Genomic DNA, 57,671 nt, shown 5'->3' with positions numbered 1-57,671 from the left:
TGTACTGTTTTTAGTAATGACTTTTTAAATTCTTTTGAATTGTAATCGCCATTTTTGCCATCATCCCACACGACATTTAATGCTTTACGCCCTTGCCATGCAGCCCATGTGTTTTTAGCTATAATCGCAATGCCACCTTTTGGCTGAAACTGCGGTGCGCCTTTTGGTGCAGGTATTTCAATAACATCTATAACGCCGTTTATCGCTTTTGTAGCACTGGCATCAAACGACTTAACAACACCGCCTACTACCGGCGGGCGTTCAATTATAGCCACCAGCGCTTGTGGTTCGCGTACATCGGCTGCAAATATTGCTTTACCTGTTACTAAATCGGCTAAATCTATGTGCGCCATGCCGGTATTTATATAGCGCCATTCTTTGCGGGTTTTAAGCGTTAGTTTGTCAGCTTCTGGTGGCGTTATTGTAAGCGCTAAGTCGATTAAATCTTTATAAGTAAGCGATTTACCTGAGCTGTGTGTAACAACGTGTTGATTAGCAGTACAGGTTTGTGGATCAACTTTCCAAAACTTAGCGGCAGCGTGCTGCATCATGTAACGTACACTTGCGCCCATTTCACGCAGGCGCTGCATGTTGTAGCGAATACTGCGCGAGCCATCGGTATTTTGATCGCCGTATTTAGGGTCGCCCTTACCCTGAATAACAATAACCTTATCCCACGCGGCTTCCATTTCATCGGCAACAATTTGTGCAATCGCGGTGCGAATTTGCTGACCCATTTCAGAGCGATGGCAGGTTATTTCAACCATGCCGTCTGGGCGCAGTGCAATAAATAAGTTTGCGCGTTTTGCCAGCTCAGATGGCTGCTCTAACACACCCGCAAATGCTCTTGGCGCACTGCCTACAAAATAAGTACCGAGTACCAACGCACCTATTGCACTGGTTTTTAAAAACTTACGGCGGTTTAAATCAAAGTATTTGTTATCTTGGTTCATACTTCTTCCCCTTGTTCATTTGGGTCAAAATACTGAACACTCGCCATTGTTTTAGCGGCCGACTTAATCGCTTTATGAATACGCGGGTAGGTACCACAACGGCAAATATTGCCCGACATATTACTTACTATTTCATCGTCGGTAGGGGTTGGGTTTGCAGCTAATAAGCTTGCAGCTTGCATCATTTGGCCGCACTGGCAAAAACCACACTGCGGTACTTTATGCTCAACCCATGCTTGTTGCACTGGATGGTCGCCCTGCTCGCTTAACCCTTCAATTGTTGTAATTGAAAGACCCGCTACTGCCGCTACAGGCAATACACACGAGCGCTGAGCTACCCCATCAATATGCACGGTACACGCACCGCACTGAGCCATACCACAGCCAAATTTAGGCCCAGTTAAATTCAATTCGTCTCGGAGATACCATAATACTGGCGTTGACGGATCGCCAGAAAACTCATGTTTATTACCATTAATGGTAAGCGTGATCATACTAAACTCCTTGGCAAAGCGCTTTACAGGAGGGTTCCTTGTTGCGCGAGAACTATTTTTAATTACTTACTATTTTATACTTACTACTTTTAGCCTACCACTTAGATCTGTTTTATAAAAACACTAATTATTAGAACGTTTTACTGTTAAAAACAGATCTACATTATCAAGCATACTAAAACATACATTAATGAGTGCTTATAACATCTTCAAATAGTAATCGCTCATCGTCTTTATAAACTTCAAGCCAACCTGGTGGTGATGTATCGCAGCCAATAATAGTTACTTGTAGCACATAACTATAGCGACCATTTTTAAACGTATAATGATGATTCCCGCCGCTCCCCTCAAATGTAATATCGCCATTTAGTAAAACCATATCAGGCTTGTCGCTTGGTTTTTTATTAATACCCCACACCGCATACCGAAAATTATGCTCGCCTAAATCATCAACGCGAACATGATAGTTAGCCGTTTTCCAATCGAGTACTGGTTTTTCAAAAGTATTAATACTTGCGTGCAAGGATTGCTTACCTTGTTCGATTAAGCTTTTAGCAAGTGTCTGCTCTTTAGCATTTTGAGTATTTATACCGATAATTTTACCGCCGGTATCAACCCACATCACGCCGTTATTTAGCATAATGCCGCGCCAACCAACTTTATCCCAATCAGTATCAATTTTTGAACTGGCAATAACTGCGGTGAGTTCATCATTAAATACTTCATCAAAGCGGTTAATAAACTCAGCTTCATTTTTAATGTCAGGTATCGGATATCGTCGTTTTAGCGGGTAATAAACAAGCGAGGCAATAGCTGCTTTATCGTCACTTTCAAAGGCAGCAATAACAGGCAAAACGAACTCGTGATACTTTTGCTCAAGCGCGAATGTGTTTGATGTGAAAAGTAGGCATAACCACAATACTATGTGGTTATGCCATTCAAAGTTGAACCTGTTCTTCATTTATAGTCCTTCATTTAAAGGTTTTAATATAACGAAACTAATTATATTTTTAGTTTTTCTCTTAACCCTGCAGGAGATAAATATCTAATAGCTTTGCTTTTTTTACTTTTCGTCGCAATTAAAAGATCTGCATCAACTAATCCATTTAAATATGTTCTTGCTGTGTTCTCATTAATATCAAATTCTATGGAAACCTGTTTAGTAGTAAATATTTTACCTGGATGCTTTACAGCTTCTTTGAGTAACTCTAATTGACCTCGCTTGAAGTTCTTTGATAGAGGGCTTTTTTCGATCCATTCCATGAATTGATAAAATTCACTTTTTTTAGATTCTATGTGAGTATTTAATGAATTAACCGCTTTCATGACAACATCAACTTGATGATAAATAAAGTAAGTTAAGTCAAATTCGTCTGTTTCTGTGTAAACAAATGCTGCATCATAATCACTTCTCTTTTCTTGGATTAGCTTACTAATTGACACATATTCAAATAACCAATAACCAGAACTGAGCATATACCAATAAAAAATAGCTCTGGCGGTTCTTCCATTCCCATCCCCAAAAGGATGAATGTAACCGATCATGAAATGTAAAATAATCGCTTTAACTAATGGATGTATAAACGTGTCGCTATTAGCCCCATCATGCTTTTCATTTGCAAAATCACATAAAGATAATAACCTTTCCTTTAAAGAAGAGAAGCATGGAGGTGTATGCGCTAATTCATTGTAGAGGTTTGAAACTGCTATATCATTGTCTTCTCTTAAAGCTCCTGAAATCGCATCATTATCAATAGCTTTATATGTAGCAATTGCATGAAGCTCCAGTATTAGCTCTATAGAAAGAGCTTCATCTTTTCTCTCTAGTGCTTTTTTCATCAAAAGGTAATTATTGAAAATCATTTGTTCAGATTTATCGATAGGTTGCCTTTTTGTTTCAAGCATTTCTTTCGCTATTTTCCTCGTTGTAGATGCGCCTTCGAGTTGAGAAGATGTTATTGCTTCTTCCATCATTAAGCTCTTAACCAGGTACCTATCTTTTTCTTTTGTAGTAATAAATGAACCATCACCAATTGCATGCCCACCACCAGATAATTTATCGATCTGATGAAGTAATGCATGAAGTGAATCTGGAATACAGTAAGTGAATTGTTTATTTTTTTCTGCAACTAATGATATTTTTTTTGATATAGTTTTCCTTGACAGCTTCGTAGCTACCCAAGCAGCTTGTTCTGATATATCTTTAGGTATACGCCATATAAATTTATCCCAGTGGAGATATTTCCCTTCTGAATTTGTAGGACCAAACTGCCCTAAAAGTGGGATAAACTCATCAGAAGGTGTAATAGATAGTAACTCGTTTAATGGTTTGGGAACTCTAATTCTCGCCATAGTAAAACACCTAAACTTAATTTTTATATAATGAGTTTACTTATAATTAAAAACTCGTCAACGTAAAAAAACAAATTTAAGTTTAGGTAAATAACTTTATACCAAAAACGAGCCTAACTCGGCTCGTTTTTGTTTTACTGATAGCTGACCGCTGCTTTCTTACTCCGGATCATACCCCAAGTTAGGTGACAGCCAACGTTCAGCTTCTTCAAGCGTCATATTGGTTCGTTTAGCGTAGTCTTCTACCTGATCCTTTTGTACTGCTGCTACTGCGTAGTATTTAGCTTCTGGGTGTGAGAAGTACCAACCTGAAACAGCAGCACCTGGCCACATGGCGTACGAGCTAGTTAGCTGCATGCCAATGCGTTTTTCGGTGTCGAGCAACTGCCAAATTTTCTTTTTCTCGGTGTGCTCTGGGCACGCTGGGTAACCTGGCGCTGGGCGAATACCTTGGTAGTTTTCGCGTATTAGCTCATCGTTTGCTAGGTTTTCGTCTGGTGCAAAACCCCAATACTCTTTACGTACTTTTTCGTGCAGGTATTCTGCAAACGCTTCTGCGAGCCTGTCGGCAACCGCTTTAATCATTATTTTGTTGTAATCGTCTTGCTGTGCGTCAAACGCATTCGCTAAGTCGTCTTCTTCTAAACCGCCCGTTACTGCAAATGCGCCAAAATAATCTGGTGTACCTTTGGGTGCTATATAGTCGGCTAGGCAGTAGTTAGCAAAGTCGGTTTTTTCGGTTTGCTGACGTAAATGGCACGAAGTAGTTAATATTTCTTTGCGTGTTTCGTCGGTGTATATCTCTATGTCATCACCCACGCGGTTAGCCGGGAATAAACCAATTACACCACGTGGTTGCAAACTGCCTGCTTTTTCAAGGTCATCTAACATATCGTTAGCGTCTTTAAATAAGCTTTGCGCTTGCTCGCCTACTACTTCATCGGTCATTATGCGCGGGTACTTACCGGCAATTGACCACGTCATAAAGTATGGCGTCCAATCTATGTATTTACGCAAAGTGGCAATGGATACGTTTTTAAATTCAGTCACGCCCAGCTTTTTAGGCACTGGTGGCGTGTAGTTATCCCAATCAAGCTTTGCTGCGTTATCACGGGCACGCTGGATTGTAACAGGCTTAGAACGTGGTTTTTTACGCGCTTGTTGCTCACGTACTTTTACATATTCAGCTTGGGTTTTTTCTAAAAAACCAGGCTTATGCTCTTTTGATAATAAATTAGATACTACACCTACCGCACGGCTGGCATTACTTACATACACTACGCCTTTGTCATATTGCGGCTCAATTTTTACTGCGGTGTGCGCTTTAGAAGTAGTTGCGCCACCAATTAGTAGCGGAAGTTCAAAACCACGGCGTTTCATTTCTTTTGCTACGTGTACCATTTCGTCAAGCGATGGGGTAATTAAGCCCGATAATCCAATAATATCGGCTTTTTCGTCGATTGCGGTTTGTAATATTTTATCAGCCGGTACCATTACACCTAAATCGATTACTTCATAGTTATTACATTGCAGTACAACACCCACAATATTTTTACCTATGTCGTGTACGTCACCTTTTACGGTCGCCATTACTATTTTACCGTTAGTTGAGCCTTCTTCTTTTTCAAGCTCAATGTATGGGTCTAGGTAGGCCACGGCTCGCTTCATTACGCGCGCCGATTTAACCACTTGTGGTAAAAACATTTTACCTGCGCCAAATAAGTCACCTACTACGTTCATGCCGTCCATTAACGGCCCTTCAATTACGTGAATAGGTTTAGCTGCTGCGGCGCGGCATTCTTCGGTATCTTCATCTATGAATGTAGTAATACCTTTAACAAGCGCGTGCTCAAGGCGTTTTGCAACAGGCCATGTGCGCCACTCTAAATCTTCTACTCGCTCGGCTTGCGCCATACCCGAGTATTTTGGTGCAAGCTCTACTAAACGCTCGCCTGCGCCAGAGTCGGTGTTAAGTATTACATCGGTAACGGCTTTGCGTAACTCTTCTGGTATATCGTCGTAAACGGCTAGTTGCCCCGCATTTACAATACCCATGTCCATACCAGCTTGAATAGCGTGATATAAAAACACCGAGTGAATGGCTTCACGTACGGGGTTATTACCCCTAAACGAAAACGATACATTTGATACACCGCCCGACACTTTACAGTGCGGCAAATTTTGCTTAATACGGCGAGTGCCTTCAATAAATTCTACGGCGTAGTTATCGTGCTCTTCAATACCGGTGGCTACGGCAAATATATTAGGGTCGAATATAATATCTTCTGGCGCAAAGCCAATGTCTTCTACCAATATTTTATAACTGCGCGCACATATTGCGAACTTACGGTCTGCCGTGTCGGCTTGCCCGTCGGTATCAAACGCCATTACAACAGCGGCTGCACCAAAGCGTTTTATTATTTTAGCTTGGCGAATAAACGGCTCTTCGCCCTCTTTTAGCGATATTGAGTTAACAATTGCCTTGCCTTGAATACACTTTAAGCCTGCTTCTATTACTTCCCATTTTGAGGAGTCGACCATAATTGGTACGCGAGAAATATCAGGCTCTGAGGCTATTAAGTTTAAAAACTTAACCATGGCGGCTTTTGAGTCCAACATGGCTTCGTCCATGTTTATATCAATAACCTGTGCGCCATTTTCTACTTGTTCGCGTGCCACTGTTAGCGCGGCTTCAAAGTCTTCTTCCATGATTAAACGTTTAAACATGGCAGAACCCGTTACATTGGTACGTTCGCCGACATTAGTAAATACTGCTATTTGTTGGGTCATGCTGGCTCCTTAATTTAAGTTACAGGCTTCAAGGCCTGATAAACGCATGCGTACTTCAAGCTCTGGTAGTTGGCGTGGTTTAACGCCCGCTAAACCTTTTGCAAAAGCGCGAATATGCGCAGGCGTGGTGCCACAGCATCCGCCTACTATATTAATAAAGCCCGATTTACCCCAATCGATAATTTCGGTTGCCATATCGCCCGCTTCTAAGTCGTATTCACCAAACTCATTTGGTAAGCCCGCATTAGGATGTACCGATGTAAAGGTTTCGCACACGCGCGATAACTCTTCTACATACTGGCGCAGTAAATCAGGACCAAGCGCACAGTTTAAACCAATCGAAATAGGCTTAATATGGCGAATAGAATTATAAAATGCTTCGGTTGTTTGCCCCGAAAGCGTACGACCAGAGGCGTCGGTAATAGTACCCGATATCATAACGGGTAATGTGCGCCCTGCTTGCTCAAAGGCTTCTTCTACGCCAAACGAGGCCGCTTTTGCGTTAAGGGTGTCGAATATAGTTTCGATTAATATTAAATCGGCGCCGCCTTCCATTAATGCAAGTGTTGATTCAATATACGCAGTAACCAGCTTATCAAAGGTGACATTTCGGTAACCCGGATCGTTTACGTCTGGCGAAATTGAACACGTTTTAGATGTCGGCCCTAAAACACCGGCTACATAGCGTGGTTTTTCTGGCGTTTTAGCCGTAAATTCATCGCAAATTGCGCGTGCTAATTTAGCCGACTCTAGGTTTATTTCACGGCTTAAGCTTGCCATGTCGTAATCTTCCATCGAAATAGTGGTCGAGTTAAACGTGTTGGTTTCGATAATATCGGCGCCCGCTGATAAAAAACCACGATGAATATCAGTGATTAAATCGGGCTTGGTTAGGCTTAATAAATCGTTATTGCCTTTAATTAATACATGCCAGTCTTTAAAACGCTCTCCGCGATAGTCTTCTTCTTCTAGCTTATGATCTTGGATCATGGTGCCCATAGCGCCATCTAAAATTAAAATGCGTTCTTTTAATGCGGCGCTTATTTCGGCTTGCTTATTATTTGTAGGAGCGTTATTCGGCATAGTTGTTAGTCCTCACGTCTTGGCTAACTAAATTAATGTCATACGGTGTGGTTTGGTACACGTAGTAATTTAACCAGTTCGAAAAAAGTAAAAAAGCATGGCTTTGCCACGTTTTTGAAGGTTGTTTGGTTGCATCGTCATCCGGAAAGTAATTTTCGGGTTTTGGTGCATTAGGGCTCTTTTTACAATCGCGCTCGTATTCTGCTTTTAGCGAGTCGGCGTCGTACTCAGGATGACCGGTTATAAACACTTGGCTACCCGATTTATTTTTAAGTAAGTAAGCCCCTACTCGCTCAGAACCTGCCAGTACAACTAGCTCATCACAGGCGTTTATTTTATTTATATCAATGTGGCCATAACGTGAGTGCGGTACCAAAAAGGTGTCGTCGAACCCGCGAGTCAGTGCGCCGTGATCAAAGTAACATTGGTGGGTAAATACACCACACAGTTTGTCGTCTTTTAAATCACGCTTTAAATTGTAACGGTGATATAACGCTGCATGTGCTGCCCAGCACGAAAATAACGTAGAGGTAACGTGTTGCTCAGCCCAATCTATAATGACCTTTAGCTCATCCCAATACGCTACATCGTCGTATTCTAAATGCGCAAGTGGCGCGCCAGTTACTATTAATGCATCGTAATTGTTGTCTTTAACCTCAGAAAAATAACGATAAAAGGTATCAAGGTGCTCTTCTGAATTACTGCTACTGCGGTGAGTGTCGAGACGCAGTAGTTCTACGTTTACTTGCAAAGGCGAGTTGGCAAGCAAACGAATAAACTGAACTTCGGTTTCTACTTTATTAGGCATTAAGTTTAAAATAGCCAAACGCATTGGGCGTATCTCTTGCGTTTTTGCACGTGTTTTTGGCATTACAAATACGTTTTCTTGACGTAAACGTGCAATGGCCGGCAACTCGTCTTTTACTGTAATTGGCATACTTTACTCCTGCTCATAAAAACCGAAGCTTAATTATGAACTGAAAGTAAAAAATATCAACCTCTAGATGTATAGATGTCTAAATGAAATTTATTCACTGTGAATAAACTGTTTGATGAATGATAAGTTAAGCCTACCTATAAACACTTAACTTATCGTACTGAACATAAATACACCTAGCACTACCTGTTAATTTTTACCCACTAAAATTAAGTTTTGTTGAGGTGGTATCAAGTACTCAGCCCCGCTGGCTGTTATTACAGCCATTTCTTCAACCGAAATGGTTTTAAACTCGGTGTTATTCAAAGGCCAACTAAAAAAACCATCAAAGGCAAACACCATCCCTTCTTTAAGTTCACGTTGTGACGCAGGCCTTACTTGCGCACTACGAGAGCCACCCAAGTTAGGGCCGGTGTCGTGTGCAACATACCCTACTGGATGGCCGGTGCTCCATGGCACAGGCTCTGAGTTGTATTTATTCATTAATACGGTTTGAGCTTGATCCACGTCGATGCCTTTTGCGCCGGGCTTCATTGCATTAAATGCGGCAAAACCGCTGTCTCTTGCGTTAATCCAATATTGCTGAATATTGGCCGGTGCTGAGGTTTCTCCTTCTTTAAGCACATAAGCAAAACGCTGAATGTCACTTACCCAGCGGTTGTAGAGCTTTACACCAAAATCAATTTGTATCACATCACCAGGCATAATCACTTTATTTGTAGAGTGTGAATGCCCTCGGTCAGGGCCTGAGTTTACATTGGGGTTTTGCTCTGCAGCCCATGCATCAGTCACGCCTCGCGCTTTCATTTTAGCTTTTAAAAGCTTGGCTACGTCTGCATCGGTAGTTTTGCCCGGAATAATAGTTTCATATGCCTCTAGCTGCCACTTTGCAGAGAGCGCTGCCGCTTCTTTCATTATTTCAACTTCAGCCGGTAATTTAATTGAAAGCCATTGATAAACCAGTTCTTCAGAGGATATTAGCTTAGCTGTTTGTTCAGGCCCTAATAAACTGGCTAACTGTTTATACTGCGAATGCGACAACCCATCAGCCTGCGCGTTAAGGTCAGATACATTAATTGCAATGTTACGGAATAATTGTTTTTTTATAAAATCAGCAGCGTATTTTAATGCTGACACGCTACGGGGAACAGATATAACTTTTTCATGTATATCGAGTTCATCTAACGCTTTTGCTTCACTTGAAGGTGAGTAAGCAACAGAATGAAACTTATCTCTGTCAAAATAAAATAAATAAGCTGCTGGCGACCCTGCGTTTTCACAGCCAATATGATCAGCTAATGGGTCATTATTATTTTCTCTACATACTATCAGCCAAGCATCTACATCTGCAGCTTTTAATGCTTGTGGAAGTAGTTGACTGATTCTTTGTTTTCTTATTTCAGGCCAAGGCGAACTTTCTGCTTTTACCTCAGAATTACTTGCAAATAGAGTGAGTAAAGCCATGGTTGTTGCAAATTTTTGTATAGTCATATTTTTTCTTATTTTGCTGTGGTTTAAATACGTTAGCACACTCAAATAAAACTATACATTTAACAAGATAAAAACGATTAAGATATATTCCTCCTCGCCATTCGTTGACTGTTTCACCTGTCAGCCACTACAATACAACATTGAAATTTTTATTATTATTTGAAGGCTTTCCTCCATGGTTTTACCTGATAAATTTATATTCTCGATGAGTCGAGTATCTAAGGTTGTGCCACCTAAGCGCACTATCTTAAAAGATATTTCGTTACACTTTTTTCCTGGCGCTAAAATTGGTGTGCTTGGTTTAAACGGTTCTGGTAAATCTACGTTACTACGTATTATGGCCGGTGTTGACCAAGATTTTGAAGGTGATGCACATCCTCAGCCTGGTACAAAAATTGGTTATTTACCGCAAGAGCCTGTTTTAGACGAAAGCAAAACAGTTCGTGAAATTGTTGAAGAAGCTGTTGGCGAAGTTAAACACGCACTTAAACGCCTTGACGAAGTGTATAACGAATACGCCATGGAAGACGCTGACTTTGACGCACTTGCAAAAGAGCAAGGCGAGCTTGAAGCTGTTATTCAGGCGCACGATGGTCACAACATTGACAACGTTTTAGAACGTGCTGCTGATGCACTTCGCCTGCCAGAATGGGATGCTAAAATTGAGCACCTTTCAGGTGGTGAGCGTCGTCGTGTTGCTATATGTCGATTACTGCTTGAAAAACCAGACATGCTTATTCTCGATGAACCAACTAACCACTTGGATGCTGAGTCGGTTGCATGGTTAGAGCGCTTCTTACACGATTACGAAGGCACTGTTGTGGCGGTAACGCATGACCGTTACTTCCTTGATAATGTAGCGGGTTGGATATTGGAGCTTGACCGTGGTGAAGGTATTCCATGGGAAGGTAACTACTCTTCTTGGCTTGAACAAAAAGATGCGCGCTTACAGCAAGAACAAAAATCTGAAAAAGCACGTCAAAAATCAATTGCGCAAGAACTTGAATGGGTTCGTTCAAATCCTAAAGGTCGTCAAGCTAAGTCAAAAGCACGTATGGCTCAGTTTACTGAAATGCAGCAGTCTGATTACCAAAAACGTAACGAAACTAACGAGATGTTTATTCCACCTGGCCCGCGTTTAGGCGACCAAGTGCTTGAAGTAACTAACCTTCGTAAGAGTTTTGGCGATCGCGTTTTAATTGACGATTTAAGCTTTAGCATGCCAAAAGGTGCCATTGTGGGCATTATTGGTGCTAATGGCGCGGGTAAATCAACGCTGTTTAAAATGATCAGTGGTGAGCAAAAGCAAGACAGCGGTAGCATTACCGTTGGCGAAAGCGTACACCTTGCTACTGTTGATCAGTTCCGCGACGGTATGGACGAAAGCAAAACTGTTTTCCAAGAAATATCAGACGGTCAAGACGTACTAAAAATTGGTAACTTTGAGTTCCAAAGCCGTGCGTATGTAAGTCGCTTTAACTTTAAAGGTAACGATCAGCAAAAGTTTGTTAAAGACCTATCAGGTGGTGAGCGTAACCGTTTACACCTTGCTAAGTTATTAAAAGCTGGCGGCAATGTGTTACTACTCGATGAGCCAACCAATGACTTGGACGTTGAAACACTACGCGCACTAGAGAACGCTATTTTAGAGTTCCCTGGTTGTGTAATGTGTATCTCGCATGACCGTTGGTTCCTTGACCGTATTGCTACGCACATTTTAGATTACCGCGACGAAGGTCAAATTAACTTCTTTGATGGTAACTATACTGAATACGAAGAGTGGCTTAAAAAGACACTAGGTGCAGCAGCAACTGAACCTAAACGTATTAAGTACAAAAAAATTGGTTAATATTTACTGTAGCTAATTTATTACAGTAAAACTAAGCCCTGCATTTATGCGGGGCTTTTTTATGCCACCAGCATTACGGGAGCATATCCTGCTAGCATGTAGAGAATTACCCGCTATGCTTAATTTATTATAAAAACAGTAAGGCTAAATTAGGTTATGCAAAATCGTCGTCAGTTTTCTCGTGTTTTATTTTCAACCGATGCACAAGTAATTTTTAATGATCACCACTACCCATGTAAATTACTTGATGTATCTTTGCATGGCGCATTAATCACTAAATGTGATGCTTTTATTGGCAACCAAAATAGCCAAGCTGTTCTGCGTTTTTCGCTGCCTCAAAGCGAAATAGAAATAAAAATGGAGGTTGTGGTGTGCCATATAGAAGCGGATCATATTGGTTTAAAATGCCACCATATTGATATAGACAGCATTACTTATTTAAAGCGTTTAATAGAGCTAAACTTAGCTGATGACGAACTATTACATCGCGAACTCGCTATGTCGATTCACGACACGCAAGAATAGACTCATTTGGATTAGTTGATTACCATAGTGCAAACTTTTTAACTTGTGAAAACATGACTTTAAATCCACATTTACCTTTGGTGTATCACCCTAACTACTCGTTTAATTTCGATCCAAAGCATCGTTTTGCAATGAGTAAGTTTGCACATTTATATCAGCATGTAGCAAAGCTTGGTTTGATTGGCGATAACCTGGTTGAGCCAACATTAGGCACGCCAGAGCCACTTGAGCTAATACACTGCGAAAATTACATACACGATTTGTGGAATAACCGCTTAGATGAAAAAGCAATGCGTCGCATTGGCCTACCTTGGTCAAAAGAGCTGATGGCACGTACCTTTACTGCTCCTCAAGGTACGTTACAAACAGCCCGTTTAGCACTTAAACATGGTATAGCGTGTCACTTAGCCGGTGGTACACACCATGCGCATACCGATTTTGGCTCGGGCTACTGCATGGTTAACGATTTAGCCTTTACCACGCAAACTTTAATTGAATCGGGTGAAGTAACTAACGTACTTATTTTTGATTTAGACGTGCACCAAGGTGATGGCACAGCCGCAATGTTAGAGCATCAAGCATACGCTTATACCTGCTCTATACATTGTGAAAAAAACTTCCCCTTTAGAAAGTCCGCTAGCGATTTAGATATTGGCTTAGCTGATAATATGAAAGACGAGGAATACCTTGCCGTAGTTGACGACACCTTGAGTTATTTACTTAAAGAGCTAAACCCAAGCTTGGTACTTTACGATGCTGGCGTTGATATTTGGCAAGGCGATGGCTTGGGTAAATTAGATATCAGCTGGGATGGCATAGTTAAGCGCGACCATTTAGTGCTAAAACGCTGCCTTGAACACAACACACCCGTTGCTACAGTAATAGGTGGTGGCTATGATAAAGACCATCTTCGCCTCGCTAAACGCCATGCTATTGTTGTTGAGCAAGCCGCTCGCTTTTAGTTTGAAATAAAAATGTTAAATTCTCGTTCTTATTTAATATGTAAAATAAGAACGAACATATTATGAAACAACTATTTATTGCCATCGCACTAATTTTTATAAGCTTTACAAGCTATTCGCAAGAAGCATACCCTAAGCTACCTACATTAAATTTACAAATGGCTGATGGGTCGCCGCTCAATACTCAAGATTTATTAGGTCAACCTTACGTTTTACACTTTTGGGCAACGTGGTGTCCGTACTGTAAAAAGCTGCAGCCAGCACTTCAAAAAATTGATGATATGGGCTTAAAAGTTATTGCCGTGAGCTTTAAAGAAGATGACGATGCTACTCCCGCTAAAGCGCTTAGCGATAGAGGTTATACTTTTAAAACAGCCGTAAAAGCCGATGCAATAGCACAGCAATTAGGTATACGAGGCACACCTACTACATTGTTTGTAAATAAAGAAGGCAATGTAATTTGGCTGACTAATACGTCAAACCCAGAGGACGCAAATCTACATTTAAAGGCACGAACATTGTTGCACTCCATATCTGAACAATAATATAGGTCTAAATTTAGTTTAAAAATATAAGTAATATAAACTTTATACTACAATTTAAGCTCATAAATTAATTGAGATTATAATGCGCTTACTACTTACTTTATTACTAATCACTTTAAGTGGCTTTGCCGCAGCTGAAGAAGAAAAAGCAGAACTTCCACCGGTAGACCCCGCTTACAATGCTGAGCACCCTATAGCTTTGGTTAATCAAGGCTCGTCTATTATTGCAATGAATTTACCCACCTATAATTTACCCAATGATGTGCAAGTTGTTTATAAAATAGGAAACCCCGATGTTCCATTTTTAGGCTTTGTTAGAAATGCCGAGTTAATCACCGTAAAGCCACAAGCGTTTAATATTCAGCATTTAATGCGTGGTGAAGAAATTACGATTATTGCCGATATTTACGAGGGTGATTATCAACAAGGTGGTAGTTTAATTTATTCAAAAAAAGAGTTGGTCTTGAGTAAGCAGCTGTATGCCAGAGAACTAAAAGATTTAAGTGAATCATCGCAATGGCAAGACTACGACATGATTACACTAAGCGGCACTGAGCGTATTTATATTCATAAAATTCAAAAAGCGCCGAGCTATAACCATCTTATTTTTGTCGATTTAGTTAATGCGTGTATGCAAAAGCTTCGTACCTCAAAACGTGTCCCAGCTGAAAATGAGCTTACCTATAAGTTTATTAATTGCGGCACGCTTAAACCACTTTATTACAATGCTGATGATTTTAAAAAGTAAAAGAGCGAGTATACGAATGTTCAATTATTTTAATATTTAGGCATAAAAAAAGGCTCTTTCGAGCCTTTGGATTAACTTTGGAATAGTTAAAAATTTTAAATTAGGTAAGCGTTAATAGCTGTGGAGCAACACTATGATAATCAACAGCCATAGCAATGCTTAACGCTGTAATATTAATAATTGAAAATGCGAACACTTTACGTGCCCAACTGCTCATATCAATATTACGACGATAACCACGTAGCGCCATTAGCAACCACCAAAAGCTGGTAATACAAGCAACAGCCATAAAAGCAGCACCTGTGTAGCCAGTAATTGGCAGTAACATCACAACTAATGCGTATACAGCGATGTAAAGTACGATATGGCGCTTTGCTTTATCAATACCTTGCGCCACGGGTAATACAGGAATACCTGCAGCTTGGTAATCTTTAAAGCGAAAAATAGCGATGGCGTAAGAGTGCGGCATTTGCCACAAGCTAAACATAACTAGCAGTATTAATGCGCCCATATCGAACTGCCCTGTTACGGCGCAGTAACCTACTACTGGCGGTACAGCGCCAGAAAGGCTGCCTACAAAAGTGCCATATACTGAGTTGCGTTTCATGTAGAGGCTATAAACCCCCACATAAATTACGTAGCCAAAGGCTGCAAAAAATACCGCGGCTTGAGTGGTATAGGCGATAAGTAAACCAAAGCCAATAACGCCCAATAAAACACCGTGGCTAAGTGCAGCAAAGGCCGACATTTCGCCAGTTACTGTTACCCGCGTACGAGTACGTGCCATGGCTACATCAATGTCTCTATCTATAACATTGTTGATAGCACAACCTGATGCAACCACTAGCGACAAACCAATTAATGTGGCAATCATTAACCATGGGTCTATATCACCGCGCGAGGCAAGTAAAAACCCACCCGCTACGCTGATCAAATTGCCCATAATAATACCCGGCTTTGTCACTGATAAATAACGACGAAACATCTTCAACTCCTAGTACATCATCATTGCGTTAGATTCATAAATGATCCAAACAGATAACCCAACAACCATTACGATGATCAGAGCACTGAATAGGAATGAGAAAGTACTTGCACGGCCATTTTCGGTGGTAAAATTAAGGTGTAAAAAGTACTTTAAATGCACCCAAATTTGTACGATTGCAAAAGTAACAATGCTCCAAAGCGTTGTTGCTTTTGAGAAGTCACCTTCCATAACCATATAAAACGGTATAGCAGTTAAAATTACCGATAGCACAAAGCCAATTAAGTAAGTTTTAACACTTCCATGAGATTCATCATGATGATCACTTTGCGCTTGTTTTAACGCATGCGTTTCGCTGTGGCTCATTACATTGCTCCCATCAAATAAACAACGGTAAATACACAAATCCAAACAATGTCTAAGAAGTGCCAAAATAGGCTTAAGCAGCTTAAACGCGTTACGGTTGCTTTGCCTAGACCACGTTTAGCAACTTCAATCATCATTATGGTCATCCAAATTAGTCCAGCCGTTACATGTAATCCATGTAAGCCAACTAATGAGAAAAACGATGTTAAAAAGGCACTTTGTTGTGGGCCATTACCGTGCACAATTAGGTGATGAAATTCGTATACTTCCATACCAATAAACACAGCACCTAAACAAAACGTAACAAATAACCAAGTCAGTGTTAGTGCCTTTTTTTGCCCTTGAGCGGCAATCATGGCAAAGCCAAAGGTAATACTACTAATAAGTAGTGCAGCAGTTTCTACTGCTACAAAGTCGAGTTCAAAAATATCTTTACCCGATACACCACCGGCTGTGTTCATAAATAACACAGCGTAAGTGGCAAAAAACGAGGCAAATAATAGGCAATCGGTCATTAGGTATAACCAAAAACCGAATATGGTGTCACCCGATGTATCGTGATGATCATGCGCGTGGGCATGATCATCGTGCGATACTGATTCTAAATTTGCAGAAAGTGTACTCACGCTTTTAGCTCCTTAATGCCACTTGAATTATACGCAGCTTCAGTGCGTGCAATTTCATCAGGTTGAATATAGTAATCAACATCGCTGGTGTAACAACGTTTGATAAAGATGGCAATTGCGCCTACTAGCCCAACAACAGCTAACCACCAAATATGCCAAATCATTGCAAAACAGAATACTGTTAAGCTTGCTGCCATTAACACGCCAGCTGATGTGTTTTTAGGCATATGAATAGGGCTATAGTTTGCTTTATCTTGGTATGCTTGGCCTTTTTCTTTCATGTCGGTCCATGCATCAATATCATCGATGTGTGGAATTGTTGCAAAGTTATAAATTTGCGGAGGTGAACTTGTAGCCCACTCAAGTGTATGGCCGTTCCACGGATCGCCTGTTGTATCGTCAAGCGCTTCACGGTCTCTAAAGCTCACATATAATTGAATTACTTGGCTAACAATACCAAACATAATTATTACAGCACCGCCTGCGGCAATGTATAACCAAATGTTCCAATCTGGGTTGTTAGTGTGGTTTAAACGACGTGTCATACCTAAGAAACCAAGTACGTACAACGGCATAAATGCAACGAAGAAACCGATAATCCAACACCAGAATGATGCTTTGCCCCATTTTTCGTTAAGTTTAAAGCCCATTGCTTTAGGGAACCAAAATACAAAACCAGCAAGGTAGCCAAATACAGCACCACCAATAATGGTGTTATGAAAATGTGCAATTAAGAATAAGCTGTTATGCAGTACGTAATCGGCACCAGGAATAGCAAGTAATACACCGGTCATACCGCCTACGGTAAAGGTAACCATAAAGCCAAGAGTCCAAAGTACCGGTACGCTAATACGTAAACGACCTCGGTAAATAGTAAATAACCAGTTAAACAACTTAACCCCAGTTGGTACGGCAATAACCATGGTCATTACCCCAAAGAACGCGTTAACGTTAGCGCTCGACCCCATCGTAAAGAAGTGATGTAACCAAACAATAAAGCCTAAAATTGAGATTGCACCGCTGGCGTAAACCATCGATTTGTAACCAAATAAACGTTTACCGGCAAAGGTCGAAATAATTTCAGAGAAAATACCAAATGCTGGTAATACTAATATGTATACCTCAGGATGACCCCATGCCCAAAATAGGTTGATGTACATCATGGCGTTACCGCCCAATTCATTGGTAAAGAAGTGGAAATCGAGATAACGGTCAAGCGTTAGCATTGCAAGTACAGCAGTTAAAATTGGGAATGATGCTGCAATTAAGATGTTTGCCCACGTACATGTCCATGTGAAAATTGGCATTTTCATTAGGGTCATACCTGGTGCACGCATTTTAAACACGGTTGCTAAAAAGTTTACTGCTGTTAGAAGTGTACCGAGCCCGGATATTTGCAAGGCCCAAATATAATAATCTACCCCCACCCCAGGGCTAAAGGTCAACTCCGAAAGCGGTGGATAGGCCACCCAACCTGTTTTAGCAAACTCACCAAACACTAGCGACATATTAATTAAAATGGCACCGCTGGCTGTAAACCAAAAGCTTAAGTTATTTAAAAATGGGAATGCAACATCGCGAGCACCAATTTGCAGTGGTAAAACAATGTTCATTAAACCAATCATAAATGGCATAGCCATAAATATGATCATAATTACGCCGTGGGCAGTAAATATTTGGTCGTAGTGTTCAGGTGGTAAATAACCGGGCGCACCACTGGTAGCAAGCGCTAACTGAGCACGCATCATAATGGCATCAGAAAAACCACGGAACAGCATTATTAGTGCTAAAAGAATATACATTACGCCTAAGCGTTTATGATCAACAGACGTGATCCAGTCGCGCCAAAGCACGCCCCATTTTTTATACTTTGTAATAAGCCCGGCAATAATAAGCCCAGCTATAGCAATAACCGACATCGTGAACACAAGAATTGGCTCATGAAACGGAATTGCGTCTATTGTTAGTTTACCTAATAACGACATTATTATTCCTCGCCCTGGCTGTGAGATGATGGCATTGAGTGTTCATCCATTGCTTGATGCTTCTTACTCATTTGCCCATGTTCGCCCATTGCATGTTGCTTTTTGTTCATATCGCCATGTGCCTGCATGTATTTCATAACGATGGTATGAAATAAGCCGTCATCAACTTTACCGTAATAAGCAACTGGGTTATTTTCGCTTGCTTTTGCAAGTTCAACATAATTTGCATGAGTAAGATTATTAGCGCTTGAATTCGCTTTTACATCACTCACCCACTTATCAAAACCAGCTTGAGTAGGTGTAGCAATGGCATTAAACTTCATACCAGTAAAGCCTGCACCACTGTAATTTGCCGAAAAGCCTTTAAATGTACCTGGCTCATTAGCAATTAAGTGAAGCTTGGTTTCCATACCGGCCATTGAGTATATTTGACTACCCAATTGCGGAATAAAAAATGAATTCATTGTGCTCTCTGAAGTGATTTTATATTCAACAGGTACATTAGCCGGAAACACTAATTCATTAACCGTAGCAATACCTTGCTCAGGATAAATAAATAGCCACTTCCAGTTTAATGAAACCACTTCAACAGTAAGATGCTTACCTTTACCTTCAATTGGTTTGTAAGGGTCTAGCTCTTGGGTAGACACCCAGGTAATAACACCTAAAATAATCACAATAACAATAGGGACAGCCCAAACTGCGGCTTCAATTTTATTTGAATGAGCCCATTTTGGAGCGTAAATTTCATGAGTTTGCGTGTCTCTATATTTCCATGCGAAATACAAAGTCATCACAATAACGGGAACGACTACAAGCAACATAAGCACGGTTGCGATGATGATTAAATTTTTCTCATCTATGCCTATCTGCCCTTTTGGATCGAGTATCCCGCCTTTACAGCCTGACAACGCCAGCACTGTACTAGCTAAAGCAATATTACAAAGGTTACGAATTAACAAGGGAGTATCCTACAAACCTAAAAGTTCTAATTTGCTGCTTTAAATAAAAAACAAAGCAACGATTTTTCGGTAAAAACCCAAGTTAACTGGAATTAAATTATAAAAAATAAGGGGGCTATTCAAAACCTAAAGCTCATGCCAATAATGACCTAGCAACAAACCCAGCTTTCTAAACGCATTTATATAACGTAATAAAAGTTAACTTGGGTGAGTGGTGGTTGGCTGAAATGTGTTTAAAAAACACTGAGCTACTTTGTTTTAGCTAACCTTAATTATTTACAGCAAGAACAAATAATTAAAACCAGCAACAAAATGCAGCCTTACAGACAACCTGTAAAGCTAGGTGGAGCACGACAACCGTGTGCAACTTGCACTGGCTGAAGAACTTTAGCCTCGCTAAAAGCAAAGGCTGCTTTACGGAGGATAATTCCAGCACGACGCGCTGGAAAAATATGGAACAATAGCCAGCAAAGGCCAATAAGTAACTGACTTGATATGATCGGATGAGCTAAAAATTGCACAATAGTAAGTAACAGCGGCTCTACAATAAACCCATCACTTAATAGCGCTTCAAGCTTGAAGGCATCCTCTAGTGCACCGCTTAGCAACATTACAGTATTAAACACTAATAAAGTTATAGCTACACACACGCCCTTGCCTGCTTTATTCAAGCGCTCACACGTCTGCGGCTCGCCAGAGGCAAGATCCGTATTTGTATGATGCAAAGAAAGTGTGTTCAAAAACATTAACCTACTAAAATGACTATAACAAAATTAGAGGAATACAGTTTGCAATGGAAAAATTTAAAAAACATTGCTGTTGTAAGCCCTAAAACCAGGTGCTAAATACAATCAAATCCAGCTAGCACATATTTACCTAGCGAAAATTGATCCGTATCAATCAAACTTTCAAAACTTACTGAAAGTTCGAACGTGAGTATAACAAAGAGAATTTTCTGTTCAACTAAAAATCAATTAATTTTGGTTAAGCTTTCAAAGCTATTTTGTTAATAAAAAATAACAATATAAAAAAAACAATGAGTTAGCTTGAATTAAAAATAATTTAAAGCAGAATATTTAATAAAATTATAGGTTTTTTTGGAAGGAATAATAATTGTGTGGCACAAATAAAAACAGCTCAAATTCAGTCACCACCGAAATTGAGCCGCTTTTCACACTGACAACATCTTCACACACAATATAAAGATTTTTTGTTTACACTGCGTGGCATTGTAAGGAAATAAAAACAACTCAAATGCAGTCACCACCGAATTTGAGTTGCCTTTCACACTGACAACATCTTCACACACAATATAAAGATTCTTGGTTTACATTACGTGGCATTGTAGGGAAATAAAAACAACTCAAATGCAGTCACCACCGAATTTGAGTTGCCTTTCACACTGACAACATCTTCACACACAATATAAAGATTCTTGGTTTACATTACGTGGCATTGTAGGGAAATAAAAACAACTCAAATGCAGTCACCACCGAATTTGAGTTGCCTTTCACACTGACAACATCTTCACACACAATATAAAGATTCTTGGTTTACATTACGTGGCATTGTAGGGAAATAAAAACAACTCAAATGCAGTCACCACCGAATTTGAGTTGCCTTTCACACTGACAACATCTTCACACACAATATAAAGATTCTTGGTTTACATTACGTGGCATTGTAGGGAAATAAAAACAACTCAAATGCAGTCACCACCGAATTTGAGTTGCCTTTCACACTGACAACATCTTCACACACAATATAAAGATTCTTGGTTTACACTGCGTGGCATTGTAGGGAAATAAAAACAACTCAAATGCAGTCACCACCGAATTTGAGTTGCCTTTCACACTGACAACATCTTCACACACAATATAAAGATTCTTGGTTTACATTACGTGGCATTGTAGGGAAATAAAAACAACTCAAATGCAGTCACCACCGAATTTGAGTTGCCTTTCACACTGACAACATCTTCACACACAATATAAAGATTCTTGGTTTACATTACGTGGTATTGAAAGGGAATAAAAACAACTCAAACTCGTTCTTTATGGAAGTGAATCCACCGAACTTGAGTTGTCTTTCACACTGACAACATCTTCACACACAATATAAAGATTCTTTTAAGCGAGGCTAACTTGCCTCAAGCTTATGACGAGAGCCTTGCTCTGTGTCTATGGTTAAACTTTAGAGTGTTAGCTCCAATTTGACAAACGAGAAAAATAAACCTAATAGGTGAAAAAAACTAAACTATAGACGTTTGTCTAATACATTAAGATTGGATTACTTTAGAAGCTATCGAGTTAAGCAGTTTTACAGACACAAAAAAAGCGCTATAAAGCGCTTTTTAATATTTAAGACGGGCTTAAATAATTTGGTTTTCTTTCCAGGCTTGCTCTTTTGCTAAACGGTTTTTGCGTTTATCACATGGATCATCGCAATCACAGGCTTTATCAATACCAACCGAACCTAAACCACCACAGCTGCTTGCCATAGATTTTTTTTGCACGATCATACCAACGGCCATAGCCGAAACTATCAAAATTAGTAAGCCAAAAGTAAGAAGAAAAAGTGACATTGCTTAGCCCCTATTGATCAGCAATTAATTAAACTCAAACATTTTTGAGCGACTGCTATTATATACCCAAATAACGCGAAAATAAACAAGCCAGCACCATACTACAAATAAGGTTTAAATGCAGGGCTTGAATAAGTAACTAAACCCTCATTTGATTTACCTATTAAGTATACCGGTAAATCGTGCTGCTGAGCGTATGCTTGCGCTTTTTCCATACCCATCACAGTAAGTGCAGTCGCTAAACCATCTGCCGTCATAGCGCTTGGATGAAGCACAGTTACCGACACTAAGTCGTGCTTAATAGGCATGCCGGTCACGGGATCAATTAAATGAGTATAGATCTCGCCATCCATTTTATAAAAAATACGGTAATCACCTGACGTAGCAATACCGTTTGTACCTGGCGATAAAACACGGTGTACCTTTCGCTCTCCAGGTTGCGCATCTGGTTGCTCAATCGCAATTTTCCAATCCTGATTATTTGGCTTTTCACCTGCTATACGCAGCTCTCCACCAATCTCAACCATGTAATTGGTAATACTGTGGCTTTCTAATAACTGCGCTACTTTATCAATACCATAGCCTTTAGCCGTTGCCGAAAACGAAAGCTCTAACCCATTAACTGTTTTAGACAGTCCTTGCTCATCTAAAATAAGTTTATCAATACCTATTTTTTCAACCATACTTGCAAGCGCTTCATCACTTGGGCGATTGGTTGGTTTTTTATCAGGACCAAAGCCCCATAAATCAATTAAAGGCCCCATAGTGACATCGAGTGTTTTAGTTGATTCGCCTAAGCGAATAGACTCGCTGATAACAGCCCTAAAATCTTCGCTAATTGGCATAACTTGATTTGCTGGTAATCTGTTAAATGTATTTATTTCAGAGTCTTCTATGTAAGTAGACATAGACTGATTCACATCTTTTAAAACAGCGTCTATTTGCAGCTGTAATTGTGAAGCTGATAGCTGGCCCTGCTCATCGTAATATTTAATATGATAAGTGGTGCCCATAGTCTTACCTTCTAAAAAGGTTTCCCTCGACTCTGGTTTTTCGCCACACCCAGACAGTAATAAGGTCAGTGTGATTAGTAAAAAGGCCATTATGCCTTGTGAAGTACTTACTCGATTCATAACAGCTCTACTTAATAGATTGATAAAATTAAAGAATAAAAAAAGCCTCGTAACACAAGTGCTACGAGGCTGGTATTTTAACCAAAACTAAACTGTTTTGGTATTAGTGTTAGCCACCGAAGTCATCTAGTAAGATATTTTCGTCTTCAACACCTAAATCTTTAAGCATAGTAATAACTGCCGCGTTCATCATTGGAGGACCACACATGTAGTACTCACAATCTTCCGGCGCTTCGTGATCTTTAAGATAGTTCTCAAATAACACGTTATGGATAAAGCCAGTGTAGCCTTCCCAGTTATCTTCAGGTTGTGGATCTGAAAGTGCTGTATGCCATACGAAATTAGGATTTTCAGCGGCTAAGCCGTCAAAATCTTCTACGTAGAACATTTCACGTTCAGAACGTGCACCATACCAAAAGCTCATCTTACGTTTAGAGTTCAAACGTTTAAGTTGGTCAAAGATATGTGAACGCATTGGCGCCATACCAGCACCACCACCAACAAAGATCATTTCTGCATCTGTGTCTTTAGCAAAGAACTCACCAAATGGACCTGAAATAGTTACCTTATCGCCTTTTGTAAGTGACCAAATGTACGAAGACATTTTACCACATGGCAAGCTTAGGTTTCTTGGAGGCGGAGCAGCAATACGCACGTTAAGCATAATGATGCCTTCTTCTTCTGGGTAGTTAGCCATTGAGTATGCACGAATTGTTTCTTCGTCTACTTTTGACTCCAGGTCGAAGAAACCAAAATGATTCCAGTCGCCACGATATTCTTCAGGAACATCGAAATCTGCATATTTAACATGGTGAGGTGGCGCTTCGATTTGGATGTAACCACCCGCACGGAAAGGCACTGACTCATCACCAGGGATTTGCAGTTTAAGTTCTTTAATGAAGGTTGCTTTGTTATCGTTAGAGATAACTTCACAGTCCCATTTTTTAACACCGAAAATTGACTCTTCAAGCTCAATTTCCATGTCGTTTTTAACATTTACCTGACACGCTAAACGACAGCCTTCACGGGCTTCACCTTTAGAAATGTGATCAAGCTCAGTTGGCAGGATATCACCACCACCTTCTTTAATGTGTACACGACATTGACCACAAGAGCCACCGCCACCACAAGCAGATGATACAAATATACCTGACTCAGATAATGCACTTAAAAGCTTATTACCTGCTGATGTAGTAATGGCTTTGTCTTTATCGCCATTAATACCGATGATGATGTCACCGCTTGCAACTAACTGAGATTTAGCACCAATGATCACTAAAACTAGTAGTACAACGATAGCGATAAAAACACCAACGCCTAAGAAAATCTGATAATCCATGATTTATCCTCGCTACCCTTTACAGTGAAATACCAGAGAATGACATAAAGCCAAGTCCCATTAAACCAACAGTGATGAAGGTAATACCTAAACCACGTAAGCCATCTGGTACGTCTGAATATTTCAGTTTCTCACGGATACCTGCAAGTAATGTAATTGCAAGCGCCCAACCAACACCAGCGCCAATACCATAGACAACAGACTCGCCGAAGTCATAGTTACGCTCAACCATGAAAGATACCGCACCAAATATTGCACAGTTAACTGTGATAAGTGGCAAGAAGATACCTAATGCGTTGTATAGTGCAGGGAAAAACTTATCTAATGCCATTTCAAGAATTTGCACAAGTGCTGCAATAACACCAATGAAAGTTAAGAAACGTAAAAAGCTAAGATCCGCATCTGGATAACCTAACCAAGTAAGTGAACCTGGTGCAAGTACCGCATGGTAAACCAAGTTGTTAACAGGTACAGAAATACCCAATACAACTATAACCGCTATACCTAGGCCAATTGATGTAGTTACTTTTTTAGATACTGCTAAAAAAGTACACATGCCTAAGAAGAATGACAACGCTAAGTTCTCAATAAAAACGGCTTTTACAAATAAACTAATATAATGTTCCACTATTTGCCCCTTACGCTTTAGCTTCTACTTGGTCTTTCTTATAAGTACGAAGTACCCATATGAATAAACCAATGATGAAGAATGCACTCGGTGGTAAGATCAATAGACCCATAGGCTGATACCAACCGCCATCTTGTACTAATGGGATAATATCAACACCGAATAGTGAACCCTTACCGAATAGCTCACGAATGAAACCAACAGTAAGTAGTACTACAGAGTAACCTAAGCCATTACCAATACCGTCAAGGAAAGACATAATTGGTGGCGACTTCATCGCATATGCTTCAGCACGACCCATTACAATACAGTTAGTAATAATTAGACCAACGAATACAGAAAGCTCTTTTGCCGTAGCGTAAGAGAATGCCTGTAATACTTGGTCAACAACGATTACCAACGATGCAATAATTGTCATTTGTACGATGATACGAACAGATGATGGGATCTGGTTACGAATAAGCGAGATAAAGAAGCTCGAAAATGCAGTTACTAATGTCAATGCGATTGACATGATTAACGCATTTTTTAAGCTAGACGTTACCGCTAGCGCAGAACAAATACCAAGTACTTGTAGTGCGATTGGGTTGTTAGCTAAAACCGGACCAAATAGGACCGCCTTCATTTCTTTAGTATCAGCCATTATTTCAATGCTCCTTTACGTACTTTCGCAAGGAAAGGGCCAAAGCCATTTTCGCCAGTCCAAAAGTCAACTGCATGATCAACACCGTTAGACGTTAATGTAGCACCTGAAAGACCATCGATCTTATGCTCATCATTGCCCGCAGTACCTTTAACAATTTGAATTGGAAGTTCTTTACCTTCCCATGTAGCAGTCCACTGTGGATTTTGGATTTCGCCACCTAGACCTGGGGTTTCATTATGCTTGTAAAAGATAATGCTCTTAACTGTTTCAGCGTCGCTTTCAAGCGAGATAAAACCGTACATTAAGCCCCATAAGCCGTAGCCTTGGATAGGAAGAATAATTGCATCAACTGAGCCATCTTCTTTTTTAGAGATATACACCGGCGACTCTTTAGTCACACGTTGAATACCAGCAATATCTTTAACGCCTTTCTCTTGAAGAGAAACACTTAGCGCTGCATCATATTTGCTTTTTTCAAAATCAAAAATTGTTGGGTCTGTATCTACAAACTCACCTGTAGTCATGTTTACAACGCGCGCTTCGATTTTTGCATCAAATGTTTCTAAAACATTTTCAACTTTATCGATACCCGCAGCAGCCAAGATATTGCTTTGAATATCTTTGTTTTTATTAGCTTGCTGTAAAGGACGAAGCTGTACAGAAGCAAACGATACAATGATTGCACACACTAAACATAGTGCTACAACAACTGATAACGTTTTACCGATTGATTCGTTATTACTAGACATTACGTGCCAACCTCCGCTTAATATTAGCCTGCACTACAAAGTGATCGAACAGTGGAGCGAATAAGTTAGCAAATAAGATTGCTAGCATCATACCTTCTGGGAAAGCAGGATTCACAACACGTATCATAACCACCATAAAGCCAATTAATAGACCATATGCCAATTTACCTTTGTCAGTAAATGCAGCTGATACAGGGTCAGTAGCCATAAAGAACATACCAAACGCAAAGCCACCTAGTACTAAATGCCAATACCAAGGCATTGCAAATACAGGGTTAGTTTCTGAGCCAACAGCATTTAGTAAAAATGCAGTTGCTACCATACCTAGGAATACACCTAGTACGATGCGCCAAGAAGCGATACGAACGTAAATTAAGAACAAACCACCTACTAATAATGCAAGTGTAGATGTTTCACCTACAGAACCTTGAATGAAACCGTAAAACGCATTCCACCATAACTCCATGTTTGCAAAGTCTAGTTGCCCGATGAAAGCTTGGCCTAGCATAGTTGCACCAGAGAAAGAATCTACTGCTGTCCATACTGTGTCACCCGAGATTTGAGCTGGGTATGCGAAGAATAAGAACGCACGACCGGCTAAAGCAGGGTTTAAGAAGTTACGGCCAGTACCACCAAAGATTTCTTTAGCGATTACTACACCAAACGTAATACCTAATGCAACTTGCCATAAAGGAATCGTTGCAGGCAAAATAAGTGCGAATAATACTGAAGTAACGAAGAAACCTTCGTTAATTTCATGCTTACGCACAGAAGCAAATATTACTTCCCAAAAACCACCTACTGCAAATGTTACCGCGTAGATAGGTAGGAAGAAACATGCTCCATAGAACATCTTAGCGCCCCAGCCTGCATCAGCGGTTAATTCACCACCGAATAACTGGAACAAACCAACTTGCCACGTGTTTGCTAGTTCAAAACCTTGTGCTAAAGCACCTGCGGCCTGATGACCGATATTGAACATACCAAAAAACATAGCTGGGAACGTCGCCATCCACACTAAAATCATCATGCGTTTTAGGTCGATATTATCGCGTACGTGTGTCGCGCCTTTATTTACGTAGCCTGGTGTATAAAAAATAGTTGCAGCTGCTTCATACAGTGCATAAAACTTCTCATATTTACCACCGGCTTCAAAATTCGGCTCGATATCTTCTAGATATTTTTTTAAACCCATCTCTCTAGCCTTCCTTCTCGATCGTAGTTAAGCAATCGCGTAGGATAGAACCATACTCGTATTTGCCTGGACAAACGAAGGTACATAACGCTAAATCTTCTTCATCAAGTTCAAGCGCGCCCAATGAAATTGCACTGTCTAAATCGCGTGCAATTAAGTCACGTAATAATAGAGTAGGCAAAATATCTAGCGGCATTACGCGCTCGTAGCTACCAATTGGTACCATGGCACGTTTTGAACCACCTGTTGACGTTGTCATTTTAAATAAACGACTCGGCGCAAGGTGAGAAAGGAATGTACGCGTTACAGAGAATTTATCACTACCTGGTGCAATCCAGCCAAACAATTCTTTTTCGCGACCTTCAAGTAAAACAGATACTTGAACGTGGTAACGACCTAAGAATGCATGAACACCGTTTGAAATAGAACCTGATAGAACAGAACCAGAAATAACGCGGTTATCTCCGTCTTCTAGCTCACCAGCCACTAAATCATCCAATGAAGCACCTAATTGTGTTTTCACTAAACGTGGGTTTTTAACGCGAGGACCTGCAAGCGAAATAACACGATTTGTGTAAATTTCACCAGTAAGGAATAGGTGACCATACGCAATAACGTCTTGGTAACCAATATGCCAAACTTGTTTGCTAACAGAAACTGCATCAAGATGATGGATATGAGTGCCAACGAGGCCAGCCGGATGCACACCACCAAACTCATGTACTTCTACTTGAGCTATAGATGAGCTAGGAACTTGGCTACCTGCTTTTTTACACACAAATACTTTGCCATCGGTCAAACGCGAAATAACAGCAAGACCCGCTTCAAATGCTTGCGCATTTTCGGCAATTATCACTGCAGGATCTGCAGCTAATGGGTTTGTGTCAGTTGCGGTCACGAAAATAGAACTAGGATTTGCATCCACAGCCGCTACTTTACTGAATGGGCGAACACGAAGTGCTGTCCATTGACCAGACTGGATAAGTACTTCTTTGGCTTTTTCACGCTCTAAGCTCGCAAGCTCGTCTGCTTTGAAAGAGTCAAAGGTGATTTGCTCACTGCCTGTTACTTCAATAACAACAGATTGCAGCACACGTTTAGCACCACGATTTATTTCTTTTACTGTGCCAGAAGCTGGAGCAGTAAATAGGACGCCTGGGTTCTTTTTATCTTCAAAAAGTACCTGGCCTTTTTTGACTTGGTCATCCACACGAACATGCATGGTTGGACGCATACCGATAAACTCTTCGCCAAGCACAGCTACACGTTTGACAGCAGAACCGTCATGTATAACTTGCTGTGGCGCGCCCTCTAAGGGTAAATCCAGACCTTTTTTTATATTGATCATACGCACTTGCATTACATTAAAGGAAAGAAACTGAAAAATCGTATCAACCACGTCGCCATTTGAGTTATTCCAAGTTACAAAAGAGCAGCTTGCTAGAAATATCAAACAAGCAACGTAGTAAAACTCATCACATATTGTCGAGATTTTAACATCATTTTAGATGACTATGCGAGTGTATTTATGAAAATTATACGACAGAAACACTTATTTAGTTTTGTTAAGTGATTTAAATAAAAATCAAGGTAGACCAAAGTGGTAGCCTAAGCAATTATCGTTCCTGATTTCATCGCAAATTAAACAAATCGCATAATACAAAAAAAGCCGCTATTGCGGCTTTTAATAACTAGGGCCTGTTGACCTTTCAGGATTAAAATTTGTTCAATCTAGGGGCTATTTAATCGCGGCGTGAGGTTTGTAACCTAGTGGGCTAAGTAAAAACCGAGCAACAAAGAGTAAATAGCCCCTAGGCAGAACCCTTTGGGCAGCGCCTGTTTGGCATTAATGCTACGTTATCGCCCATTTATGGGGAATAACCACACTACATAGGCTCTGCCTTGCCTAAATACCAAACAGACTGCTGCAAATTTAAACTCGAAAGATAAACAGGCCCTAAGTTCTGTTAGTCAATCATATTAGCAATTGGCTTAACTGAATCTATGTCTTGATCGTAGTCAACACCGTCTATACCAAAACCAAATAAGCGTAAAAACTCATTATGGTAACCAACATAGTCTGTTAGCTCATCAATGCTGCTTGTATCAACACTATCCCATACAGCTTGAACGCGTGCTTGCACATCGTCTTCTAGCTCTTTATAGTTTTGGAATAAATGCCCACCGTCGTCAAAGCGAGGCGATTCACCATATAGGTTTTCACTAAATAATGCGTGAATTTGCTCAATGGTGCCTTCATACGTGCCATCTGCTTTCATAACTTTAAATAAAGCAGAAATATATAACGGCATAATAGGAATAGCAGAACTTGCTTGTGTCACTACTGCATTAAGTGATGAAACATACGCCTCACCATTTAAATCTTTTGTCGATTCTTTAATAGCAGCCGTTGCACGGTCTAAATCTTCTTTAGCTTTACCAATAGTAGCGTGTCCGTATATTGGCCATGTTAGCTCTTTACCAATATAAGTATACGCTGTAGTTTTAAAGTTATCGGCTAATACATCCGCTTCTTTTAATGCGTCAATCCACATTTCCCAATCTTCACCACCCATTACTTTAATAGTGTTGTCGATATCGTCTTGATTTGCAGCTTCAACAGTAATTTCATCAATTTCACGCTTTGATGTATTTAAATTTTTAGTGGTTACTGCATTACCTATTGGCTTAAGTGTAGATGAGAACACTTCGCCTGTATTTGGATCAGTACGACGAGGAGACGCTAGACTGTAAATAATACAATCTACTTTACCCAAATCTGCTTTAATAGTGTCGATTGCTTTTTGCTTGATTTCGTTAGAAAACGCATCGCCATTAATATTTTTAGACCAAAGACCCGCTTCGTCTGCAGCTTCTTGAAAAGCAGCGGTATTGTACCAACCAGCAGAACCTGTCTTACGATCTGTACCTTCTTTTTCAAAGAAAATACCTAATGTTTTAGCACCACCACCAAATGCAGCAGTAATGCGCGATGCCAAGCCGTAGCCTGTTGATGCGCCAATAACTAATACATTTTTTGGTGCACTTTTTAATGCGCCTTGTTGTTTTACATAGTTAATTTGTTCTTGAACATGCTCTGCACAACCAGCTGGGTGTGCGTTTGTGCAGATAAATCCACGAATTTTAGGCTTAATGACCATTGATCATCCTATATCTTTTACAATAAAAATTAGCGCTAGTTTAAAGGCTAATACTAAAAACACTGATCTGATCAGTTAAACACTCATCAAATACTCTAAAACATTACTTAGCTAATTTTAGAGCCACCCATACAATTGGGTGAATCAGGCGCTTCGCCGCCCTGCTCTGCATACTCATCGGGTGTATATGTATGAATAGCGAGTGCATGAATATGATTTGCTAACTCATCTTTTAAAATTTCATTAATTTCGCGATGACGTTGTAATAAACGCTTACCCGCAAAATCTTCGCTAACCACTACTACTTTAAAGTGTGATTCAGTGCCCGCACTGTGCATATGGCTTTCGTTAATCACGTTTAAATGTTTACACGCAATGGCGTTGCTTATTTTTTCTTGGATCTGTTGCTGCATTGACATAAAAAGACCGTTTTAATTAGCTAATTTATACACTTACTATAACAATTTAACGCAGCGATTGGCTAACTAAATTGCTTTTGCTTAATGTGCTTTATAAATCGGTAAGTTAAACTTATTCGCGGATGCGCAAGCGTGGTTTGCTTAGGTATTGCATGTTGATAATCTCGTTGGCTATGTCCATTCATTATTAAACAGCTGCCACTTTGTAATTTTAAGTCGGTTACTTTATTGCTCGCCTTGTGCTTTAACTTTAAAACCCGATCAGCTCCTAGAGAGACACACACAATTGTTGGTTTATCACCAAGCTCTATTTCATCATCACTGTGCCATCCCATCGTATCATTACCATCTCGGTAATAATTAACGAGCAATGAGTTTAGAGGCTGGTTTAAATGTGCTTCTAAACGCTTTCGCATATTAAGTAACAATTCATCCCATGGTTCTACTATTTGCTTACTACTTGAATAGCCGTATTCAATATTTAAATCACTCATGAAACATTGCAGTCGTGGAATAGGCCCCGTTTTGCCATAAACGGTTACATCGGGTTGCTGCCAACGTAGGTTTTTTTGCAAATAATAAAATAGATCGAGGCTTTTTTGTGCACTAAGTGCCCTACTTTGATAAGAAAAGCCATTTGGTAACTGTTGGGGGTTGGCGTTTTGCCGTTGCATGTTAGAATTTACCTACATTAGATTACTGATCAACGAACCATTATGACGACGCAAGCCCAGCTAGGCGATAAAACCTTTACTCTTGAACGCTTTCCATTGGATCAAAAAAACCGCAGCTTACAAGCGTGGGATTCGGCAGATGAGTACCTTATCAATTATGTTAACGAACATCACCCAGATTGTCGCTCATTGCTTATTTTAAACGATAGCTTTGGTGCACTTGCTTGTTATTTTAATAAGTTAACGGTTTGTTCAGTTAATGATTCTTATATTAGCCACCAAGCTGCGGCTTATAACTTACAAGAAAACAAGCTGCCTACAGCAGAGTTTACGCAAGTAGATAGTTTGTCGGCATTACCAGAGGATGTAGATTTAGTACTTATTAAAATCCCTCGTAATGTAGGTTTTTTACAATTCCAATTAAGTGAACTTAGTGAAGTACTTGCACCTGGTACACCAGTAATTGCCGCAGGTAAAACAAAAGAAATTCATAATTCAACAATAAAATCATTTGAGCAATTTATTGGTGAAACAACAACAAGCCTAGCAGTTAAAAAGTCTCGCCTTATATTAAGCACAGCTAAAGGCGGATATAAAGCAGCAGACTTCCCTATAACATGGGAGCTTGAAGGTACTGAGTTTAATATAACAAATCATGCAAATGTGTTTTCGCGTGATTCGTTAGATATTGGTGCGCGCTTCTTTTTTAACTACTTACCAGAAACACCTAAAGCTAAAAGCATTATTGATTTAGGCTGTGGTAACGGCGTTGTTGGATTAATGACGCTTGCTCGTTGCCCTAATGCATCAATTACCTTTGTTGATGAGTCTTACATGGCAGTAGAGTCAGCCCGGTTAAATGTAGAAATTAACCTAGGCGATAAGTTTGATAACTGTGAGTTCATCGAAAACGATTGTTTAACAGGCTTTGAAAGAGACAGTGTGGATATGGTGCTTTGTAATCCTCCATTTCACCAAGCTCAAGCTGTTACCGATCACATTGCTTGGCAAATGTTTAAACAAGCAAAAGATACTTTAAAAGAAGGCGGCGAGCTGCGTATTATTGGTAATCGTCATTTAGATTATCACGATAAATTAAACCGTATGTTCGGAAACTGTAAGTTGTTAGGCTCAAACAAAAAGTTTGTCGTTCTAAGTGCAACTAAAAATAGTGGAATGCTATAAATGAAATTAACAAACATTATAATTGGGTGTTGTGTATTACTAATACTTGGTGGCTGTGCGAATCAGCCTAGCCAAGTAATACTCAATCCTGTTTATAAAAGTGGTCAAATAAGCACTATAAATAGTAGCTTAAGCACCAGTGTAATTGATTTACGTGGCGACTCATCAACACTTAAACTTATTGAATCAGACAAAACTAAAACCTTTGCAAGCCAAGGTCTTACTGAATCAGTTAAAAGTGTTTTAGACAGCGCCCTTAGCCGCAATGGTGCCAGCATTTCTAACTTGGCAACTGTTCGCTTTGAAGTAGATATTCATGCTCTGCGGGCTGTTGTGACCGAAAAACTTGTGAGCCATACCAGCGAAGCCCATATAGAGCTTGGCGTGCGCGTTATTCGCGCCTCAAGTAATTTTAGTAAAGTGTATAGAGGCAGTGCTAATTTAGAAGGTCCGTTTAGTCACGAGCGAGTAAAAATAGAAGGTCAGCTCAATAAGTTGACTGAGCAAATTATTACCCGCATTGTATCTGACCCTGAATTAATAGAATTTTTAGAAGGTTAACTATGAAACGACTTTTTTTAATGTGCTTAGGCCTATTTTTTAGTGTAAGTAGCTTGGCAGCCCAAGAAGGCCGCTTTGTGCAAAAAGATAATATTTTTCCACGCGTCGAAATCGTAACAACGATGGGCAGTATTGTTGTTGAACTCGACCGTTCGAGAGCGCCTATTACGGTCAATAACTTTTTAACTTACGTGTCAGATAAGAGCTATCAAGGCAGTGTTTTTCATCGTATTGAGCGCGATGTGGAAAATGACCGCGACTTTGTTATTCAAGGTGGTGGCTACGATAAAGATTACGACGGCTTACACGAAAATGACCCTATTTTTAATGAAAGCGGCAATGGTATGAAAAACGATATGTATAGCATTGCTATGGCGTATCAGGACCGTGAACCGCACTCGGGAACACGCCAATTCTTTTTTAACATGGATAATAATGATCACTTAAATCCAGGGAAAGATTGGGGTTTTGCAGTATTTGGTAATGTAATGGATGGCTACGATACCCTTGATAAGATCATGGCTGTTGAAACAGGGTTTAATGAAAAGATTGGTTACGATTTTGTTCCTAAAAAACCGGTGATCATCTTAAATATTAAAATGCTTGAACAAGTTCCACTGTAATTTATTTAAGAGCAGCTTAGCTGCTCTGCATCAAAGCCAATGAAGGCCCTATGAGCAAATCTCTCTCTATTAGCGAATATTTTTCTTACTTTAAAGACAAACGCTTAATCCATATTTTTATATTTGGTATGAGTAGCGGTTTTCCGTGGGTATTAATTGGCTCTGTTATGTCGGCTTGGCTAAAGGATGAAGGGCTAAGCCGCAGCATGATTGGCCTATTCGGCATTGTATTTGGCGCTTACAGTATAAATTTTTTATGGTCGCCTTTAATCGATCGTACAAAACTCCCTATTTTATATAAATGGCTAGGCCAACGTCGTAGTTGGATACTATTTTGCCAGAGCTTTATTTTTATTGGCACCTTATTATTAGCTGGGCTTGATTTAAAAGCTAATTTAGCAATTGTTGCTGCAATTTGTTTGTTAATTGCCATTGCTTCTGCAACGCAAGACATTGCTATTGATGCATTCAGAATAGACACACTTAAAGCAAACGAATCTCACAAAACAACAGCGGCAGCCGCTATGGCAACATCTGGTTGGTGGACAGGTTATGCGCTTTTAGGTGCAATTCCATTTTATATGGCTGATATCCCCTCGCTCGACTGGCCACAAATTTATTACTTTTTAGCTGCTGTAATGCTGCTGCTAATGAGTGGAGCATTGTTTGCAAAAGAGCCGGAATCAAATAGAGAAGCGGTACATGCAGAGCTTGAACGTGTGTACCTTGAAAAACTCTCTTCAGCAAAACAAACTCCTCTTACAAAAACTGTTGCGTGGCTCGCGGTAACCGTTATTGATCCCTTTAGAGCTTTTTTTACTAAAAATGGCGTTAAAACGGCACTGGCATTACTTGCGTTTATTTTCTTATTTAAAATAGGCGAAGCGTTTTTAGGGCGAATGTCGATTGTTTTTTATAAAGAAATTGGTTTTAGCAATAGCGATATAGCTACATTTTCAAAGGTAGGTACTGCCGTACTTACAATCATATTTACCTTTGTTGGCAGTTTATTTAATCAAAAATATGGCATTGTTAAGGGTTTATTTGTTAGTGGCATTGCGATGGCGGCCTCAAACTTAGCCTTTTCGTGGATTGCTTTAGTTGGCCCTGATTTAAGACTGTATGCCTTTGCTATTGTTATTGATGGGTTTACGCAAGCATGGTCGCTGGTCGCTATGGTGGCCTTTATATCGATGTTATGCGATAGAGCATTTAGTGCAACACACTATGCATTACTGGCGTCATTAGGGAATTTAGGACGAACGTTACTTTCGAGCTACAGTGGTGTAGTAATTGATGATTGGTTAATGGGAAATTGGTCGCTGTTCTTTGTTTTAACAGCCTTGATGGTTATACCTTCGCTGATATTTTTATACCTGATTAGGCATAAACTATATGAGCTTGAGAAAAATTATCATAAAAATATTTAATGCATCCCTGCATTAACATATTGCTTAGCACTATCAAGTGCCCCTTAAAGTGTACTAAGCAATGTTTGAGTTAATCTACTTTTAGCAAGCTAAGTGCTTCATGTGGATCAACTTCTAGAGCTGTACAATAACGAACAAACTCAATCACATCTAAACGGCGTTCTTGATTTTCAATCTTGCCGATAAACGAATGAGGCGTTCCCAGCACTTGTGCTAGGCTTCGCATTGTATGACCCTTTTCGTGGCGCTTACTTTTAAGCCACTTTGTTAGCTTTGCATTTTCTTCAGAAGAAACTGTTTTGCCCATCATTTTACATCTCCTACTAGATGATTTGACGTACCTATTAAAGCAGTAGTCTCTATCAATAGCTGTAGGCAAGTAAGCAGTCATACCATATTTTCAATAGCAAGCTATTGCTTAACAAAGCATGTGTTGCTACTCACTCCACCAATATAGCTAAAAAACTACGCTAATAATGTGGTAAAGATTTGTTTTTATTGAGAATGAAATTTTGCCCGTCTCATTCTTGGATACATTATATACTATTAACACTTTGGTTAAATAACTAATTACATACTCGGTACAAATATGAACACGAGTAAATATTTATAAACGCTGAATATTGACCTAAGTACTCAAAAAGTATTAATAAATTAATTTCTAGTTATAAAATATTTAAATGAATTTTTATAACAATTTTATTCCAATTTATCGTCACATGTTTATGATTAAGCAATAATTAGCACCAAAAAGGCCGAATAATGTTCAGACTTCTTTTTTTATTACCGATTGTGTTGTGCTTGGGTTGGTACTTTTTTTTGCGCCACAACGGCGTACCAATTAAACAAGGCAAAAAAGGCTTCATATACATTTTAGCGTTTTCTGCTTTTGTACTTGGCTTTTTTGTATTGATAATGCAAATAACCGAATATGCCCCAACCGATTTGTAGGCATTAAAAAAGCCGCAAAAGCGGCTTCATTCTATTTAGCGTTTGGCTGTTAAACGCTAAAGCTTGCACCACAACCACAGGTTGTTGTTGCATTAGGATTAGATACAAAAAAGCGTGCGCCTTCTAATCCTTCAGTGTAATCAACTTCACCGTCAACCAAATATTGAATGCTCATTGGATCGATAACGAGTGTTACACCATTTTTTACAATTTCTAAATCGCCAGGATTCGCTTTTTCATCAAAAGTAAAACCATATTGAAAACCAGAACAACCACCACCTGTTACATAAACACGCAGTTTTAAATCTGGATTTTCTTCTTCGTCGATTAACTGTTTAACGCGAACAGCAGCTGCATCGCTGAACTTAATTGGTAATTCTTCAGACATTTTAAAACCCTCAATATCGCAATGGCGTGATTATCTAATACCCGAGTGTTTTAATCAAGTATAGTAAAACAACTCTTTACTCTAAGTTATACCTATAAATTAGTAAAAAAGTGGTTAAACATTAGCTCACTAAAATAATACTTAAGCAAACTAAAAGCGACCCTTGTAAACTATAAATTCATTAAAAATTTTAGTTATAAAAAATAGGTCTTAATCTTTACTGCAAATTGTTAATATAAGTTACGAAAAATTCAAAATCACAAGGACTTAACTAAACTCTTTTGCTAAAATGCTGCTGAAAAATGCGGCGAGGAAATAATGCATGTGGCTTGAGCAACTCAGGCGTCGACTGGCAAAACCTAAAACATCTGTACAATTATGCTTATTAGGCGTAGTTGCCGGATTAATTGCTGCATTTTTTATTATTTTATTTCGCTTAACTATTTTGTTTTTTCAAAGCTTATTTTTGGAAACACCTGACGACTTTACTACCCTACCGACTCTTGAGCGCGTTTTAATGCCATTAATAGCCGCATTTTTAATTGCGTGCTTTGCTGCATTTACTGGCTTTAAACATTACCGTTTAGGCATTCCTTTTGTTATTCATCGTATTAAACGCCATTACGGGCAAATGCCTTTATACAATACGGTTAATCAATTTGTTGGTGGCGCACTTGCACTCATTAGCGGTTTTTCGGTTGGCCGAGAAGGGCCTTCCGTACATATGGGCGCAACAGGTGCGAGTATTTTAGCGGATAAACTACATTTACCGCATAACGCCATGCGTACTTTAAGTGGTTGCGGCGTTGCAGCAGGTATAGCCGCTTCGTTTAATACCCCACTTGCAGCCGTTATTTTTGTAATGGAAGTGGTACTTCGAGAATATAAAGTACACATATTTGTGCCAATCATGCTTGCTGCTGTTACTGGTGCACTCGCTACGCAGTTTGTTTTTGGTGAAGGCTCTGAACTTGCACTCATTACAATAGCGCCATTAAGTGGTTGGCATTACCCTTATTTAATATTATGCGGTATGGCGCTGGGCGCTATAGCATTTAGCTTTAATCAAAACTTAATGCTAATTATTAAAACATTTAAACCTTTAAGTATGTTTCCTCGTTTACTAATTGCAGGGTGTATTGCCAGCTTGATAGCTTACGCGGTGCCTCATGCTATGGGTTCTGGTATGAGTGCGATTACTATCGCGGTTGAATCGCCTGATAACGTAAAGCTGCTTACTACCATTTTAATAGCTAAACTACTTGCCACATTGTTTGCTATTGGTTTGGGTATTCCTGGTGGTTTAATTGGTCCGGTAATTGGGCTTGGTGTATTAATTGGGACATTAATGGCCTTTTTTGCTCAATATATTAGCCCGGGTACTGATATTGCGGGCACGTATGGGGTTTTAGGTATGGCTGGATTATTAGCGGCTACACTGCATGCACCACTTGCTGCATTAACAACAGTAATGGAGCTTACATCATCACCTGAAATAATCGTTCCTGCGATGATAGTTATAACCACTGCATATGTAACTGCATTACAATTTTTTGGAAATCGCTCCATATTTTTGCAGCAATTAGATTTTCAGGGATTGCCGTACCATGTATCTCCCGCTACCGAAGCATTACAAAAAGTGGGAATAATGGATGATATGGATGAAGACTTTAAATTGCTTTACTCAGACGATAAAGAGCAAATAAAAAATACGCTTGATGCCATGGATAGCCAAACACCCTTGATTGTTTTTGACGAAGAAAATGGCTATCGCCTCGCTGAATACGATTTAACGCTAATGTCTGATGAAGCAATAAATATAAATTACATTAGCTTGCAGGGCATCAGCAGCCAAGCCACCCTAGCCGATGCATTCGATATACTAAAAGATAAAAGAAGTGGTGCGCTTTACGTTTATAACCTTTTAGATAATCAACAAATTATGGGGCTATTACGCTGGGATCAAATTCATCATATTTTAACCATTCGTAACAGCTTACTTTAAGCAATAAGGACTATTATGAGCGCATTATTGATTTATAAAACACTCCACATATTTTTTATGATTGCGTGGTTTGCTGGTATTTTTTACTTGCCTCGATTATTTGTATATCACGCAATGAGCGAAGAAAGATCATGTAACTCTATGCTTAAAGTTATGGAGCGCAGGCTACTTTATTTCGTAACCCCATTTGCTGTTTTAACGGCTGTATTTGGTGTATTAACCATTGTTGAATATGGTCGTGATTGGTTTAAATACAGTATGTGGCTACATTACAAACTTGTACTGGTAATTATTTTATACCTATACCACGGCTACTGTTTTAAGTTATTGAGTGACTTTAAACATGACCGAAACACTAAAACAGACCGCTTTTACCGTATTTTTAATGAGCTCCCTGTTATTGCGCTGCTCATCATAGTGGCACTTGCGGTAATAAAACCTAATTTATAAGCGTTTCGGTGCATGTTAAACTGCGCTGCAATTTACAATACTTGCTATAACACGCGCGATTGCGTGCTCCATTTATGGATTATCGCGCCCATTTGATTGATTAGGAATTACCCCATGTTAAGTTTCCAAGGCGAACATATACTGTCTGTAAATCAGCTAGACAGAGACTGTATTGAACGTATTTTTGCAGTAGCTAAAAAAATGGAGCCTTATGCTAAAAAACAAAAGCAAACAACAGTGCTTAAAGGCGCTATTTTAGCTAATTTGTTTTTTGAACCAAGCACTCGTACTCGAGTTAGCTTTGGTACAGCCTTTAACTTACTAGGCGGTGGTGTACGTGAAACTACAGGTATGCAAAGCTCAGCGCTTGCAAAAGGTGAATCACTTTACGATACCGCGCGCGTTATTTCAGCTTACGCCGATGCTGTTGCTATGCGTCACCCTGACGCAGGCTCAGTAAGTGAATTTGCTGATGGCTGTACTGTGCCAGTTATTAATGGCGGCGACGGTCCAAATGAGCACCCGACTCAAGCATTACTTGATTTATTAACCATTGAGCGTGAATTACACCGTTTTGATCAAAATATTGATGGCATGCATATAGCGCTTGTGGGTGATTTAAAATATGGTCGCACAGTGCATTCTCTATCAAAGCTATTGTGCCATTATAAAAACGTAAAATTTTCGATGGTCGCACCTGATGGCCTACAAATGCCAACGAGCATTTTAGATGCCGTAGAAAATGCGGGACACAAAATTGAGCTAGTAAACAAAATGGAAGGTAATTTAGCAGCCGATATTGTTTACCAAACACGTATTCAAGAAGAGCGTTTTCCTTCACAAGAAGAAGCAAATAAATACCGTGGCGGTTTTAGAATTAGCCAATCTATTTACAGCGCTCATTGCAAACCTAACTCTGTATTAATGCATCCGTTACCACGTGATAGCCGCTTAGAAGCCAACGAGCTTGATAACGACTTAAACAGTAACGACAATTTAGCAATATTCCGCCAAGTACAAAATGGCGTATTAATTCGTATGGCACTGTTTGCTTTAACACTCGGCGTAGAAAATAAAGTCGATAAGTATGAAGTGGACGTACCTTGGTTTAGCCGCAAACGCGACAGCTAAACCCTCTTTAAGTGACAATTTATAGGATTTTTCATGACAATTAGCCAAGACTTATTTGAACGCGCTCAAGCCTCTATTCCAGGTGGCGTAAACTCGCCAGTTCGTGCTTTTAATGGTGTAGGCGGTACGCCGCTATTTATTACAAAAGCAGAAGGCGCGTTTACATTTGATGCCGACGGTAATCGTTACATTGATTATGTTGGCTCTTGGGGGCCTATGATCATGGGCCATAACCACCCTGCAATTAAACAAGCCGTGCACGAAGCCGTAGAAAATGGCCTTAGCTATGGTGCGCCAACTGAAGCCGAAATATTAATGGCTGAAAAAGTAAAAGAGCTGGTTCCATCAATCGAAAAAGTACGCATGGTTAGCTCAGGCACTGAAGCAACAATGAGTGCAATTCGTTTAGCACGTGGCTTTACCGGCCGCGATAAAATCTTAAAATTTGAAGGTTGTTACCACGGCCATGCTGACTCGTTATTAGTTAAGGCAGGCTCTGGTGCACTAACAATGGGCGTACCTAATTCTCCTGGTATTCCTGAGGACTTTGCTAAGCATACACTTACTGTGTCGTTTAATAACCTAGATGAAGTAAAAGCTATTTTTGCAAAATACGCTGACGAAATTGCCTGTATTATTGTAGAGCCAGTAGCCGGTAACATGAACTGCATTCCACCAGTACCTGGCTTTTTAGAAGGTTTGCGTGATGTGTGTGACGAATATAAATCAGTACTTATTTTTGATGAAGTAATGACGGGTTTTCGTGTTGCACTTGGCGGCGCTCAAGCGTATTACAACATTAAACCAGACCTTACGTGTTTAGGTAAAGTCATTGGCGGCGGCATGCCTGTTGGCGCGTTTGGTGGTAAAACAGAAATAATGGATTACATTGCGCCTGTGGGCCCTGTTTACCAAGCGGGTACTCTTTCTGGTAACCCTATTGCGATGGCTGCAGGTTTAAAATCACTTGAGCTATTATGTGAGCCAGGTCTACACGATAAGTTAGAAGCAACGTCTAAAGCAATTTGTGAAGGCTTTGAAGCTGGCGCTAAAAAAGCAGGCATTGCATTAACAACTAATTATGCTGGCGGCATGTATGGATTCTTTTTTACTGATGCTGAAAAAGTAACGACATACAAACAAGCTACTGAATGCGACCTAGAGCGCTTCAAACGTTTTTTCCACCTTATGCTTGAAGAAGGTGTGTACCTTGCTCCATCAGCATTTGAAGCTGGTTTTGTATGTGCTGCGCATACTGAGCAAGAAGTAAAAGAAACAATAGCGGCAGCAGAACGCTCGTTTGCTAAACTTTAAGTTAAAATTACTTTTTATATTTTATAAGCGCTTGTTTTTACAGTGTGTAATTAAGACTAAAGATTGAAAAAAGCCCGAAAGGGCTTTTTTTATTTGTAAAGTACTATAAATGAATGATAATTAAGCATAACAAGGTCTATTCACCTTTACCCTAATTACAAAAATACAAGAGAGCCTTATGTCAGGATTACGCCAATTTTCTTTTCCCGCTATCCAGCTAATGGCAAATTTAAAATACAAAACTAAAATCAGCTTAATGTTTGGAATTTTACTCGTTCCTCTTGCACTTAGTTTGTTTTTTTTAGTCTCATTATTAAGTGAAAGTATCGCTGTTTCAAAAATGCAGCAACAAGGTTTAAAAGGCTACAGGTCAATACTCTCAAATCAAATGCAGGGGGAAGCAAATCAAAATATAAAAATTGCTCGCTCACTCGGTTTTGATATAAAAGACGATCAAGCAAATGATGTACTTGAACTTGTTTCTATTCAGTCTAACTTAGCATTAGATAGCCAGTTAGCTAGTGCTTATGTAAACCGCTCTTTAGTCACGCCAATTCCTGCACTTATAATGCAAATAAACTCGACAGCGCAAAGCGCAAACACTGTTTTGGCAAGCAATCGTTTTACGCCAGATACGTTTATAGCACTTTCAAATTTTAGTAAGTCACTTCCTTTATACGAAAAACAACTCGATAAAATACTCAATGTAGCCACCAATGCAGATAAATCAGTAAATAAAGCGCTCATGCCCTCGTTAGATAATTTACACAGTGCTGTTGGCGCATTTAAAAAAGCGATAGATGAAAAACTACTTGAGCCAGACGATATTTTATTAACTCAATCAGAATTTACTAAACTAACAAACAATGTTCACAGGAGTATTAATCAACTTGTTAGTAAGAGTATTCCAACGCTTGAGAGCCTTATTGAAGCAAAACTGCAAACTCAACAGTGGACTCGAAATCTTGTTTTAGCCGCTTCATTGATTAGTTTGTTATTTGCATTTTATTTAATGATTGGTTTTTATTTTGCAGTTGTTGATACTATTAATCGCTTTGCTGATGCCGCTAACAGAGCCGCGAATGGCGACTTAAATGCCACTATCGATTCGAGTACTAATGATGAAATGGGAATTATTGCATCGCGCTACAATGCATTACTTAATGCATTTTCACATTTATTATTTGATGTTAAAGCAAGTACAGAAGAGCTATGCGGCGCAACTAAATCGCTATCACATGCGAGTAGCCAAACAAGCAATGATGTTTCAAAACAGCAAATCCGAGTAAATGCCATTTATAATGCACTCAGCGAAATGGCTCAAAACGCACTTGCTGTTGAAGAGTCAGCGCATCAAGCAACGCTTACTGCGCAAGATGCTGCTGTGCATGTAAAGCAAGGTTCAGACAATACAATGGAGCTTGCTAAATATATGCAAGATCTACAAATTGAATTTGCAGAGAGCCAACAAGCGCTCGATAAGCTAGCACAAGATAGCCAAGAAATTAGCAAAGTAAGTAAAGGTATTAGTGAGATAGCCGATCAGACAAACTTGCTTGCACTCAATGCCGCTATTGAAGCTGCACGAGCTGGCGAACATGGTCGAGGCTTTGCCGTTGTAGCTGATGAAGTAAGAACTCTTGCTCAGCGTACACAAACACAAACCCAAGAAATACATCAAATTATTAGCTCCTTACAACAAGCATCTGACGACACTCAGCAAAAAATGCGCTCAAGTGTTGAAAAAATGGAGCAATCAGTAAAAGCAGCCAATCAAACCAATGAAGTATTGCAAAGCGCAGAGCAAAGTATGGGCGACATTAAACATCAAGGTGAAGTTATTGCAGAGCGTGTTAAACAGCAGTCAAATGCGACAACACAGGCATTGAATGATTCGCAAGAGGTGAGCAATTTAGCAGATCAAACGCTAACATCAGCTCAATCAACGCTGCAAGATGCACAGCAGCTAAGTCGCTTATCTAATGATTTAACCAAATCAATGCAGTTTTTTAAATCTTAAGCGTTAACTACAACTCACAAAAAAGCCGCTAAATAAGCGGCTTCGTTGTTTAAAGTAGTCTTAGATTAACGAATACATTGTGGTCTTGGCTCAAACTCACTCGCTCTAAGTGGTAGCTGAATCACCTTGCCACATCCTGGTGGTGCCTGCTTACCCGTTTGCTCATTTACAAATGCCCAGCGTATTGATGGCGGACGCGTATCGGCTATTGCTTGTGGATTAAGTGGCTTTAAGTAGCGAATATATGCTTCTAATGCACCTACGCTGCCCGTTAAACCCGTGCTTTTGTTGTCGTCTCGACCAAGCCAAGCTACCGTCACTGTATTTTGATCAAAGCCTGCAAACCAACTATCACGTAAATCGTTACTAGTGCCAGTTTTGCCTGCAAGTTGGATTGATGGGAAGTGTAAATTTAAGCGTTTAGCAGTGCCGTCTTTCGTTACGCGTTTCATCGCGTATTTAGTCATATACATTGCAGATTTATCAAAACGAGGCTCTGCATTTACTTTATGCTTATAAAGTACTTTACCAACCGAGTCAGTTAATGCCGAAATTGCAGTGAGCTTTTTATATTCGCCATCTGCAGCAATTGTCGTATAAAGCTGAGCAACTTCAAAACTCGACATTTCAACAGCCCCTAAAAGCAACGATGGGTATTCGTTTATCGCCCCTTTAGCGCCTAATCCTTTTAGTGTTTTCGCGACTTTATCAACACCTACATCGAGGCCTAAATTAACCGCTGGAATATTAATACTGTTGCTAAATGCTTTATAAAGAGGGATTGCTCCACGGTATTTATGATCAAAATTTTCTGGTTGCCACACTTTTCCCTGCTCATTTGTAACCTGTACTGGCGAGTCATCAAGCAAAGTAGCTAAATTATAATGTGGTAATTGCAATGCGCTTAAATACACAGCCGGTTTTACCAGCGAGCCAATATTACGCTTTGTATCTAAAACACGGTTAAACCCTGAATAACGAACATCGCGCCCTGCAACAAGTGCAGATACACCGCCCTTTTCTACATTAACAGAGATCATGGCTGCTTCTAGTTTTTCGGTTCTAGGACGATTTTCCAGGTACGGTAAGCTCTTTTCAATAGACTCTTCCATTGCTGTTTGCTTTTGTAAGTCAAAATAAGTAAATACTCTTACGCCTGCATCAAGTGTTTGCTGATCTGGCAATAATTCATTTAGTTCTCTGTTTACTAACTCTAAATAGCCTGGATATGATTTTTGTAAACTCGCTTTCATTGGCGCAATATCAATTGGGCGATTAAGCGATGCACGGTACTCTTTTGTGCTAAGTAGCTTGTTTTCAACCATAAGGCGAAGCACTAAGTCTCGGCGCTCCATTGTGCGCTCTTTATAGCGACGTGGATTGTAATAAGATGGACCTTTAACCATTGCCACCAGCAAAGCAATTTGATCGTACTCAAGCTCATCTACCGGCTTTGAAAAGTAAAAGTCAGCAGCAAGCCCCATACCGTGCACACCTTGGTTGTATGACTGCCCTAGGTATACTTCATTTAAGTAAGCTTCTAATATCTGATCTTTTGAATAACGATAATCTAAAATAAGGGCAATAAAGGCCTCATTTATTTTTCGTACTAAAGAGCGCTCACGTGTTAGGTAAATATTTTTAGCTAACTGCTGAGTAAGCGTACTACCACCTTGAACGGTGCGCCCCGCTTTAATATTAGAATAAAGCGCGCGTAAAATAGAAAACACTGATACACCATGATGTTCGTAAAAATCACGGTCTTCAACCACCAATAGCGTATCTTTTAGCATTGCTGGAAACTTATCTAGTGGTACAAATTCTCTATCTTGTTTAGAGTCATTACCAATACGCGCTATTTGCACAGGCTCTAGACGAGCAGAATTTAAACGCCTGCCAAATTTATCTTTAATGGTCGCAACTTTTTGCCCTGCAAAGCGAAGTTCAATAATATGTGATTCTTCAAGGCCATCATAAAATTCAAAATCACGACGATAAATCTTGATGCTATCTGCTGTTTTAACAAACTGCCCTGTGCGGCTTAATCTATTAACCGATGAATAATTTAAACGCTCTAGCTCAAACACTACTTCCTGGCTTGATAAAAATTGTCCCGGATAAAACTCCATAGAACGAGCATACACTTGCGCTGGAAGTTGCCATTTATTACCTTCAAATATACGCGTTGTTTTTGAATCTAAATAAATGAAGTACATTGCCATTGCAATAAAAACAGCCAAGCTTAGTTTCCAAAACACTGACCATGTTTTTCTCATAAAAGAGCGTTTAACAGTGGTTTGCACTGTTTTTTTACTGCCCTTTGAGGTGCTTTTTTTTGTTGTGCTTGACGATTTACTTGCACGTTTAGCTGCAGGTTTACTGGTAGGTGTTTTTTTATTGTCGGCCATTTAAGTGTAATTTATTCCAAGGGTTATTCACGAGTGTGAGCTTAGCATATTGGATATATCCTAACATCCGAAAAGTTAACCCCCCCTGAAACAAAAAAAGCCCTACCGAAGTAGGGCTTTGTGTAAACACACTATTATTTAAATAAACTATTAGCTATTTCGAACAGAAACAAACTCTGGGTAGGCTTCAATACCACAATCGTGTTGATCCATACCGTTTAGTTCTTCTTCTTCGGTTACTCGTATACCCATTGTTTTGTTAAGCACAGTCCAAACAATAAATGATGCTACAAATACAAAGGCAAGAATACATACTAGACCCGTTAACTGATTAACAAAGCTTGCGTCACCATTGGTTAGCGGTACTAACATAATACCTAATGCGCCACACGTACCATGAACAGAGATAGCACCCACTGGATCGTCAATCTTAACTTTATCAAGTGCTATGATACTAAATATAACAAGTGCACCACCAAGTAGACCAAGTAGACATGCCATTAATGGTGATGGAGATAGAGGGTCTGCTGTTATAACAACTAAGCCAGCTAATGCACCATTTAAGACCATTGTTAAATCTGATTTACCCCAAAGTACTTTACATACAAACAGTGCTGCAATAGCACCCATTGCAGCTGCTGCATTGGTGTTAAGTAATATTTGGCCTACTGCAGTTGCGTTTTCTTTATCCGAAAGTAGTAATTGAGAACCACCGTTAAAGCCAAACCAACCCATCCATAAAATAAATGTACCTAGTGTAGCAAGTGGTAAGTTTGAACCTGGAATTGGGTATATTTCACCGTTCTTACCATATTTACCTTTACGAGCACCTAGGATTAATACACCAGCTAGTGCAGCGGCTGCACCTGCGCCATGCACAATTGCAGAACCTGCAAAATCAACAAAGCCCATTTCAGATAAGAAACCACCACCCCATGTCCAGTAACCTTCAATAGGGTAAATAAAACCAGTTAGTACTACAGCAAAACCTAGGAAAGCCCACAGTTTCATACGCTCAGCAACAGCACCCGATACAATCGACATAGCGGTTGCAACAAATACTACTTGGAAGAAAAAGTCAGATTCTAAAGAATGGTCAGCATCGGCAGCTTGTGTACCAATTAAAGCGCCTATTGAAGGAATAAAACCACCTTCGGCATTGTCTACATACATAATGTTGTAGCCAACTAATAAAAACATCGTACATGCAATTGAATATAGCGCGACATTTTTAGTTAAAATTTCAGCTGTGTTTTTAGAGCGAACTAAGCCCGCCTCTAACATGGCAAAACCTGCTGCCATCCACATTACTAATATACCTGATATTAAAAAATAGAAGGTATCGAGTGAAAACTTTAGTTCTATTATTGTATTTTCCATGAGACCCCCTTAAATTGCTTCTTCGTCAAGTTCGCCAGTACGGATACGAACAATTTGATCCAAGTCGTACACGAAAATTTTACCGTCACCAATTTTACCTGTTGATGCAATTTTAGTGATTGCTTCAACAACGCGTTGACAATTTTCAGTACGAGTTGCAATTTCAAGTTTGATCTTAGGAATAAAATCTACTTGGTATTCTGCACCACGATATAACTCGGTATGACCTCGTTGACGTCCAAAACCTTTAACATCAACTACTGTCATCCCCTCAATTCCTAAATCAGCGAGTGCTTCACGCACGTCGTCTAATTTAAATGGTTTTATGATTGCACTAATCATTTTCATAGCGGCCCCCTCGGACTCTTTATTGTTATCTTATTGAGTTAAACAATCCAACCTTTGTGCCACTATTTTATATCAATTAAAAACAGCTACTTAGTAACAAACACAAACTCAAGATTAAAAAAAACGCACCAATTAGGTGCGTTAATTTAACAAGTCAGCTACATTGGTGCGTGCTATATCTCTATATATTTATCACGTACCTAGCTTTGTTTAAGAAGGGTTATACCACGCAGTTTCTGCCTTGGTTTTTAGCTTCGTATAATGCTTTGTCAGCAACACGCATAGCCTGCGTTAGACTAGTGTCTTGAAAGTCAGCCAAGCCTATACTGGTGGTAATTTTAATTGATTTATCGCTAATAGAAAAATCGTAACTAGCCATCTTTTTCCTAAATGCTTCAAAGTATTCACGACCACGTTCTAGCTCTATTTCAGGTAATATTATGGCAAACTCTTCTCCGCCAACCCGTGCAACCGTAAACTTTGAAAACGTAGATCGTATTAATGAACCAACCTGCTTTAAAGCCTGATCGCCGCCTTCATGGCCTAATGTATCGTTAATGTTTTTGAAAAAATCGATATCAAGCAATGCCAAAGTATTTTTCTGGTTTTTACTTTTAAGGAGCTTTTCTGCATATTGATAAAAGTAGCGTCGGTTATGAAGCCCTGTTAAGTGATCCCTATGTGCGCTTTCTTTAATATCTGAAATTAACGACAGTTGCTCCATTGTTTGAAGTACTCGACAATGAAACTCTTCATTCATAAATGGCTTTGTTAAAAAGTCATTGGCGCCGTATTTAATAAACCGTGCTGATAGGCCATGCTTCCCCGCGCCCGACAAGCCTATAATTGCTAAGTCGTCTCGGCCTCTAAAATTACGTACCGCTTTGACAAGTTCAAAGCCATCCATAGAGGGCATAGCGTAGTCGGTCATAAGTAGCTTTATATCAGGGTTAGCTTTTAATATTTCGAGTGCTTGTTGTCCATCGTGGGCATCTGTTACATCAAACAATTGCTTTTCTAGCATTTGCTTCATTAACGAGCGACTTAGTAATGAGTCATCTGCTATTAGTGCTTTACAGCCTTGATTTCTGAGTAATTGCGCAACGAGCTTAACGGCATAATGGTAAGAATCGCGATTATCTTTAATAACATAATCAACTACGCCCAATTCAAGCATTTGTTGGCGCTTGTACTCATCTATTTTTGAGGTTAAAACAACCGTAGGAATTTTTTTAGATAAAGTATATTTTGCAACTTCACCGTGCGGAGCATCTGGCAAAGTTAAATCAACTAACGCAAGCGTATAGTCGTATTTTTCTACGAACGTAGCGCATTCTGCTAAAGACCAAGCAAAATCAATTGCTACATCAAGGTATTGTGCAGTTAAGTGGCGAAGCACCTGCTGCACTACTTTACTGTCTTCAACCACTAATACTCTTTGCATAAAGCTTCTCTTTACCTTTAATTAATTTTGTAACAAAACGACAAATACAACGCTATTACTGCAATAGCATTAGTCATAAACATCCGGTGTAGAGTGCACTTATGTGCTTGAAAGCGTAATCCATTAGATTTTTTTGGTGATAGCTTGTATATAAAACCAATACAAGTAGGCCCGCAATATACCTGAATTCTGTGATTAACTAAATAAAGAAACCCAACCCAAAATAACTATAGAAGTGATTAATACGAATCTACAAGTGTATTAATCACTTACTTAACTAGTATTATCGGCCACTAGTCTCAATACTTTTGTTATTTAACTCATTAATGTCTTTAATGGTGTATCAACAATAATAAGGACACCTAATGAAGCTTAGTCGTATTATCAGTTTACCGATAACCGTTATTGCATTAATAATCAGTACAAGCACGCTTGCCGATAACCAACGTCGTATTGATGTAGACAGCAAAGTTGTTACTCAACATAAAGCTAAAATCAACGGTCAACGCTTTAATTACACCGTTGCCACAGGCACACAACCTGTATGGGATGATAAAGGCGATGCGGTTGCGACATTGCAATACACCTACTACACACGCGACAAAGTTGACGACAGGACAACTCGCCCATTACTTATTTCATTTAATGGCGGGCCAGGTTCGGCTTCTGTATGGATGCACCTTGCTTATACTGGTCCTCGCGTATTAAAAATTGATGACGAAGGCTATCCAATTCAACCTTATGGCGTAAAAGACAACCCATATTCTGTACTTGATATTGCCGATATTGTTTACGTAAACCCTGTAAATACAGGCTACTCTCGCGTACTTGAAAACGAAAAAGGCGAACTTCCTTCTAAAGCAAAACAAAAAGAGCTATTTTTTGGTGTTAATGCCGATATTAAATACCTTGCTGAGTGGTTAAATACTTTTGTAAATAGAGCTGAGCGCTGGCGATCGCCTAAATTTTTAATTGGTGAAAGCTACGGTACAACACGTGTATCGGGTCTTGCTCATGAGCTTCAAAATAGTCAATGGATGTACATAAACGGTGTTGTTCTCGTATCACCTACTGATATTGGTATTAAGCGCGACGGCCCGATTAAAGCCGCTAACCGCCTACCTTACTTTGCAGCGACTGCTTGGTATCACAAAGCACTTAAAGCCGATTTACAAGCTAAAGATCTAGATGAGTTATTACCTGAAGTTGAAGAGTTTACTGTAAACGAGTTAATCCCAGCGCTTGTTAAGGGTGGCCTTATTAATGCTGAAGAAAAACGTCGAATTATTACAAAAATGGCACACTACGCAGGCTTATCAGAAAAGTTTGTTGAACAAAATAACTTGGATATTCCAACTCAATTTTTCTGGAAAGAGCTACTACGTGAACGTGGTCAAACGGTGGGTCGCTTAGATTCTCGTTATTTAGGAATAGATAAACGAGGCGCAGGTGAATCCCCAGACTACTGGGCTGAACTTACCTCTTGGTTACACTCTTTCACTCCTGCAATTAATCACTACTTACGTGAAGAGCTAAACTATAAAACAGATGTAAAATATAATTTATTTGGTAATGTTCACCCATGGGATAGAACCGGTAATAATACGGGCGAAAATCTACGTTTAGCAATGGCGCAAAACCCTTACTTAAACGTGATGATTCAATCAGGATACTTTGATGGTGCAACCAATTACTTTGACGCTAAATATACGTTATGGCAATTAGACCCAAGCGGTAAAATGAAAGACCGTTTGAGCTTTAAAGGCTACAGAAGTGGGCATATGATGTACCTTCGCCACGCTGACTTAGAAAGCTCTAATAACGATTTACGTGACTTTATACAGGACGCTTTACCTAAGAAAGGGGAAGCGGCTAAATACTAAAATATTTTAAACATAAAATGGCTCTTTATGAGCCATTTTTTATGTGCGTTTTTCATATCGTAAACAATAGCTTTTAAGTTGCGTTACTACATCGTTGAAGCAGGTCTCGAGACTTTGCATTTCATTGTTATCAATAGATTCATTTTCTGCATACGTTTCGATCTGCTGGCATATATCAGCCAGTTTAATAGCCCCTACCGATTTTGACGACGACTTTAAGGCATGGGCCTGAAAAGCCAAATCAACATAATTTTTACTCTTAGCATACGCATTAGCTAATTTAATTTGCTCCCCTGCCGTTTGTAAAAACGCATTAAACACCATGCAGTGCACAGTAGGATCATCACCAAGCATTGCTTTTAATAACGTGATATCTAGTTGATCAAAACTATCTGAAGCTATATTTTCACTATCAGATTTATCTGAACATGTACTAACCATTGTTTGAGAGTGTTCCATCAACAGCGATTTTAATTTAACAAGCTCAATGGGCTTGGTTAAAAAGCCGTTCATTCCACAATCATAACAATTATCTATATTGTTTTTGGTAATGTTGGCCGTAATTGCAATTATAATAAGTTTATCAAAATGAGTGTTTTCGCGTATTTTTTTGGCTAACCCTAACCCATCGAGTAAAGGCATTTGAATATCGGTTAGTAAAATATCAAAGTGCTTATTTTGCAGAGTTTCCCAAGCTTGTTCCCCATTACTTACAAAAGTAGAACACACTCCAAGCATGGTTAATTGCTGCCTTAATACTTGCTGGTTTGTAACCTGATCCTCTGCTACTAAAACCTCAAGCGTAGGAAGAGTTACCGCATTTAAGCTTTGCTGTATTATTTGAGGTACTTGCACTTGTGCTGGCAAGTCAGTTTGATCAAAGCTGTTAAAGTTTAGTGTAAAACAAGAACCTTTGTGCTGCTCACTTTGCGCGCTTAAAGAACCCTGCATACGCTCTACCAGCTGCTTAGTTATCACTAAACCAATACCCGTACCGTTCACTTTACTGGTTTCAGCTCCTAAACGGTCAAAAGGTTTAAATAAGCGAGAAATGTCATCTGGAGCAAATCCACATCCGGTGTCTGTTACATCTATTTCGCATTGTTTATTACTTAACACCCGGCAATTTATATTAATGCTGCCATTTGCTTTGTTGTATTTAATCGCATTTGAAAGCAAGTTAAGCATCACTTGTTTAAAGCGGCGCTGATCAATGTAAATACTCAACCCTTCTAAGGACTCGAAACCTTGGGTATGCAGTGTTATTGATTGCCCTTTAATAAGCTCAGTGACGAGCTCTACTGACTCCTCTAATATGCTTTTAATAGGCACATAAGAAAAACTAAACTGCATATTACCCGACTCAATAGCCGTTAAATCAAGTACATCGTCTATAAGTAATAGTAAATGTTCTCCAGCTTGATAAATGCTTTTCGCGTTTTCTTTTTGTACTTTATTAGCACTCTCATCATATCCATACAGCTGGGCTAAGCCTAAAATTGCATTTAATGGGGTTCTTAATTCGTGGCTCATACTGGCCATAAAATCTGACTTTGCTTTACTTGCTGACTCTGCCTGAATTCGTAATACATTTAATTTTTGATGGTTATTAGCAACCTCATCAACCATGTTATTAAATGCACTTATTACGCTGCCTACTTCATTTTGTTGTTGTTTATCTATATGGCAATCAAAGTCACCTTTGGCTAAACGTGAAAACCCCTGTTTTAAAGTCCTTAAAGGCGACGTAACCCTGTAATCCACCAGCCAAGCTAAACCTATAAAAACGATAACTAAAATAATAAATTGTATATATATTAGGGTGTAATGAAGTTTTGAAGATTCGTTTATTTCATTCGTAAAATTAACAACCAAGCTAATATTAGCCAGCGGTTTATCTAAAAACACCACCTGCTGAGATAACAACATGTCACCGTTTTCATTTGCTCCAACCCAGTTTTCAAGCGGGTATAATTGGTTATTTGAATCCACATTAACAATTTTAATACTTTTCCAATTAGGGCGAGTTTGGAGTTGGCTGTCTATTTCTTCATACAGCTCTGCATACTGCCTAGTTAACAACGGAGTCGTTATAGAAGTCGATAACTGCGCTAAAGAACGCTGAGCAGCCTTTGAAAGCCCATCGTTTACCCAACGCGCTTGCTCAGGTAAGGCGTAAAACATAAAAAGACAGGCCATAAGCAAGCCACAAAGCAATACAACAATAAAGCTTTGTGCCCTTAGACTACGAAACCCTCTAATTTTCAACATAAAATGAGCGCAAGCCCCACTGAGTTAACTGCTGATACTCTGCTAAAGTTGCAATACTAGGTTTAATAATTGGGATACCTGCAAGTAAATGTTTATGCTCTGGGCTTTGCCCAATATCTAAAATAGCTTGTTGCACTTTTAACTGTATTGCAGGATCAACCCTTGGATGGGCTACAATTGGATGGCGACTAATTTCACGCGTTTTATAGAGAATTTTAAGCTTATTTTGTAAGCTTTCTGGTTGTTGTTTAAATGTGCCCATTACACCACCGCCCGCCATTGTTGAATGCAGTGCTACATTTAAATATACCGAAGGGTGGGTTTGTACATATACAGGCTTTATTGTTAGCCCATACAACAACGCTAAGTCGGCTCTCATTAATAATGACGCACCTAATGCATTAGGTGCAGGGAATGCTATTTCGGCGCCCTCTAGTTGGCTTAAATTATCAATATTACTGTCTTTGTTTACGAGCAAAATACCTTGCAGCTTTCGCCCTGCATCTTTTATTAGTGGCAAATATCCCTGCTTTTCATATGCTACAACACTGTGCCATGGATTCATGTATGCAAAGTCGTATTCGCCATTAGCAAAGGCTTTTTCAAATACCGGAATAGACTCAACTGTAATTAGCTTTATTGATACCCCTGTTTGCTTACTTACTTGCTTTAACAAAGGTTGCCAAATAGCATTTAGCTTTTGCGGCTCATATTGCGGCACTACACCAAAAGTATATTCTTGAGCCAATAAGAGTGAACTGTGCATCAAACATAATATAGCCACTAAATACTTCATCAATTCTCCAAATAATAGCGTGTCATTATTGCTTAAGCGTAGTTAAAGACTACCCAACACACCATAAAATTATTATATATTCGATATTTAGCACTGACCTACTTTGATTACAGGTCGTTTTGGAGTGTATTTTTATGTGTGAGCATATGATGTAAATTAATAAAGATGTTGTAAGTACTTTTTAGGCCGGCTTTATTGCTTAGCCAAGTAGGGATTGATCCATGAGGCAAAGCTGGTTGGTATTTTGCTCATCTGCGCTTTTACTTCAAAAATATTATCACTGTGGCTTTGATAATACACACTTACGCCATTTTTGTTTTTATACAAATGCCATGTTGGCTCAGCGTAAGTGTTAAAACTAACTAATAAAAGAATAACGAATAAGCACTTTTGTAACTGAATTTCATTACAAAAGCGCATCATTTATTTTTGCCAGTAAGGTTCTATGTCAAATGAAGCAAGGCGACTTTGCTCCATCGCACTAACCAGATATTCAGACTTTTGTTCAAGCCATGACTGGATTTTAGCAAGCTGTTCGTCTTCTTGCCCAGCACATAACTGCTTTAAATACTCAAGCGTACTTAACTCATAAATACCATGAGAAATATCAAGCCAAGGCAATCTAAACTCTAGGCGTTCTTCTTTATCAAATAACGATCCTAGGCAGTTACCGCTCAGTAAACTATTTTCAAGTTGAGTGCGCAGGTTTAAATACGAAGCGACATCGAGTGTTTGTTCTTTAGGGAGTAATTCGTGTAGATTTTTCCAGTCTTTATTAAAAAGCCTACTCGCAATGGACGACACGTTTTGCTCAGCCGCTTGAAGCTCTATTTGCCCCCAATCTTTACGCCACTGTTTATCAATTAACCACGTAGTTAACGACAGTAATAAACGATTATAACGCGCGCTATGAAACAGTGCATTTATATCGTCAATGCTTGGCTGTAACTCTTTTAAATCACCAACGACTTGAGTAAGTGCTGGAGCAGCATTAATTTTTTTATAAAAAGCATGGCGTTTAGACGTGTACGTTTTTAATTGAATCGCGTTTTCTACCCACGCTAATTCGCTTAATAACCATTTAAGCTCTGTACGTAAATGTTCTGTACTTTCTTTGGATACTATATCGTCGTACAGCCAAAAAGTATGGCGTATTAGGCTAATGCCGTCAGTTACGCGTTTAAGCGTTTTTAAACTTGGCTTATCGAAATAGCATTGCTCATGCTTTTGCACAAAGCGAATGCCAAAGTTCATGGCTTCAACTAAAGCACGCTCTTGGGTAGTCGACTTTGGTAATTGAACAAAACCAATAGATTTGCTTGGTGTTAAAGGTTTTTCATCTGCAAGGCGATAACCACGCGCGGCCTTAGAGTATAATCCTAAACGGATACAGTTCTGGCTAACCAGTACATCTGCAAACGCAAACAACTCATTACGACTGCCCTCAACAAGCTCAATTTCAAGCTCGCTAATAATTTCAATTTTACCCGAAGCCGCAATTTCACCTTTATCGAGTACAACTTCAATTTTAGCGCCACTTTCGGTTTCAATTAACCAAGTACGACGAATAAAGTTAGTACTAAATATTGGATACAAGTTTTTTGAGATTGCGCTTATTTGCATGCCATGAGGCCAAATATCAGCATCAAACGCCATTAAATTAGGGCGACTTGATTCAATTGGTAAATTGTACTCTGGACGTTGGTGTAAACCACCTACAACTTCACCTGCAAGCTTTATAGTTTGCTCGCATTCGCTGTCAGAACAGCGAGTTCTAAAGCCTATGTCAAGCGCTCTAAGCTCTCGGCTTGGCGTGTCGTAGTATGCATTTTGTAAGCTGCGTGACGGTTTATTCTTCACCGTTTTTGCAAATTGAGTAATTAACGAGGGGATCAGTGGAATAACGGCATCTGATACCAAAAATTTCAGTTCTATCTCAGTATCCATTCGGTTTGCGGATTACCTTTAAAATAAATAAGTGCTCAAAATAAACAAAGCACACTAACAATGCAAATTTTTTAGCCTTATTTTAGTGCCTGTTGACCTTTGTGGATTAAAATTCGTTCTATCTAGAGGCAATTTAATCGCGGGGCGAGGTTTGTAACCTAGTGGGCTAGGTAACTGCTACTGGGTTACAATATCAGTCTTGCTATTGAGCTATTTAATCCATACTATCTAACTACTTATGTGAAATAAAAATCACGTTCATAACGGACGCAGTTAGATCAACAAGGTAGATAAATGCTAAAACATTGTTTATTAGGGCTACTTTTAACAGCCACCACATTTATGAGTTATGCAGAAGAAGCAAAACCTGCAAATTCAACTAATGCAAACACCGCTTATATTATCGATAATTTATATACTTTTATGCGCTCTGGTGCGAGTAAGAATTATCGACTACTCGGCTCTGTAGATGCTGGAACAAAGTTAACCTTGTTATCTGCTGAAGAAAACGGCTTTATAAAAATTAAAGATGATAAAGACCGCGAAGGTTGGATAGAAACTAAGTTTGTTACCAAAACGGCAGGTTTACACCAACAGTACAAAACACTAAGTAGCGAAATGAGCACTATGCAAGAAAACCTGCGCCAAGCTCAAATAGAACTTCCGCAGCTACAAGAGCAAAACCAAACTTTAACTGATCAAAACCTGCAGTTATCGGCCCAAATTACTAAGCTTAAAACGACGCTAGAACAAGAGCGCACCCAAAAAGAAGCTGCTAGCTCAAAAGAGAAACGTCAGCTACTTACTTACGGTGGTGCTATTGCGTTTTTAGGCCTGTTTTTAGGTATTATATTAACGATAGTGTTGTCGCGTCGTAAACGCTATGAAGGTTGGGCATAACCTTCCTTTCTATAGAATACAAAAAGCCGCTTTATAGCTAACACCGATCAGTTAA

At 39.5% G+C, this 57,671-nt stretch carries 52 protein-coding genes (1 of these 52 running past the window's edge); 17 read left to right on the top strand and 35 right to left on the bottom strand.

The window, feature by feature from the left end:
• The 8 genes from GQR39_RS02205 to GQR39_RS02170 all read right to left on the bottom strand — a co-directional run.
• Nucleotides 1–953, bottom strand: partial view of a molybdopterin cofactor-binding domain-containing protein gene (locus tag GQR39_RS02205; protein ID WP_165734701.1) — the 5' end (the start) only. Its footprint begins 1,309 nt before the window's first position; only the first 953 of its 2,262 coding nucleotides appear in the window; the start codon lies at nucleotides 951–953; its stop codon lies beyond the left edge, outside the window.
• Entirely contained in the window at nucleotides 950–1,447 is a 498-nt protein-coding gene (locus tag GQR39_RS02200; protein ID WP_002958127.1) for a (2Fe-2S)-binding protein, read from the bottom strand. Before GQR39_RS02200 ends, GQR39_RS02205 begins: the two co-directional genes overlap by 4 nt.
• Before the next feature lie 187 nt (nucleotides 1,448–1,634).
• Nucleotides 1,635–2,408 (bottom strand): hypothetical protein, encoded by a 774-nt coding sequence (locus GQR39_RS02195; RefSeq protein ID WP_165734700.1) that lies wholly within the window; start codon nucleotides 2,406–2,408, stop codon nucleotides 1,635–1,637.
• A 41-nt stretch (nucleotides 2,409–2,449) separates the two neighbouring features.
• Entirely contained in the window at nucleotides 2,450–3,799 is a 1,350-nt protein-coding gene (locus GQR39_RS02190) for a Fic family protein (RefSeq protein ID WP_010555175.1), read from the bottom strand.
• Nucleotides 3,800–3,958: 159 nt separating this feature from the next.
• On the bottom strand, nucleotides 3,959–6,589 hold the full coding sequence (gene metH / locus GQR39_RS02185) for a methionine synthase (RefSeq protein WP_165734699.1): 2,631 nt from the start codon (nucleotides 6,587–6,589) through the stop codon (nucleotides 3,959–3,961).
• Nucleotides 6,590–6,598: 9 nt separating this feature from the next.
• Entirely contained in the window at nucleotides 6,599–7,672 is a 1,074-nt protein-coding gene (locus GQR39_RS02180; protein ID WP_007581206.1) for a homocysteine S-methyltransferase family protein, read from the bottom strand.
• Nucleotides 7,662–8,609, bottom strand: a complete 948-nt coding sequence (metA, locus tag GQR39_RS02175) for a homoserine O-succinyltransferase (RefSeq protein WP_007376156.1) — start codon at nucleotides 8,607–8,609, stop codon at nucleotides 7,662–7,664. The genes GQR39_RS02180 and metA overlap by 11 nt, the downstream gene beginning before the upstream one ends.
• A gap of 189 nt (nucleotides 8,610–8,798) precedes the next feature.
• A complete protein-coding gene (locus GQR39_RS02170) occupies nucleotides 8,799–10,100 on the bottom strand; it encodes a M24 family metallopeptidase (protein WP_165734698.1) in 1,302 nt (433 codons plus the stop codon).
• 175 nt (nucleotides 10,101–10,275) lie between these two features.
• Here GQR39_RS02170 and ettA point away from each other — a divergent pair, with 175 nt between their 5' ends.
• The 5 genes from ettA (at nucleotide 10,276) to GQR39_RS02145 (ending at nucleotide 14,729) form a co-directional block, all read left to right on the top strand.
• Nucleotides 10,276–11,949, top strand: a complete 1,674-nt coding sequence (gene ettA, locus GQR39_RS02165) for an energy-dependent translational throttle protein EttA (protein WP_007581203.1) — start codon at nucleotides 10,276–10,278, stop codon at nucleotides 11,947–11,949.
• A 156-nt stretch (nucleotides 11,950–12,105) separates the two neighbouring features.
• Nucleotides 12,106–12,474: a PilZ domain-containing protein gene (locus GQR39_RS02160; RefSeq protein WP_165734697.1), complete on the top strand. Its 369-nt coding sequence runs from the start codon at nucleotides 12,106–12,108 to the stop codon at nucleotides 12,472–12,474.
• A 53-nt stretch (nucleotides 12,475–12,527) separates the two neighbouring features.
• Nucleotides 12,528–13,436: a histone deacetylase gene (locus GQR39_RS02155; protein ID WP_165734696.1), complete on the top strand. Its 909-nt coding sequence runs from the start codon at nucleotides 12,528–12,530 to the stop codon at nucleotides 13,434–13,436.
• 62 nt (nucleotides 13,437–13,498) lie between these two features.
• A complete protein-coding gene (locus GQR39_RS02150; protein ID WP_165734695.1) occupies nucleotides 13,499–13,981 on the top strand; it encodes a TlpA disulfide reductase family protein in 483 nt (160 codons plus the stop codon).
• A gap of 82 nt (nucleotides 13,982–14,063) precedes the next feature.
• On the top strand, nucleotides 14,064–14,729 hold the full coding sequence (locus GQR39_RS02145; protein WP_165721280.1) for a hypothetical protein: 666 nt from the start codon (nucleotides 14,064–14,066) through the stop codon (nucleotides 14,727–14,729).
• 100 nt (nucleotides 14,730–14,829) lie between these two features.
• On the opposite strand, the gene cyoE is transcribed toward GQR39_RS02145, so the two are convergent.
• The 17 genes from cyoE to GQR39_RS02060 all read right to left on the bottom strand — a co-directional run bounded on the left by cyoE (nucleotide 14,830) and on the right by GQR39_RS02060 (nucleotide 32,181).
• Nucleotides 14,830–15,714, bottom strand: a complete 885-nt coding sequence (gene cyoE / locus GQR39_RS02140) for a heme o synthase (protein WP_007581172.1) — start codon at nucleotides 15,712–15,714, stop codon at nucleotides 14,830–14,832.
• Nucleotides 15,715–15,723: 9 nt separating this feature from the next.
• The gene (gene cyoD / locus GQR39_RS02135; protein ID WP_024589276.1) at nucleotides 15,724–16,080 is read right to left on the bottom strand and encodes a cytochrome o ubiquinol oxidase subunit IV; all 357 of its coding nucleotides are present in this window, start codon (nucleotides 16,078–16,080) and stop codon (nucleotides 15,724–15,726) included.
• Complete coding sequence (cyoC, locus tag GQR39_RS02130) at nucleotides 16,080–16,706, bottom strand: cytochrome o ubiquinol oxidase subunit III (protein ID WP_007581168.1); 627 nt, start codon at nucleotides 16,704–16,706, stop codon at nucleotides 16,080–16,082. The genes cyoD and cyoC overlap by 1 nt, the downstream gene beginning before the upstream one ends.
• Nucleotides 16,703–18,691 (bottom strand): cytochrome o ubiquinol oxidase subunit I, encoded by a 1,989-nt coding sequence (cyoB, locus tag GQR39_RS02125; protein WP_007581166.1) that lies wholly within the window; start codon nucleotides 18,689–18,691, stop codon nucleotides 16,703–16,705. Before cyoB ends, cyoC begins: the two co-directional genes overlap by 4 nt.
• Before the next feature lie 2 nt (nucleotides 18,692–18,693).
• Complete coding sequence (gene cyoA, locus GQR39_RS02120; protein ID WP_024608764.1) at nucleotides 18,694–19,653, bottom strand: ubiquinol oxidase subunit II; 960 nt, start codon at nucleotides 19,651–19,653, stop codon at nucleotides 18,694–18,696.
• A gap of 320 nt (nucleotides 19,654–19,973) precedes the next feature.
• Complete coding sequence (locus GQR39_RS02115; RefSeq protein ID WP_007581161.1) at nucleotides 19,974–20,393, bottom strand: hypothetical protein; 420 nt, start codon at nucleotides 20,391–20,393, stop codon at nucleotides 19,974–19,976.
• Between the two features lie 1,631 nt (nucleotides 20,394–22,024).
• Complete coding sequence (nqrM, locus tag GQR39_RS02110; RefSeq protein ID WP_007376137.1) at nucleotides 22,025–22,237, bottom strand: (Na+)-NQR maturation NqrM; 213 nt, start codon at nucleotides 22,235–22,237, stop codon at nucleotides 22,025–22,027.
• A gap of 101 nt (nucleotides 22,238–22,338) precedes the next feature.
• On the bottom strand, nucleotides 22,339–23,370 hold the full coding sequence (locus tag GQR39_RS02105; RefSeq protein WP_165734694.1) for an FAD:protein FMN transferase: 1,032 nt from the start codon (nucleotides 23,368–23,370) through the stop codon (nucleotides 22,339–22,341).
• Between the two features lie 109 nt (nucleotides 23,371–23,479).
• Complete coding sequence (gene nqrF, locus GQR39_RS02100; RefSeq protein ID WP_007584893.1) at nucleotides 23,480–24,709, bottom strand: NADH:ubiquinone reductase (Na(+)-transporting) subunit F; 1,230 nt, start codon at nucleotides 24,707–24,709, stop codon at nucleotides 23,480–23,482.
• 19 nt (nucleotides 24,710–24,728) lie between these two features.
• Nucleotides 24,729–25,337 (bottom strand): NADH:ubiquinone reductase (Na(+)-transporting) subunit E, encoded by a 609-nt coding sequence (gene nqrE / locus GQR39_RS02095; protein WP_007584892.1) that lies wholly within the window; start codon nucleotides 25,335–25,337, stop codon nucleotides 24,729–24,731.
• A gap of 10 nt (nucleotides 25,338–25,347) precedes the next feature.
• Entirely contained in the window at nucleotides 25,348–25,980 is a 633-nt protein-coding gene (locus GQR39_RS02090) for an NADH:ubiquinone reductase (Na(+)-transporting) subunit D (RefSeq protein WP_007584891.1), read from the bottom strand.
• Complete coding sequence (locus GQR39_RS02085) at nucleotides 25,980–26,732, bottom strand: Na(+)-translocating NADH-quinone reductase subunit C (RefSeq protein ID WP_007584890.1); 753 nt, start codon at nucleotides 26,730–26,732, stop codon at nucleotides 25,980–25,982. Before GQR39_RS02085 ends, GQR39_RS02090 begins: the two co-directional genes overlap by 1 nt.
• Complete coding sequence (locus GQR39_RS02080) at nucleotides 26,725–27,927, bottom strand: NADH:ubiquinone reductase (Na(+)-transporting) subunit B (RefSeq protein ID WP_007584889.1); 1,203 nt, start codon at nucleotides 27,925–27,927, stop codon at nucleotides 26,725–26,727. Before GQR39_RS02080 ends, GQR39_RS02085 begins: the two co-directional genes overlap by 8 nt.
• Before the next feature lie 4 nt (nucleotides 27,928–27,931).
• Nucleotides 27,932–29,275, bottom strand: a complete 1,344-nt coding sequence (locus GQR39_RS02075) for a Na(+)-translocating NADH-quinone reductase subunit A (RefSeq protein ID WP_165721278.1) — start codon at nucleotides 29,273–29,275, stop codon at nucleotides 27,932–27,934.
• A 619-nt stretch (nucleotides 29,276–29,894) separates the two neighbouring features.
• Nucleotides 29,895–31,088 (bottom strand): enoyl-ACP reductase FabV, encoded by a 1,194-nt coding sequence (gene fabV / locus GQR39_RS02070; protein WP_165726552.1) that lies wholly within the window; start codon nucleotides 31,086–31,088, stop codon nucleotides 29,895–29,897.
• 107 nt (nucleotides 31,089–31,195) lie between these two features.
• Nucleotides 31,196–31,507 carry a BolA/IbaG family iron-sulfur metabolism protein gene (locus GQR39_RS02065; RefSeq protein ID WP_024589282.1) on the bottom strand — a complete coding sequence of 104 codons (312 nt, stop codon included), beginning with the start codon at nucleotides 31,505–31,507 and terminating at the stop codon, nucleotides 31,196–31,198.
• 62 nt (nucleotides 31,508–31,569) lie between these two features.
• The gene (locus tag GQR39_RS02060; RefSeq protein ID WP_024589283.1) at nucleotides 31,570–32,181 is read right to left on the bottom strand and encodes an alpha-ketoglutarate-dependent dioxygenase AlkB; all 612 of its coding nucleotides are present in this window, start codon (nucleotides 32,179–32,181) and stop codon (nucleotides 31,570–31,572) included.
• A gap of 42 nt (nucleotides 32,182–32,223) precedes the next feature.
• On the opposite strand from GQR39_RS02060, the gene GQR39_RS02055 reads away from it, so the two are divergent.
• The 4 genes from GQR39_RS02055 to GQR39_RS02040 are packed head-to-tail and all read left to right on the top strand — an operon-like array spanning nucleotide 32,224 to nucleotide 35,980.
• Nucleotides 32,224–33,366, top strand: a complete 1,143-nt coding sequence (locus GQR39_RS02055; RefSeq protein WP_010555194.1) for a methyltransferase — start codon at nucleotides 32,224–32,226, stop codon at nucleotides 33,364–33,366.
• A complete protein-coding gene (locus tag GQR39_RS02050; protein WP_165734693.1) occupies nucleotides 33,367–33,927 on the top strand; it encodes a YajG family lipoprotein in 561 nt (186 codons plus the stop codon).
• A gap of 2 nt (nucleotides 33,928–33,929) precedes the next feature.
• On the top strand, nucleotides 33,930–34,550 hold the full coding sequence (locus GQR39_RS02045) for a peptidylprolyl isomerase (protein ID WP_165734692.1): 621 nt from the start codon (nucleotides 33,930–33,932) through the stop codon (nucleotides 34,548–34,550).
• 50 nt (nucleotides 34,551–34,600) lie between these two features.
• Nucleotides 34,601–35,980, top strand: a complete 1,380-nt coding sequence (locus tag GQR39_RS02040; RefSeq protein ID WP_165734691.1) for an MFS transporter — start codon at nucleotides 34,601–34,603, stop codon at nucleotides 35,978–35,980.
• Nucleotides 35,981–36,050: 70 nt separating this feature from the next.
• On the opposite strand, the gene GQR39_RS02035 is transcribed toward GQR39_RS02040, so the two are convergent.
• Nucleotides 36,051–36,290 carry a helix-turn-helix transcriptional regulator gene (locus GQR39_RS02035; RefSeq protein ID WP_007584874.1) on the bottom strand — a complete coding sequence of 80 codons (240 nt, stop codon included), beginning with the start codon at nucleotides 36,288–36,290 and terminating at the stop codon, nucleotides 36,051–36,053.
• A 452-nt stretch (nucleotides 36,291–36,742) separates the two neighbouring features.
• Between GQR39_RS02035 and GQR39_RS02030 the strand changes: the two genes are divergently transcribed.
• Nucleotides 36,743–36,931, top strand: a complete 189-nt coding sequence (locus GQR39_RS02030; RefSeq protein WP_010555198.1) for a hypothetical protein — start codon at nucleotides 36,743–36,745, stop codon at nucleotides 36,929–36,931.
• A 49-nt stretch (nucleotides 36,932–36,980) separates the two neighbouring features.
• Here the strand turns inward: GQR39_RS02030 and erpA are convergent, their stop codons facing one another.
• Entirely contained in the window at nucleotides 36,981–37,319 is a 339-nt protein-coding gene (gene erpA, locus GQR39_RS02025) for an iron-sulfur cluster insertion protein ErpA (protein WP_002958911.1), read from the bottom strand.
• A 322-nt stretch (nucleotides 37,320–37,641) separates the two neighbouring features.
• Between erpA and GQR39_RS02020 the strand changes: the two genes are divergently transcribed.
• The 5 genes from GQR39_RS02020 (at nucleotide 37,642) to GQR39_RS02000 (ending at nucleotide 44,239) form a co-directional block, all read left to right on the top strand.
• On the top strand, nucleotides 37,642–39,324 hold the full coding sequence (locus GQR39_RS02020) for a chloride channel protein (protein WP_007584866.1): 1,683 nt from the start codon (nucleotides 37,642–37,644) through the stop codon (nucleotides 39,322–39,324).
• 15 nt (nucleotides 39,325–39,339) lie between these two features.
• Nucleotides 39,340–39,774 (top strand): CopD family protein, encoded by a 435-nt coding sequence (locus tag GQR39_RS02015; RefSeq protein WP_007584864.1) that lies wholly within the window; start codon nucleotides 39,340–39,342, stop codon nucleotides 39,772–39,774.
• A gap of 114 nt (nucleotides 39,775–39,888) precedes the next feature.
• Nucleotides 39,889–40,905: an aspartate carbamoyltransferase gene (locus GQR39_RS02010; RefSeq protein ID WP_007584862.1), complete on the top strand. Its 1,017-nt coding sequence runs from the start codon at nucleotides 39,889–39,891 to the stop codon at nucleotides 40,903–40,905.
• A gap of 33 nt (nucleotides 40,906–40,938) precedes the next feature.
• Complete coding sequence (gene hemL, locus GQR39_RS02005) at nucleotides 40,939–42,219, top strand: glutamate-1-semialdehyde 2,1-aminomutase (RefSeq protein ID WP_024589288.1); 1,281 nt, start codon at nucleotides 40,939–40,941, stop codon at nucleotides 42,217–42,219.
• Nucleotides 42,220–42,397: 178 nt separating this feature from the next.
• On the top strand, nucleotides 42,398–44,239 hold the full coding sequence (locus GQR39_RS02000; RefSeq protein ID WP_165734690.1) for a methyl-accepting chemotaxis protein: 1,842 nt from the start codon (nucleotides 42,398–42,400) through the stop codon (nucleotides 44,237–44,239).
• Between the two features lie 65 nt (nucleotides 44,240–44,304).
• On the opposite strand, the gene mrcB is transcribed toward GQR39_RS02000, so the two are convergent.
• The 4 genes from mrcB to GQR39_RS01980 form a co-directional block, all read right to left on the bottom strand.
• Nucleotides 44,305–46,647 (bottom strand): penicillin-binding protein 1B, encoded by a 2,343-nt coding sequence (mrcB, locus tag GQR39_RS01995; protein ID WP_165721272.1) that lies wholly within the window; start codon nucleotides 46,645–46,647, stop codon nucleotides 44,305–44,307.
• Between the two features lie 150 nt (nucleotides 46,648–46,797).
• Complete coding sequence (locus tag GQR39_RS01990) at nucleotides 46,798–48,027, bottom strand: ammonium transporter (RefSeq protein ID WP_010555509.1); 1,230 nt, start codon at nucleotides 48,025–48,027, stop codon at nucleotides 46,798–46,800.
• Nucleotides 48,028–48,036: 9 nt separating this feature from the next.
• On the bottom strand, nucleotides 48,037–48,375 hold the full coding sequence (locus tag GQR39_RS01985; protein WP_004587162.1) for a P-II family nitrogen regulator: 339 nt from the start codon (nucleotides 48,373–48,375) through the stop codon (nucleotides 48,037–48,039).
• Between the two features lie 220 nt (nucleotides 48,376–48,595).
• Nucleotides 48,596–49,819 carry a diguanylate cyclase gene (locus GQR39_RS01980; RefSeq protein ID WP_007584842.1) on the bottom strand — a complete coding sequence of 408 codons (1,224 nt, stop codon included), beginning with the start codon at nucleotides 49,817–49,819 and terminating at the stop codon, nucleotides 48,596–48,598.
• 365 nt (nucleotides 49,820–50,184) lie between these two features.
• On the opposite strand from GQR39_RS01980, the gene GQR39_RS01975 reads away from it, so the two are divergent.
• Nucleotides 50,185–51,702: a carboxypeptidase gene (locus tag GQR39_RS01975; RefSeq protein WP_165721271.1), complete on the top strand. Its 1,518-nt coding sequence runs from the start codon at nucleotides 50,185–50,187 to the stop codon at nucleotides 51,700–51,702.
• Nucleotides 51,703–51,741: 39 nt separating this feature from the next.
• Here the strand turns inward: GQR39_RS01975 and GQR39_RS01970 are convergent, their stop codons facing one another.
• From GQR39_RS01970 to GQR39_RS01955, 4 genes are all read right to left on the bottom strand, one after another.
• Complete coding sequence (locus GQR39_RS01970; RefSeq protein WP_165734689.1) at nucleotides 51,742–53,973, bottom strand: ATP-binding protein; 2,232 nt, start codon at nucleotides 53,971–53,973, stop codon at nucleotides 51,742–51,744.
• Nucleotides 53,960–54,769 (bottom strand): phosphate/phosphite/phosphonate ABC transporter substrate-binding protein, encoded by an 810-nt coding sequence (locus tag GQR39_RS01965; RefSeq protein ID WP_165734688.1) that lies wholly within the window; start codon nucleotides 54,767–54,769, stop codon nucleotides 53,960–53,962. Before GQR39_RS01965 ends, GQR39_RS01970 begins: the two co-directional genes overlap by 14 nt.
• A 192-nt stretch (nucleotides 54,770–54,961) precedes the next feature.
• Nucleotides 54,962–55,192, bottom strand: coding sequence for a hypothetical protein (locus GQR39_RS01960; RefSeq protein WP_007584834.1), 231 nt, complete (start codon nucleotides 55,190–55,192; stop codon nucleotides 54,962–54,964).
• Complete coding sequence (locus GQR39_RS01955; RefSeq protein WP_165734687.1) at nucleotides 55,193–56,716, bottom strand: CYTH and CHAD domain-containing protein; 1,524 nt, start codon at nucleotides 56,714–56,716, stop codon at nucleotides 55,193–55,195. It abuts the gene before it with no gap.
• A 294-nt stretch (nucleotides 56,717–57,010) separates the two neighbouring features.
• Between GQR39_RS01955 and GQR39_RS01950 the strand changes: the two genes are divergently transcribed.
• Nucleotides 57,011–57,616 (top strand): TIGR04211 family SH3 domain-containing protein, encoded by a 606-nt coding sequence (locus tag GQR39_RS01950; protein WP_007584830.1) that lies wholly within the window; start codon nucleotides 57,011–57,013, stop codon nucleotides 57,614–57,616.
• Nucleotides 57,617–57,671: the final 55 nt, after the last annotated feature.

Origin of the sequence: Pseudoalteromonas sp. C8, from assembly GCF_011378685.1 — a bacterium.
Taxonomy (GTDB): domain Bacteria; phylum Pseudomonadota; class Gammaproteobacteria; order Enterobacterales; family Alteromonadaceae; genus Pseudoalteromonas; species Pseudoalteromonas arctica.
The sequence above is the reverse complement of the archived record's forward strand: the minus strand, read 5'-3'. Positions and strand labels throughout refer to the sequence as shown.

Excerpts from the sequence above, each read along its gene's own strand:
- GQR39_RS02040 (WP_165734691.1), top strand. The coding sequence starts at position 34,601 with ATGAGCAAATCTCTCTCTATTAGCGAATATTTTTCTTACTTTAAAGAC.
- cyoB (WP_007581166.1), bottom strand. The coding sequence starts at position 18,691 with ATGTCGTTATTAGGTAAACTAACAATAGACGCAATTCCGTTTCATGAG.
- GQR39_RS02180 (WP_007581206.1), bottom strand. The coding sequence starts at position 7,672 with ATGCCGAATAACGCTCCTACAAATAATAAGCAAGCCGAAATAAGCGCC.
- GQR39_RS02065 (WP_024589282.1), bottom strand. The coding sequence starts at position 31,507 with ATGTCAATGCAGCAACAGATCCAAGAAAAAATAAGCAACGCCATTGCG.
- nqrM (WP_007376137.1), bottom strand. The coding sequence starts at position 22,237 with ATGTCACTTTTTCTTCTTACTTTTGGCTTACTAATTTTGATAGTTTCG.
- hemL (WP_024589288.1), top strand. The coding sequence starts at position 40,939 with ATGACAATTAGCCAAGACTTATTTGAACGCGCTCAAGCCTCTATTCCA.
- GQR39_RS02170 (WP_165734698.1), bottom strand. The coding sequence starts at position 10,100 with ATGACTATACAAAAATTTGCAACAACCATGGCTTTACTCACTCTATTT.
- GQR39_RS02060 (WP_024589283.1), bottom strand. The coding sequence starts at position 32,181 with ATGCAACGGCAAAACGCCAACCCCCAACAGTTACCAAATGGCTTTTCT.
- GQR39_RS02085 (WP_007584890.1), bottom strand. The coding sequence starts at position 26,732 with ATGTCTAGTAATAACGAATCAATCGGTAAAACGTTATCAGTTGTTGTA.
- GQR39_RS01965 (WP_165734688.1), bottom strand. The coding sequence starts at position 54,769 with ATGAAGTATTTAGTGGCTATATTATGTTTGATGCACAGTTCACTCTTA.
- GQR39_RS02020 (WP_007584866.1), top strand. The coding sequence starts at position 37,642 with ATGTGGCTTGAGCAACTCAGGCGTCGACTGGCAAAACCTAAAACATCT.
- erpA (WP_002958911.1), bottom strand. The coding sequence starts at position 37,319 with ATGTCTGAAGAATTACCAATTAAGTTCAGCGATGCAGCTGCTGTTCGC.
- GQR39_RS02190 (WP_010555175.1), bottom strand. The coding sequence starts at position 3,799 with ATGGCGAGAATTAGAGTTCCCAAACCATTAAACGAGTTACTATCTATT.
- cyoD (WP_024589276.1), bottom strand. The coding sequence starts at position 16,080 with ATGAGCCACAGCGAAACGCATGCGTTAAAACAAGCGCAAAGTGATCAT.
- metH (WP_165734699.1), bottom strand. The coding sequence starts at position 6,589 with ATGACCCAACAAATAGCAGTATTTACTAATGTCGGCGAACGTACCAAT.
- GQR39_RS02105 (WP_165734694.1), bottom strand. The coding sequence starts at position 23,370 with ATGAATCGAGTAAGTACTTCACAAGGCATAATGGCCTTTTTACTAATC.
- GQR39_RS01990 (WP_010555509.1), bottom strand. The coding sequence starts at position 48,027 with ATGGAAAATACAATAATAGAACTAAAGTTTTCACTCGATACCTTCTAT.
- GQR39_RS02015 (WP_007584864.1), top strand. The coding sequence starts at position 39,340 with ATGAGCGCATTATTGATTTATAAAACACTCCACATATTTTTTATGATT.
- GQR39_RS02055 (WP_010555194.1), top strand. The coding sequence starts at position 32,224 with ATGACGACGCAAGCCCAGCTAGGCGATAAAACCTTTACTCTTGAACGC.
- cyoE (WP_007581172.1), bottom strand. The coding sequence starts at position 15,714 with ATGTTTCGTCGTTATTTATCAGTGACAAAGCCGGGTATTATTATGGGC.
- GQR39_RS01960 (WP_007584834.1), bottom strand. The coding sequence starts at position 55,192 with ATGATGCGCTTTTGTAATGAAATTCAGTTACAAAAGTGCTTATTCGTT.
- GQR39_RS01985 (WP_004587162.1), bottom strand. The coding sequence starts at position 48,375 with ATGAAAATGATTAGTGCAATCATAAAACCATTTAAATTAGACGACGTG.
- GQR39_RS02075 (WP_165721278.1), bottom strand. The coding sequence starts at position 29,275 with ATGATCAATATAAAAAAAGGTCTGGATTTACCCTTAGAGGGCGCGCCA.
- GQR39_RS02155 (WP_165734696.1), top strand. The coding sequence starts at position 12,528 with ATGACTTTAAATCCACATTTACCTTTGGTGTATCACCCTAACTACTCG.
- GQR39_RS02200 (WP_002958127.1), bottom strand. The coding sequence starts at position 1,447 with ATGATCACGCTTACCATTAATGGTAATAAACATGAGTTTTCTGGCGAT.
- mrcB (WP_165721272.1), bottom strand. The coding sequence starts at position 46,647 with ATGGCCGACAATAAAAAAACACCTACCAGTAAACCTGCAGCTAAACGT.
- GQR39_RS02080 (WP_007584889.1), bottom strand. The coding sequence starts at position 27,927 with ATGGGTTTAAAAAAATATCTAGAAGATATCGAGCCGAATTTTGAAGCC.
- GQR39_RS02145 (WP_165721280.1), top strand. The coding sequence starts at position 14,064 with ATGCGCTTACTACTTACTTTATTACTAATCACTTTAAGTGGCTTTGCC.
- GQR39_RS02050 (WP_165734693.1), top strand. The coding sequence starts at position 33,367 with ATGAAATTAACAAACATTATAATTGGGTGTTGTGTATTACTAATACTT.
- GQR39_RS02035 (WP_007584874.1), bottom strand. The coding sequence starts at position 36,290 with ATGATGGGCAAAACAGTTTCTTCTGAAGAAAATGCAAAGCTAACAAAG.
- GQR39_RS01950 (WP_007584830.1), top strand. The coding sequence starts at position 57,011 with ATGCTAAAACATTGTTTATTAGGGCTACTTTTAACAGCCACCACATTT.
- GQR39_RS01955 (WP_165734687.1), bottom strand. The coding sequence starts at position 56,716 with ATGGATACTGAGATAGAACTGAAATTTTTGGTATCAGATGCCGTTATT.
- GQR39_RS01970 (WP_165734689.1), bottom strand. The coding sequence starts at position 53,973 with ATGTTGAAAATTAGAGGGTTTCGTAGTCTAAGGGCACAAAGCTTTATT.
- GQR39_RS02150 (WP_165734695.1), top strand. The coding sequence starts at position 13,499 with ATGAAACAACTATTTATTGCCATCGCACTAATTTTTATAAGCTTTACA.
- GQR39_RS02160 (WP_165734697.1), top strand. The coding sequence starts at position 12,106 with ATGCAAAATCGTCGTCAGTTTTCTCGTGTTTTATTTTCAACCGATGCA.
- GQR39_RS02010 (WP_007584862.1), top strand. The coding sequence starts at position 39,889 with ATGTTAAGTTTCCAAGGCGAACATATACTGTCTGTAAATCAGCTAGAC.
- GQR39_RS02045 (WP_165734692.1), top strand. The coding sequence starts at position 33,930 with ATGAAACGACTTTTTTTAATGTGCTTAGGCCTATTTTTTAGTGTAAGT.
- nqrF (WP_007584893.1), bottom strand. The coding sequence starts at position 24,709 with ATGGATTATCAGATTTTCTTAGGCGTTGGTGTTTTTATCGCTATCGTT.
- GQR39_RS02000 (WP_165734690.1), top strand. The coding sequence starts at position 42,398 with ATGTCAGGATTACGCCAATTTTCTTTTCCCGCTATCCAGCTAATGGCA.
- GQR39_RS02195 (WP_165734700.1), bottom strand. The coding sequence starts at position 2,408 with ATGAAGAACAGGTTCAACTTTGAATGGCATAACCACATAGTATTGTGG.
- ettA (WP_007581203.1), top strand. The coding sequence starts at position 10,276 with ATGGTTTTACCTGATAAATTTATATTCTCGATGAGTCGAGTATCTAAG.
- GQR39_RS01975 (WP_165721271.1), top strand. The coding sequence starts at position 50,185 with ATGAAGCTTAGTCGTATTATCAGTTTACCGATAACCGTTATTGCATTA.
- fabV (WP_165726552.1), bottom strand. The coding sequence starts at position 31,088 with ATGGTCATTAAGCCTAAAATTCGTGGATTTATCTGCACAAACGCACAC.
- GQR39_RS02090 (WP_007584891.1), bottom strand. The coding sequence starts at position 25,980 with ATGGCTGATACTAAAGAAATGAAGGCGGTCCTATTTGGTCCGGTTTTA.
- GQR39_RS02030 (WP_010555198.1), top strand. The coding sequence starts at position 36,743 with ATGTTCAGACTTCTTTTTTTATTACCGATTGTGTTGTGCTTGGGTTGG.
- GQR39_RS01980 (WP_007584842.1), bottom strand. The coding sequence starts at position 49,819 with ATGCAAAGAGTATTAGTGGTTGAAGACAGTAAAGTAGTGCAGCAGGTG.
- metA (WP_007376156.1), bottom strand. The coding sequence starts at position 8,609 with ATGCCAATTACAGTAAAAGACGAGTTGCCGGCCATTGCACGTTTACGT.